Genomic DNA, 41,806 nt, shown 5'->3' on the forward strand with positions numbered 1-41,806 from the left:
GAAGATCCAGAATCTCTGCCAGCACCGGCGCGCAGACCTCGTAGGTGTTTTCCTCGATGTTCCACATCGTCACAGAATCGGGGGAGATATCCCGCTCAGCCAGCGCACGATGAAAGCCCGCCAGTCGCGAGCGGGTGATGGTTCGACCCGCCGGGAGCAGCGCGTGGGCCTCGGTGATGCGGCCGTTGCAGGCTGTTTCGGTCAGGCGCAGGTTGACGATGCCGATGCGACTGGCGGGTGTCTTCAGGGCATGTTGCGCGATGGCGTAGCAGGCGGGCTCATCATCCACGTGGATGGCGGGGTGATCGCCCAGATCGAAGTCGACCGCCACGATGGGCTTGTGACCCGCGCTCTGGAGTTCTTCCACCAGCGCCATGCTGGCCATCAGCCCGTAGACGATGAAGCCATCGGCAATGCTGGAAGACCCCGGCACCTGAGAGGCATCCTGGCGTCCCGAGAGCAGCAGCAGAGTATGGCCGTGGGCGTCCAGCACTTCGGCGATGCCCGACAACAGCTCGCTGGCGACCGCATCCTTGAGGCTGTAGGTCAGTGTCTCTGCGAGTACCACGGCGATGATCCGTGAGCGCCCCGTACGCAGGCTTCGCGCCTTGGCGTCCGGACCACGATAGCCCAGCCGTTTGGCCTCCTCGAGAATCCGCTCGCGCAATGCAGGCGAGAGCTGGTCGGGGCGGTTGAAGGCGTTGGAGACACTGGCGGTGGAGACGCCCAGTTCTGCGGCTAGCTCCTTGAGAGTGATGCGGCGAGGCGATGACACAGGCGTCGGGTTCCTGGAGTAAAGACTGATTCGGTCAAGAGAAATTCAGGATATCGGTCAGTCTGATGAATGCCTAGTCCAGCGTATGAGATTGAAGCCACAGCAGGGGCTGGCCTGCCGGTTGCCATCGGACGGGAGCTTGGATGAGTGGAGAGGGTACTCAGCTCTGCGTGAGCCAATAGACATCACGCAGAGCCGTTTCTCAAGATAGGGTGTCCTCTACAGGAGGGCAGTTCAGGCTGCCTGGCGTTGCCGGGTCAGGCTCAGCGCACGATCCTGGCTGTCGAACAGATGCACGTGCTCCAGGTCCGGCACCAGTGCGACGCGCTGGCCGATTTTCCACTGACTGGGAGCTTCGCTGCGGTGGATCAGCAGGCTGTCGCCGTCTTTCGGGTCGAGATAGACGTAGACTTCGTTGCCCAGGTACTCGACGTTGACGATCTCGAAGGCATTGTCGCCGCGGGCCTCTTCCAGGCAGAGGTGTTCGGGACGAATTCCCAGCGTCAGACGGCTGCCGGCACGCTCGTCGCCGGCATCGCGAGGCAGCTCCAGCTCGCCGATCCCGGGCGTCGAGATGCGACAGCCATTGCCCTCGCTTCGCACCAGCTCCGCCGGCAGGAAGTTCATGGTCGGGGAGCCGATGAAGCCGGCCACGAAGCGGGTCGCCGGCGCCTGATAGAGCGTCTGGGGACTGCCGACCTGTTCGATGCGCCCATCACGCAGTACCACGATCTTGTCGGCCAGGGTCATGGCTTCGACCTGGTCGTGGGTGACGTAGACCATGGTGGAGCCCAGGCGGTGGTGCAGGCGGGCGATCTCATTGCGCATCTGGACTCGCAGCGAGGCATCCAGGTTGGAGAGCGGCTCATCGAACAACAGGATCTTCGGCTCACGCGCCATGGCGCGCCCCATGGCAACGCGCTGTCGCTGGCCGCCGGAAAGCTCTTTGGGTTTGCGGTGCAGCAACTCCTCGAGCTGAAGGATGCGCGCCGTTTCCATCACGCGTTGTTCGACGCTTTCCTTGTCGGTCTTGGCAAGCTTGAGGCCGAAGGCCATGTTCTCGTACACCGTCATGTGCGGGTAGAGGGCATAGGACTGGAAGACCATGCCCACGCCACGCTCACGCGGGGGAAGGTCATTGACCAGATCGCCGGCGATATGCATCTCACCGTCGGTGATCGATTCCAGTCCGGCGATCAGGCGCAACAGGGTCGACTTGCCACAGCCTGACGGCCCGACGAAGACCACGAATTCGCCGCTGCCGATCTTGAGATCCAGATCCTTGATGATGTGCGTGCTGCCGAAGGTCTTGTTGATCTTGGAGAGGGTTACGCTTGTCATCTTGCGACTCCCAGCCGGTGCTCGGCACCGGCTTTCGAAAGAAGGTTAGTCGAGTGCCAGGAAGGCAGCCTGATAGGCGGGAAGCACCAGCCGCGCCGCCTGGGACTGGGCCGTGTCCAGCTCGGCAGTAAAGCCTGCGCCTTCGAGCAGACGCGCGCTGCCGGCGTAGGCTTGCGGCAGTGCGGTGACCTGTTCAGCGCCCGTGAGATTGAAGAGGCACAGCATGCGCGTGCCGTCATGCTCGCGCAGGAAGCCCAGCAGCTCGTCCCCCATGTCCACCAGCTGAATGTCTCCCTCACGCAATACCGGATGCTGATGGCGGAAATTCAGCAGGGCGCGGGTGGCATGCAAGACCGAGTTGGCGTCGTCTTCCTGATTGGCCACGGCCAGGGGGAGGTGGCGTTCATCGACCGGCAGCCAGGGCTCGACACTCGAGAAGTCCCCCTGGTCCGTCTGACGCCAGGGCATGGGGGTCCGGCAACCGTCGCGGCCCTTGAATTCCGGCCACAGCACCTTGCCGTAGGGGTCCTGAATGCGCTCGAAGGGCACGTCGGCTTCCGGCAGGCCCAGCTCCTCACCCTGGTAGAGGCAGACGCTGCCGCGCAGTGACAGCACCATGGCCAGAGCGACCTTGGGGTAGGCCACCGGGTCTTCGTCGGCGCCCCAGCGTGTGGCGCTGCGCACGACGTCGTGGTTCGACAGCGCCCAGCACGGCCAGGCATCGCCGGCCAGACGCTGGAAGCGCTCGATGACTTCGCGGATATAGCCTGCGGAATGCGGCGCATTGAGCAGATCGAACCCGTAGGCCATGTGCAGCTTGTCGCCCCCAGCGGTGTATTCCGCCATGCGCTCCAGCGGCTTGTCATCACCGATTTCGCCCACCGTGGTGGTGCCCGGGTATTCATCCATCAGGGCGCGCAGCGCTTTCAGGAAGTCGAGGTTTTCCGGACGACTCAGGTCATAGACGTGTCGCTGCCAGGTATAGGGGTTGGAATCCGGCGCGCCCAGTGTCTTGGCCTCGCCCGCCGGCACCGGCGGGTTGTCGCGCAGGGCCTGATCATGGAAGTAGAAGTTGACGGTATCCAGGCGGAAGCCATCGACGCCCAGCTCCAGCCAGAAGCGCATGTTGTCGAGCTGTGCCTGCCGGGCTTGCGGGTGGTGGAAGTTCACGTCGGGCTGGCTGGTCAGGAAGTTATGCAGGTAATACTGCTGGCGGCGTGAATCGAAGGTCCAGGCCGAGCCGCCGAAGATCGACAGCCAGTTGTTGGGCGGCGTGCCGTCGGGCTTGGGGTCTGCCCACACGAACCAGTCGGCCTTGTCATTCGTACGGTCCTGACGGCTTTGCTGGAACCAGGGATGCTCATCGGAGGTGTGGCTGATCACCTGGTCGATCATGACCTTGAGATTGAGCGAGTGAGCGCGCTCCAGCAGCACCTTGAAGTCCTCCAGGGTGCCGAACATCGGGTCGACATCACGGTAATCGCTGATGTCATACCCGAAGTCGAGCATCGGAGAGGTGAAGAAGGGTGACAGCCAGATGCCATCCACGCCCAGGGAGGCCACGTAATCGAGTCTGGCGGTGATGCCCGGCAGATCCCCGATCCCGTCGCCGTTGCTATCCAGGAAGCTGCGCGGGTAGATCTGGTAGATGACGCCACCGCGCCACCAGCTGGAGGAGGTCTGCATTTGGGCTTCGAGCAATGACATGACGATTATCCTTTGACGGCGCCGGCGGTCAGGCCGGATACGATGCGGCGCTGGAAGATCATCACCAGGATGACCAGCGGTATGGTGACGGTGACGGAGGCGGCCATGATGGGGCCCCAGGGGAGCTCATGCTGGCTGCCGCCGGAGATCAGGGCGATGGCGACCGGCACGGTGCGTTCGCTGTCGGTCAGCGTGAAGGTCAAGGCGAACAGGAACTCGTTCCAGGCCGCGATGAAGGCGAGCAACCCGGTGGTGGCCATGGCCGGCCACATCAGGGGCAGGAAGACCTTGGTGATGGTCTCCCACGGTGTGGCGCCGTCCATGATCGCGGCCTCTTCCAGTTCCATGGGCAGCTGACGCATGAAGGTCGTCAGTACCCAGACGGTGAAGGGCAGCGTGAAGATGGTGTAACTGAGAATCAGGCCACCGGGGTTGTTGTAGAGATTCAGGCTGCGAATCACCTCGAACAGCCCGGAGAGCACTGCGACCTGAGGGAACATCGAGACCCCGAGGATGATCAGCATCACGGTGGAGCGACCGCGAAAGCGCACGCGTCCCAGCGCATAGGAGGCGGTGATGCCCAGCAGCAGCGCGATAAACACGACGCTCAAGGCGATCAGGATCGAGTTGCCGATCGCCTGCAGGAAGCTCTTCTGCGCAAAGATCTGGGCATAGTTGCTGAAGTCCAGCGAGGTCAGCCAGTAGTTGACCTCGAACAGCTCACTGGACGGTTTCAGTGAGGTGATCACCGCGTAATAGAAGGGGAACACGGCGTAGACGATGATGATGGCGATCAAGGCCCATTTGCCGACATGCTTGGCGAGTCGGGTCATCTGGTAGCGATTCATCGGAGTCTGATTCATTTCTCCACTCCCAGTTGGCGGCGGCCAAGGTAGAGGTAGACCACGACGGCCAGCGCGATGATCAGGAACAGCATCGTGGAGGCGGCACTGCCGTAGCCCACGTCCTGGAACTCCACCAGTTGCTGGCGGGCGTAGATCGACATGGTCATGGTGCTGGACGAGTTGGAGGTCAGCACATAGATGACGTCGAAGACGCGCAGTGCATCGAGAAGACGGAAGATCACGGCGACCAGCAGGGCCGGGGTGATCAATGGCAGGGTGACACGGAAGAACACCTTCACCGGGTGGATGCCATCGACCTCGGCGGCTTCATAGCAATCCTTGGGCAGCATCTGCAGCGCGGCGAGTACCAGCAGTGCCACGAACGGGATGGTCTTCCAGACATCGACCATGATCACGGCCCACATCGAAAGATCGGCATCCGCCGTCCAGGCCAGTGGCGCATCGATCAGCCCCAGCCCCATCAACAGATGGTTGATGATTCCGAACTGGTCATTGAGCATCCAGGCCCACATCTTGGCGGAGACGATGGTCGGGATGGCCCAGGGGATGAGCACCGCGGCGCGGACCAGCATGCGCCCCTTGAATTCGGCGTTGAGCAGCAGGGCCACGATGATGCCGAAGACGACTTCCAGCGACACCGAGATGACGCTGAAATAGACGGTGTTCCAGACGGAATTCCACCACACCGGGTCAGCCAGCAGGCCGTACCAGACGCCGTCGTCCTTCACGAGATAGTTCTCGAAGCCGATGAAGGCGGCACCGGTCGTGTCCGAGAGCGAGGCATCGGTCAGGCTGAGATAGAAGGTTCTCAGCAGGGGCCAGCCGGCCACCAGGGCCAGCGCGACCAGCATCGGCGCGAGATAGGTCCAGGCCGCACGTACCCGCTGGCGTCTGACCTTGGTGCCGCGTTTGCGGGCCCGGGCCGAGGGCGTGTCCGTCGGCACTGACTCATTGAGCGTGGTTGTCATGCGAAACCTCCCGGGTTACCAGCGACGACGTTTGATGCGAGCCAGCTCGCCCTTCAGCTGAGCCACGGCCTGGGCGCCGCTCTGCTCGCCGCTCAGCACACTGTGGGTCGCATTGAAGAAGGCGTTGCTGACCTGGCCGTAGTTGTCACCGGTGACGGCAGACGGACGTGCCACGGCATTGGTGAAGGTGTCGTAGAGCGTGCCGAAGAAGGGCACGGCGGTGAGCACTTCCTCGTCCTGATACAGGGCCGTGAGGGTCGGGTTGTAGGCGGCCTGGATGGCTCGGCGTTTCTGCTCGGGTTCACCGGTGAGGAAGGCCACCAGCTGAGAGGCGAGCTCGGGATTCTCGCTGTACTTCGAGACCGCCAGATTCCAGCCGCCCAGCGCCGCCGCGCTTTCTCCCTCGGCGCCATGGGGCAGCTTGACCACCCCGACCTTGCCGGCCACCTTGCTGTCATCGCTCTGGGTCAGCGACCAGGCGTAGGGCCAGTTGCGCATGAAGACGGCGTTGCCGGACTGGAAGATGCCGCGGGCTTCTTCCTCGGAATAATTGAGTGCGCCCTGCGGGGTGATCTCGCCGATCCAGCTGGCGGCCAGGTCGAGTGCAGTGGCCGTGTTGGGGTTGTCGATGGTGATCTCGCCATCGGCATCGACAATGGCGCCGCCGTCATTGCTGGCGACCCACTCCAGGGCGTTGCAGGTCAGGCCCTCATAGGCACGCCCTTGGAAGACGTAACCCCACATCTTCTCGCTGCCCGCCTCACGCTCCTTCGCCTGGATCTGCGTGGCGGTCTCTGTCAATTCCTGCCATGTCTCGGGAGGTGCGAACCCGTACTTCTCCAGCAGGTCCTTGCGGTAGTAGAGCACCCCGGCATCCGTGAACCAGGGCATGGCCACCAGGCGGCCATCCACCGTGTTGTTGTCGACGATGGTCGCGAAGTGGCCTTGCGCCGCCTTTTCGCCGAGCGTCTGGTGCAGATCAAGCAGGTGATTGGCGAGCAGCCCCGGCCAGACCACATCGATCTGCAGGACGTCGATATCCCCGGACTGGGCCGACAGAATCTGCTGGTAGAGCGAGAGGCGTTCCGTCGAGGAATTGGGCGTGGAAACGATGTCGACGTCATGGCCGGTCTTGTCTTCCCAGGCAGCGACGCCCTGTTCACAGAGTTCCAGTTCGGCCCCGACCGCACCGCAGGAGATGGTCAGGTCCGCGCCCATCGCAGGGGCGGTGGTGGCCGCTCCCAGCAGGGCGAAGCTTGAGGCGATTAGCGTCTTGCGTTGCATGGTGGATCCTCGTCACTTGTTGTTGTTTGACCCGCATCGGACGACTGGGTGGGGGAGAGTCACAACGTCGTCCGATGGTGGCTTCTTAATCGATTAAGGCGTAGTCACAGTCAAGCGATTGGCGTCGATATCCGCAACCTGAACTTTGGTCTTGCTGTCGCTGATATGTTGCCAGAAATGGGAGTTTTACGCGGTGATCGCTCCCCTTTGGTCGAATTTCGACATAGGTCGTGTGTCTGAGAGGCCAGATTGCCACTAGGGTCTTAAACGATTAAGTGAGTATGGCGCCTACGACAACGCCAATGACGAAGGCGCCACTTCGCTGATCATCGCCAAGCGAGTGATTCGTCAACAACAACAAAGGCTCTCTCCAACATGACTACTTTCCCCCAGCGCCCGCTCAAGGCCCCTCTGGCCATGGCTGTTGCCATTGCCATCATGAGTACCAGTGGTCTCGCCACTGCCGACAGCACGGGCGACATCGAGGCGCGGCTCGCAGAGCTGGAGCAGCGCATCAATGACGCCGAACAGCGGGCCAGAGCGGCTGAGCGTCGCGCCGCCGAGGCAGAGCAGGCGATGGCCGTTCAGCGCCGAACGAATGAGACTGATCAACCCGCGCGCGTGACCGTGCAGACCGAGGACCTCGAAGAGCGTCTGGCCGCCGTGGAGCGTCAGGCCAGTGGCGAGGAAGGTTTCTCCTTCAATGCCTATGCCCGCTCAGGTCTCCTGATCGGGGAGGGGGGCAAGAGCATTGATGGCGGCCCCTATCTCACCCCGGCGGGGTCGGTGGGGGGAGCGGTCGGGCGGCTGGGGAATGAGCCCGATACCTATGTCGAGACGGTGCTCAACTACAAGACGCGCTACGACAACGGGGCAAAGGCGCACTACCGCACCATGATTGCCGACGGGGTGGAGACCAGCAACGACTGGACCTCGGACGAGTCCAGCCTGAACGTACGACAGGTCTACGTGGAATTGAGCGATCTGCCGAGCTTCACTGGCGCCTTCGAGAATTCCGCCATCTGGGCCGGCAAGCGCTTCGATCGGGACAACTTCGACATCCACTGGCTCGACAGTGACTTCATCTTCCTTGCCGGCACCGGCGCGGGTATCTACGACGTCCAGCTCACCGATGATTGGAAAGCCAACTTCTCGGTCTACGGACGCAGTTACAGTGAATATCCGACCGAGGATTCCGACACTGGCGGCGATACCGACAACCTGACCTTCACGATGAACAACTACGTCGGCAACTGGCAGTGGATGGTCAGTGCATTGTCTGCCGCAGACAACGAAGAGCGCGCCATGGACACGGGCGCCACAGCCGCGGATTCCGGGTTCCATACCATGCTGGCCTATCATGGCGACAGCTTCTTTGGTCTCGCCGACGGCAGCTTCAAGGCCGCCGTGCTGCATGGCCGAGGGCTTGGCGCGGAGACGAAGGTCATCGGGGGTGACGGGAATCTGACAGATGATGCGACCTCGACTCGACTCGGTCTGTATGGCACGACCTATCTCGCGCCCAAGTGGCGTCTGGCACCGGCCGTGCTGGCGGAAGTCAGTGAAGACCGTTATGCCGAAGGCGACGAATACTCCTGGGCGACGTTCAATGCGCGTCTGGCCAATGAGCTGACGGCGAATTTCGAGATGCAATACGAACTCAGCTATCAATGGATGGATCTTGACCCCGGTGCCTCAGGCACTGCCGTGGAAGGGAGCTATCGAAAATTCACCATCGCGCCGACCTTCAAGCCTGAAGTCGGTGGCTTCTGGAAACGTCCGGAAATCCGCCTGTTCGCGTCCTGGAGTGACTGGGATGAGGAGCTCAATGACTTCTCGGATGAAGATGCGCTCGGGAGTGCAGGTTTCACGGGAGGTGAATGGGCCTTCGGTGTCCAGAGCGAGGTATGGTTCTAGGAACAGGACGCCAAGCCAGTCATCGCCTGCCAGTGTTTCGATCTTGCCCGCGGTTAGCCGCGGGTTTTTTGTAACGCTAGCGCTGGATGGTTGAGACGCTGACCCCAAGCTGACCAGCGATATCTTTTCTCCGTAATGCTGGAAGGAGCTGATTGGGAAGTTGGCATGAATTTTCGGTGTCGTTATCCCTTGCTTATGCAGCTTGATAACCATGATGCCTTTCCTGTATGAATTACTTGATGCGTTTACGAGAGGCTAATAAAGGATAAATTCGTTGTGAAAATAGATCATCCGGCACCCTACAGTGAGTTGTCGATGAGTTATGCTGAACGTTTTTTCCTATACATTTAATGACGGTTTTTATATTGATTGTTGGGAGTCGGTAAATGACGATATGCCACGGAAAGATGAAGGGAACTTTTTGTCGATGATGTTGTATCGGATTTGCTGGCTCGCGCTATATTTCATTTCAAGTCAATGGCAGCCCCACCAATGAGTTGAAGCGGTAGGGCTGTTGTTGACCACTAATATCTGTGCTAGCTTATATTCGTGGCCTGCCATGAGGCTCAATCACAGCATGTGACGGGTCATTGGTTGATTTTTATTTGTCGCATTATCTGTTTTATTTAGGAGGCTGCCATGAATAGCGATATCGCCGAAGGTAAGTGGAAGCAACTCAAAGGTAAGGTGCGCGAAGGTTGGGGAGAGCTTACCGATGAAGATGTCGACGAAATTGCGGGTCGCAAGGAGCACTTTGTCGGGAAGGTTCAAGAGCGTTATGGCATGAAGAAAGAAGATGCTGAAAAAGAATGGGATAAACTGTCCGATTCGTGAAGTTTTTTTAATATATATATTTTATGTTACCGATGCTTGCATTTTGCAGGCATCGGTTTTTTGTGTTTGAGCTCCAGCAACAAGAGCAGCACGCATGGCATGCAGGGTTTTAAAATATTTTCTCGAGAATACGTGGGCTGGCTATTCGACAGCATAGGCGTTGTCGGGAATGGTCATTCGGTTTCTCGACGCATCTTGCGTAGCTCAGCTGTACTGACATTCTTGGAGACTGCTCCCTGGAGAAGTACTGCCGTGCCAAGCCATTGATGTGCTCATTGGCCCATTGCCAGGAGGGGGCTATAGGGGCATAGCAATACATCTACTGCCAAAGCCCCTTGCAATATCTTCGTGATCGGCGACCTCCAAGTCGTATCCAAGGTCATCGTCCGGGTGTACCACGACGAGGCTCCAGTAACCGATGCATCGTCTGTTGCGTCAGTTCTACTGTGGTCCTGAGCACTCATGCTGCCAGAGATAGTCGCCAGGGTCGTGTTATCGAAAGGAGGATATTGACTCTCTGGTGGCACACGTCAAAGCCAACGTGATACGGCTGTATCCTTCATCATGTGCCTGCTGCATGCTTGCGTGATCCGCGATATGGTCGGCCAATGATTATCCAATGTGGGGTGGGATGCCTTGATGAGATATTGGGCATTGAGCCTCGTTAGGGAGAGAGCATGAAAAAAACCGACAGCGCACCTGCCACCAAGCGCGTCACCATCACGGATGTGGCCAGAGAGGCCAATGTCTCGATAGCGGCGGTCTCGCGTGCCATGAATCCGGAAGGGAGCAGTTCACCCGAGATGCGCCGTCGTATTCTGGCGGTAGCAGAGCGCCTGGGATACAAGCCGAATCGGTTGGCGAGAGGCATCAAGTCACAGTCCAGCTTGATCGGCATTCTCGTGACGAATTTCGAGAATCCGGTCTATCTGGCGATTCTCAGCGAGTTTTCGGCGGCCATACAACGACACAACTGCCATACGTTGCTGATCAACGTGAACACCGAGAAAAGCATTTCGGAAGCCGTCTCGTTGGTGATGGAGTATCACGTCGATGCACTGATCGTCACGTCGGCCTCTGTCCCTCCTGAGCTGGTCGAAGCCTGTGCCAGGCAGAACACGCCGGTCGCGATCTTTGGGCGTGATGGCGAAGATTCCGGTGCAAGCGTCGTCACCTGTGACGATGTCGAAATGGGCCGAATGGCAGCGGATCATCTCATTGATCATGGCTATCGCCGCCTGGCCTATGTGGGGGCATCGACCAAGGAACAGGCCACGCTGGACAGAAAGCGTGGTTTCATCGAGCGCCTGGAGCAGCGCGGACTCACGCTGCATGGTGTGGGCGAGGGGCACCGTCACAGCTACGACGCAGGATATGAAGCGACCTGTGAGTTGCTCGCTGCCGCCGAGGTCATTCCTGACAGTATCTTCTACTTCGATGACATCATGGCCTGTGGTGGCATGGATGCGATTCGCCACGAATTCTCTCACCGGATTCCGCAGGACATCGGCATCGTCGGGGTGGATGACATCCGCTTTGCCTCAAGCAAATCCTATGATCTGACGACGATTTGCCAGCCCTTCACGGAAATGGTCAACAAGACGGTGTCGTTGTTGTTCGTGCGCATCAAGCAAGGGGATACGGCGCCAGACCGTATCATCATGCCATGTCATATCACCCAGCGCGGCACGACCCAGCACGTCGGCTGAGACCCACTCTTGACGAAACCTGCTCTGGATACGTCTCACTCTGGATGAAGCTTCAGAGGATTCTCTCTGGACTTCGCGCCTGTCTTCCAGCGCTTGCACAGCGACTACATCTTTCAGGCGCTCATCTTCCAGGTGCCATGCGCCATGCGCTGAACCCCATCGGATCACCTGGTTTTCTCCCGTCTCGTCCCTTGGTCTAAATGGCTTTGAAAACATTTTCAAAGCCGGTTTGGCTGCGCTAGGCTGCTCGGTATGCCGCGCACCGACGCCAAGAGGTTCACGACGGTGGTGTGCGAGAAAACAACAATGCCATTCATGCCTGAAGCCGGGATGCACCATGACTCAGCCGACCACAACCGCTTGCGCCGAACGCCTCCAGACCCAGTCTCATGACGAGACTCCACAGATATTGCGTCTGGGGATGATAGGGGGTGGTGTCCAGTCCTTCATCGGTCAGGTCCATCGTGCAGCGGCACAGATGGATGGGCGGTACCGCGTCGTGGCAGGGGCACTGTCCTCAAATCCTGAGCGCGCACGCCAGCAGGCGGAGCAACTCAACATCGCACGTGGTTACGGCGATGGTGAGTCACTGCTGCGCGAGGAAGCCGCTCGCGAAGATGGGGCTGAGGTCATCGCCATTCTCACGCCCAACGACAGTCACTTCGCCCTGGCCAGATTGGCTCTGGAGCTGGGCTTTCATGTCGTCTGTGAAAAGCCGCTGGTCAATGATCCGGCTCAGGCGAAAGAGCTTGAAGCGATCGCCGAGCGGGCAGGGCTGCGCTTCTGCATGGCCTATGGCTATACCGGCTATCCGATGGTGCGTCAGGCACGCGCCATGATCGAGAACGGGGAACTGGGCGAGATTCGTCAGCTGCAATGTGACTACGTCCAGGGGCATTTGGCGAGCCTGACGGATGCCGAGAAGGCGGGGCATGACTGGCACATGGATCCGGCCATCGCGGGAGAATCGATGATTCTCAATGACATCGCGACCCACGCCTTCCATATGCTCGAGTATGTTTCCGGACTTGAGACAAGTGAGTTGAGTGCCGACGTGACCGCCAGCGTGGCCGGACGCGAAGCGCACGATAACGCCAACGTACTGTTGCGCTATGCCAATGGCGCCCGCGGGCTGATGTGGATTACCCAGGCGGCGGCCGGCGCAGAACATGGCCTGAGCTTCCGGATCTTCGGCAGTCTCGGCGGCCTTGAGTGGCACCAGGAAACCCCCAATCAGCTCCTGTTCCGACGGCTCGATGGCGCCCCTTTACTGCTCTCCAAGGGGGCGGCCGGCCTGCATGATGCCTCCACGCGTATCTCGCGAGTGGCCTTTGGACATCCCGAGGGGTATCGCGAAGCCTTTTCCTCGCTGTACAGCGATCTTCATGAAGACATCACGGCCAGCCAGCAGGGCATCCCTGTCGATCCGCTTGCCCTCTGGTATCCCGACATCCGTAGCGGGGTCCGCGGTGTCGAATTCGCTGCCACCGCGCTCGACTCAAGTCGGCGCAATGGTGACTGGGTGTCTCTGCCCTCGCGGCGGGACAGTCAATTGGCGCGCTGATTCGATGGTTCCATTGAGATAGCCAACGCCACTTCATTCAGGAATGACGCAATGACGGGTCGCCCTCGCGGCAGCCGGTGCGGGTTCTGCTACGCCATTGTTCGGTCAATCACGTTGCAAGGAGTACGGGATGAACAGGAAAGGGGTCGACGATCTGCGCAGTAATCGCTGGTTCAAGCAGGATGATCTGCGCTCTTTCGGGCATCGCTCCCGCGTCAAGCAGATGGGCTATTGGGGAGAGGAGTTCGTCGGCAAGCCGGTGATCGCGATCATCAATACCTGGAATGACCTCAATACCTGCCATTCCCACTTCCCTGAGCGGGTCAAGGATATCAAGCGTGGCATCACGGCGGCGGGGGGCTTTGCTGTCGAATTGCCTGCCATGTCACTGGGTGAGCAATTGATGAAGCCCAGCGCCATGATGTATCGCAACATGCTGGCCATGGAAGTCGAGGAACTGCTGCGCAGCTACCCCGTGGATGGTGCCGTGGTCATGGGCGGGTGTGACAAGACTACGCCGGGCGTACTCATGGGCGCGATCTCCATGAATCTGCCGACCATCTATGTGCCGGCCGGCGCCATGCTGCGTGGCAATTACCGTGGTCAGGTATTGGGGAGCGGTACGGATGTCTGGAAGTACTGGGATGAACGGCGTATCGGCAACGTCAGTCAGAGTGACTGGAACGAGATCGAGAACGGTATTGCCCGCTCTCCGGGCACCTGCATGACCATGGGCACGGCGGCAACGCTGATGTCGATCGGGGAATCGCTGGGCATGAGCTTGCCGGGGGCCTCGAGCATTCCCGCGGTGGACGCCAATCACAACCGCATGTGCTACGCCAGCGGCAAGCGAGCGGTGGAAATGGTCTGGGAAGATCTCAAGCCGACCGATGTCATGAGCGAGGCATCCTTTGATAACGCGATTGCCGTCGACATGGCGATCGGGGGCTCGACCAACGCCATCATCCACATCGTGGCCATGGCGCGGCGTCTCGGAATCACGCTGCCGATGGAGCGCTTCAACGAGATATCGCGTCGTGTGCCGCTGGTGCTGAACCTCAAGCCTTCCGGCGAATATCTGATGGAAGACTTCTTCTATGCCGGGGGGCTTCCGGCCTTGATGACGAACATCGGCAGTGAGCTGAAACTCTCCGCCATGACCGTGACCGGCCGTACCCTGGGCGACAACATCGAGGGTGCCAAGGTCTGGCGCCCGGAAGTCATTCTCCCGCTGGACAGTCCGGTCAATGCCTCGGGAGGGACTGCCGTGCTGACCGGCAGCCTGGCGCCGAAGGGCGCCATCATCAAGCCGACCGCGGCGGACCCTCGCCTGCATGTCCATCAAGGGCCTGCCTATGTGTTCGAGAACATCGCCGACCTCAAGGCACGCATCGATGATGAGGACCTCCCGGTCACGGCCGACAGCATCATCGTGCTCAAGAATGGCGGGCCGGTGGGCGGCCCCGGCATGCCGGAATGGGGCATGATGCCGATTCCGGCCAAGCTGCTGAAACAAGGCGTGCGTGACATGCTGCGGATCTCCGACTCGCGCATGAGCGGCACCAGCTATGGCAGCTGCATTCTGCATGTGGCGCCGGAAGCCGCCGTCGGCGGGCCGCTGGCCATCGTTCAGACCGGTGACATCATCGCGGTCGATGTCCCCAATCGTCGGCTGGACCTGATGGTCGACGAAGAGGAGATCCAGCGCCGACTGGCGGATTGGCAGCCGCCCAGGGATCGGCACCCTCACGGCTATGCCTCTCTCTACAAGGCACATGTCACCCAGGCGGATGAAGGCTGTGACTTCGACTTTGCCAATGGCGCGCCTGGCAGTACCCCTGAACCCGATATCTATTGAACGTCGCTGCGTGAAGCAGGGAGATGAGGTCGAGGGTATCGGAGCAGAGGTATGGGAGGCGTGCGCGCACGCAGGTGCCATGGCCATCGTCGACGGGAGTCCAGGAAATGGCGGAAATCGAACTGCTGATAGAGGCCCGGGCGGAACTGGGCGAATCCCCGGTCTGGGATGCCAGTGGCAATAGCCTGTTCTGGGCAGACCTTTATGCCCCGGCGATCGAGCGCTACTGCCTGAGCGATGGCAAGCGAGAGCGTCGCGTGCTGCCAGAGACCTTGGGTGCCTTCGGGCGCTGTGCCGATGGGCGTCTGATCGTTGCCATGCGCTCGGGAATCCATCTGCTCGATTTCGCGTCTGGTGCACTGGAGTTCCTGGCCTGCCCACCCGGAGAGCCGTTGGCTGGCACGCGCTTCAATGATGGCAAGGTCGCGCCGAATGGACACTTCGTGATCGGCACCATGGATGAGGCGAGTCGTTCACGGCCGCTGGGGCATTTTTATGATGTCGCTCCCACTGGACAGACCCAACGGCTGCAGTCAGGTCTCATCGTCGCCAATGGCCTGGCCTGGAGCGCTGATGGACGGCGCATGCTTTTTGCGGATACGCGACGCGACACCATCCATGTTGCGGACTACTGCCCGGAAAGTGGTGTCATGGGCACACCGCGGGTATTCGCCGAGACCCAGTCTGCACTGCACGGCCGCCCCGATGGCGGAGCGATGGATATGGCGGGAGGCTACTGGAGTGCAGGCGTCTTTGGCGGAGTGCTCAATTATTGGGATGCCGAGGGACGTCTGGCGCGCCAGGTCCACCTGCCATGTCCCGGCCCGACCATGCCGTGCTTCGGCGGGGCCGACATGACAACGCTTTACGTGACCACCTTGCGCAAGGGCATGAGCCCTGAGGCGCTGGCCGCGGCCCCCTTGTCCGGCAGCGTGTTCGCCCTGGAGGTTGAGGTGCCGGGCGTCCCCGTCGCCGCCTTTGCCTCTCGCTCTCCAGCATCCCCCGACATGCCGAGTGGGGAACGCTCACCCTCCCGGGTCACGATTCGTGAGCCTCACGAGTAACCTGTCCCTTGTGACTTCCACCATTGATGAACTCCAAAGGGAGACCCCATGCGCCTCAATCGCCTCAAGCAACGCATTGCCCGAAAGGAGGGCGTCGTGAATGGCTGGCTCTCCATGCCGTGTGCCTTTTCGGCAGAGATCATGGCCCATCAGGGCTGGGACAGCCTGACCATCGACCTGCAGCACGGGGTGATCGATTACAGCGATCTGCTGCCGATGCTGACGGCCATCTCCACCACTGACACCGTTCCGCTGGTGCGAGTGCCGAGCCTGGAACCCGGTTTGATCATGAAGGTGCTGGATGCCGGTGCCTATGGGGTGATTGCTCCCTTGATCAACAACGCGGAAGACGCCCGGGCACTGGTGGCTGCCTGTCGTTATCCCCCGCTGGGGATGCGCAGCTTCGGCCCTCATCGCGCCATGCTGTATGGCGGTGCGGATTATGCCCGTCATGCCAACGACGAGATGCTGGTGCTGGGCATGATCGAGACCCGCGAAGGCGTGGCGAACCTCGAGGAAATTCTCGCTGTCGAGGGGCTGGATGGCCTCTATATCGGTCCCGCGGATCTGGCGCTCTCTCATGGCCATGCTCCGGGGTTCGATCACGGGGATGGCCCGATGGATGACTTGATCGGTCAGCTCATCGAGCGGGCTCGTCTGCATGACAAGATCGTCGGTATCCACAATGGGGGGGCTGCGCATGCGAAGCGAATGCTGGCACGTGGCTGTGACCTCGTCACCGTCGGGTCAGATACTCGTCTGCTGATGGCAGGGGCCCGCGAGTTGTTGAGTGCCATGGAGCGCGAGACGGATCACCGCGAAGGGTATTGATCGAGGCGTGCGTTACCTGCAAGTCACGAACCCGCGATAGGAGAGGAGAGGCAACATGAGTCAATTTGCACGTTATCCGAGTCTTGAGGGGCGACATGTCTTCATCAGTGGGGGCGCGAGTGGCATTGGCGCCACGCTGGTCGAGCATTTCTGCAAGCAACAGGCCTGTGTGAGCTTCGTCGATATCGATGATGCGGCAGGCGAAGCGCTGGCGGAGCAGCTCTCAGGCACAGGTGGGAAGGTACGCTATCAGCATTGTGACGTGACCGATATTACACAGCTTCGTGCTGTGATCTGTACTGCCGCTGATGAGTTCGGGACGATTGAAGTACTGATCAACAATGCGGCTCGGGATACGCGTGTGCCTTTGTCGGAGTTGGATGTCGAGACATGGGACAACCTGCAGGCTACCAACCTGCGACATGTAGTCTTCGCAAGCCAGGCGGTGTTTGCTGGCATGCAGGCAGCGGGCGGCGGGGCGATCATCAACTTCAGCTCTCCCAGTTTCTTGAGGCGTTCGCGTGATATCACGGGCTACTCGAGCGCCAAGGCCGCTACCATCGGCCTGACGCGGACGCTGTCGCGTGACATGGGAGACGCCGGAATTCGCGTCAATACGGTCTTGCCGGGATGGGTCATCACCGAGCGCCAGAAAGCCTTGTGGTGGGACCCGGAGCTTGAGCGCCAGGTGCTGGAAAATCAGAGTCTGCATCAACGTGTGCAGCCGGAGGACGTCGCACGGATGGTGCTGTTCCTGGCCGCGGACGATAGCCGGATGATCACCGCGCAGACCTATATCGTGGATGGTGGGCTGGTCTAGAGGGACGGGTCTGTATGGGCTGTGTCGTGGGGAAGAGGGCCGGGGCAAGGCGACGTTGCTGATACGCCTCTCGATAGGTGAAACGTGTCTTTTCTGCCTGTCGGATAGGCCACTTCAATCATGCATGATTGACCTTATTGAACTTTGATCCAAGGCGAGGCCTTTTTTTTGAAATTTGGATGAAAACGTTTTCAGGCACTGCTAGTGTCTTTTCAAACGGTGAAGAATTCAGCGCTGACCATCATTTTCCTGCGTCATGATCACTGAGCTTCAGGTGCCGATTTTTCGACCTGAATGCACACAATAAAACAACGCCATATGCTCGTCGGGAGAGAGGAATGAAAACGATAGAATTGACCGTCTCCGAAGCCATCGCCAGATATCTGGCGGCGCAGAAGATCGACATCGACGGTAAAGTCGAGACCTTGTTCGGTTGCGGGTTCGCCATCTTCGGTCACGGCAATGTGACCTGCCTGGGGCAACAGCTTCACAACATCCAGGACACCATCCCGATATGGCGCGGCCAGAATGAGCAATCCATGGCGGTTGCTGCCGTTGCCTACGCCAAGGCCAACAAGCGTCAGCGGATCGGGATCGCGAGTACCTCCATCGGGCCGGGAGCCACCAACATGATCACGGCGGCGGGTATCGCGCATACCAACCGACTGCCGTTGCTGATGTTTGCCAGCGATGCGCATGTCTCGCGCCTGCCAGACCCGGTGCTGCAACAGGTCGAGCATGCCCATCAGCCCAGCCTGAGCGTCAATGATGCCTTCAAGCCCGTCACTCGTTTTTGGGATCGCATCACTCACCCCGCACAGCTCATGCAGTCCTTGCCGACCGCGATCGCGACCCTGACGGATCCCGCCAATTGCGGCCCGGTCATGATTTCATTGCCTCAGGATATCCAGGGCGTGGCTTATGACTATCCAGAGGCGCTCTTCGAAGAATGCATTCACCATATTCGTCGCCCGGAAGCTGACACACGCTCGATTGAAGCGGCTATTTCTCTGCTGGAAAAGGCCGAGAAGCCACTGATCATCGCTGGCGGTGGTGTGCATTATTCCGAAGCCAATCAGTTGCTGGCGGAGTTTGCTCAGCGTCGCAATATCCCGGTGGTCGAGACCATCGCAGGGCGTTCTTCCCTGCTGCAATCTCACCCCTGCAATATGGGCCCCATCGGCGTGACTGGCTCGAATTCCGCCAATGCCATGGCAGCGGAATGTGATGTGCTGGTGGCCATCGGCACACGTCTGCAGGACTTCACCACCGGGTCCTGGTCGGTATTTCGCAATCCGGCGGTGAAGATCGTATCCGTCAACGTGGCGCATATGGATGCCATCAAGCATCGCGCCATGGCGGTCATCGGCGATGCTCGTCACACGCTGGCGCGTCTTGATTCAGGGTTGGGTGAATGGCAGGCCGATCAGCGCTGGCTGGAAAAGGGCCAGGCCGAAGTCGCCGAGTGGAAATCCCTGTGCGCCAACCGCGGGGAGATCGTGGCGGGGCAGATGGCGTCCTACGCCCAGGTCATTGCCAGCGTCAATGCGGTGCAGGAGCCCGGTGATACCGTGCTGACGGCCGCCGGTGGCCTGCCGGCAGAACTGAACATGAACTGGCAGAGCAAGCAGCTCGGCAAGTTCGACATCGAGTTCGGCTTCTCCTGCATGGGCTATGAAGTGGCCGGTGGCTGGGGTGCCAAGATCGCCAACCCCGACAACGAGGTCGTGGTCCTGGTCGGCGACGGCTCCTACATGATGATGAATTCCGATATCTACAGCTCGGTACTGACTGGCCACAAGATGATCGTTGTCGTCTGTGACAACGCCGGGTTTGCGGTCATCAACAAGCTGCAGAACAACAGCGGCAACCCTTCCTTCAACAACATGCTGGCCGATTGTCGTAGCCAGGCCGACGAGCTGGTACGCGTCGACTTCCTCCAGCATGCCCAGTCGCAAGGTGCCTACGGTGAGCACCTGAGTGACATCAGTGATTTCCGGGCCGCTTACCAGCGCGCCAAGGAGAGCCCACGCACCTACGTCATCGTGGTGGATATCGATTCCACCAAGTGGTCTTCCTGTGACTGCTGGTGGGATGTGGGGCTACCGGAAGTCGTCCGCGAGGACGTGGATGAAGCACAGGTGGCCGCCATGAATGCCGGCCGTGTCCATCAGCGCCGTGGGCTTTGATTCTGCTGGACTTTGATTCTGCGTGAGTCGTGAGGCCTGGCGCACGCAGCAACGGGCCTCATGAACACCTCTGCAATGACAACGCCAATTATCAGCACCCATGCATTTGCCAGGAGAATCTCTGATGTTCAATGAAGAACACAATCTCGCGCCGCTGCGCTGGGCCATGGTCGGTGGTGGCCGTGGCAGTGAAATCGGCCACGCCCATCGTGCTGCTGCCCATCGTGACAACTTGTTCCAGCTGGTCGCCGGTGCCTTCGATCTCGACGCGGAACGCGGTCGTGAATTCGGCACCAACCTGGGGCTCGATCCAGAGCGTTGCTACCCGGATTACGCCAGCCTGTTCGATGCCGAAGCTGCCCGCGACGATGGCATTCAGGCCGTCAGCATCGCCACACCCAACAGTACTCACCATGCCATCAGCCTGGCGGCGCTCAAGGCTGGCCTGCATGTGATCTGTGAAAAGCCGGTGACCTTCACGGTTGCCGAGGCAGAGGAGCTCAAGGCTGAAGCACAGGCGCGCGGTCTGGTCTTCGGTGTCATGTATGGCTACAGCGGCTATCAGATGCTGCATCAGGCACGTGCCATGGTGCAGTCCGGTGAGCTGGGGCAGGTGCGCATGGTCAACATGCAATTTGCCCATGGCTTCCATAGCCAGCCGGTCGAACAGGTCAGCAGCGGCGCCAAGTGGCGTACCAGTCCTGCCGTTTCCGGGCCGACTTATGTGCTGGGGGATCTCGGGACGCACATCTTCTATGCCGGCCAGTTCATCACCGGACTCAAGGTCGAACGCCTGATGTGCCACCGCCAAAGCTTCGTGGCCTCGCGGGCGCCGCTGGAAGACAACGCCCAGGTGTTGCTCCAGTACCAGAACGGCGCGGTGGGGTCACTGTGGGCCAGTGCGGTGAATGCGGGATCCATGCATCAGCAGAAGATTCGTGTGGTGGGAGAGAAGGCCAGTATCGAATGGTGGGATGAATATCCCAACCAGCTGCGCTACGAGGTCCAGGGCGAACCGGTACGGATTCTGGAACGTGGCATGGGCTATCTGGCCGAGGGCGACAACGCCGTGAACAGCAATCGCATCGGCGGCGGCCACGCGGAAGGCTTCTTCGAATCCTGGGCCAATGTCTATCACCGTTATGCCCTCGCCATGCAGGGCGCTGAAGCACGCCGGAATGGCACAGGTACTCAACACCTTGGCCTGTCGGAGCAGGAGCTGGGGTCTCTCTGGTTCCCCAATATCGATGCAGGCATCGAAGGCGTGCGGTTGCTGGAGTGCTGTGTGGAATCCTCTGACAACGAGAATCGCTGGGTCGCGTTCTGATCTGACTGCGACATCAGGAGCGCCTCATGTCGGCTCCACCGTTGCCACTCGTTCGGCACCCGATGTGAGGCCTCATTTCCACGTCACTGACGATGGTCATCCCGAAAGACAACGACAACGCCAAGAAGAAGGACATCATCATGCACATCAAACTTTCCAACGCACCGTGTTCCTGGGGTATCGAGTTCGCCGACAATCCCGCCAATCCCAGCTGGCAGACCGTGCTCGACGAAATCGCCGGCGCCGGTTTCAAGGCGACGGAGCTTGGCCCGCTCAATTACCTGCCGACCGAGCAGGCCGCACTGGCGTCCGCGTTGGACAGTCGAGGGCTCGAGCTGATCGCCGGTACCATCTTCAAGCATCTGCACGATGCGTCACGCCGTCAGGAAATCCTGGATTACACCCGCGCGACCTGTGAAGTGCTCAAGCCTCAGCAGGGCAACTACATGGTCATCATCGACCATGTCAGCTCGCCACGTACCGATGAAGCCGGCCAGCAGGAAACCGCGACCCGTCTCGATGATGCGCAGTGGAGCGAGATGATGGTCACTATCCGTCAGGTGGCGGAAATCTGTCAGGAATATGCGGTCACACCGGTGCTGCATCCGCATGCCGGCACCTACATTGAGTATCGCGATGAAGTGGACCGTGCGATGGCTGAGCTGGATGCTGATCTGGTCAAGCTGTGCATCGATACCGGGCACTGCACCTACGCCGGGATCGATCCGGCAGAACTGATCCGAACCTACGGTGAGCGTGTGGCCTATATCCACTTCAAGGATATTCAGGCGCCAGTACTCGAAAGCGTGGTTAAGGATGGCATCGACTTCTATACCGCCATCGGCCAGGGCGTGTTCTGCCCGCTGGGACAGGGCTGTGTGGACTTTGACGCGGTCCGCGAGAGCCTGGTTTCCATCGGCTATCAAGGCTGGATCACCGTCGAGCAGGACGTGGACCCGACCAAGGACAACAGCGCGCTGGAAAACGCCCGCGAAAGCCGCGAATTCATCGAACGCAGCATACTGGAGAAAGGGCTGGCCGAAGCCTGATCCGCAAGAAGCCCTGCCGTCATCACGCCAGAAGACGGCAGGGCATGGAAGGTACCGCAATGACTTGTCTCGCCAGCGTGGTCCGTCACGGGCCATGAATGCACGAGCCACATCTGCCTCAGCAGTTCTCGTAATACTATAACAATCGATCACGAGAGGTCGTCATGCCCACTTCACACCCTGGCCGCGAAACCGCTGCCTCTTCAGCCAACTCACCCACATCACTTGCACAAGAGCGTCTCACGCCAACCCAGCTCGTCTTTCTGATCAAGATCATTCTGGTGGCTGCCCTGGGCGGCCTGTTGTTCGGTTATGACACGGGGGTCATCTCCGGGGCCATCGGGCCGATCGCAGAATATTTCGACCTGTCCGCCGCAGAGAAGGGCTGGGCAGTATCATCCGTTGTCATAGGCTGCATCGGTGGCGCCCTCATCGCCGGTCGCCTGTCCATCGCCTATGGTCGCAAGGCCGTGTTCATGCTGTCAGCCGTGATGTTCACGGCTTCCGCATTGGGCTCTGGCCTGGCGGGCTCCTTCGATGCCTATATCTGGTGGCGGATTCTGGGGGGGCTGGCGGTCGGGATGGCCAGCGTCATGGCACCGATGTACATCTCCGAGATGTCACCGGGCTACATGCGTGGGCGCACCGTCAGCCTGTTCCAGCAATCCGTGGTGTTTGGCCAGATGGTGGTGTTCTTCGTGAACTACTTCATCGCCAAGGGCATGGCCGAGACCTGGATCCTGAATCATGGCTGGCGCTGGATGCTGGGATCGGAAGCCATCATCTCGATCCTGTTCGCGGTACTGATTCCCTTCGTACCGGAATCCCCGCGCTGGCTGGTGTTGAAAGGACGTCTGGATGATGCGCGGCGGGTACTGGCGCGCTTCTATCACGCCGATGCCATCGAGCGCACCCTGGGCGAGATCCAGAAATCCTTCCAGCACAACGAGAGCAAACGCCACGCGTCTCTGCGCACCAAGGGAATGTTGGGGCTGGTGGCCATCGGTGTCTTTATCGCCGCCGCCCAACAGCTGACTGGCATCAATGTGGTGATGTATTACGCGCCTGATGTCCTGTCGACGGTGACATCCAGCAATGAAGACGCCTTGCTGCAGACTTCCATCATGGGCGTCACCTTCGTCGCCGGTAACCTGCTGGGCATGCTGCTGATCGACAAGGTCGGGCGCCGTCCGCTGCTGATCGCCGGGAGCCTTGGCAGCATCGTCGGCATGACCTTCCTGGGTGTCGTGATCGGCAATGGCGAACCGGGCATCAGCGCCTTGATCGCCCTGATCGTCTATGTCGTCTCGTTTGCCATCTCCTGGGGCTGTGTCTGTTGGACACTGGTCTCCGAGATATTCCCCAATGCCATCCGCGCACGCGCCATGTCACTGGCCGTCGCCGCACAGTGGCTGCTCGGCTTCATCGTCACCCAGACCTTCCCGATGATGCGCCAGAGCGACTTCCTCAATGAGTTGGTCGGTGGCGGTTTCAGCTTCTGGCTCTATGCGGTGCTGACCTTCCTCAGTCTGCTGATCGTGCTGCGGTACGTGCCGGAAACCAAGGGCAAGACCCTGGAAGAGCTGGAAGGCATCACCGGGACTCGTCTCAGCAAGCGTCGTCGCCGGTTGGCGCGTCAAGGCTTGCCGCTGACAACGGAGTAAAACAGCAGCGCTCAAAGCTTGCCATCACTCTGTTGCGCGACGCTCCCGCTGGCAATCTTCATGCGCCGGCGGGAGCGTATTCTTGTGAAAGCGACATCGTCCTGCCTTGTCATCGGTGGCATGCTCAAGAGACCCCGAGCTGCTTCCAGAGGACACAGGGATGAAGCATAACGTCGCACGGTATGGCCTGATATTGAATACAGAGCGGTTCGATGAGTGTGTCGCGTTCTACCAGGGCCTTTTTGAACTGCCGCTTCTTTTCAACAAGGAAGATGGCGGTTTCAGGCTGACCTGCCTGGCCTATGGAGACGGATATTTGATGATCGAGCAGGGCGGAAGGGCGATTGAGGGAGGCAAGAGTCCCGAGCAAGGTAGCGCCAAGCTGCGCTTCAATGTCAGCGACATCGAAAAGGCCTTGGCGGAGGTCAGGGCATGGGGGATCGAGGCCGAGATCGAAGAGACGCCCTGGGGGAGGACGATCCATCTGCATGACCCGGATGGTAATCGAGTAGGGATTCGAGATGAGGCCGGATTCGTGGGGCAGATGGCGTATTGAGCGCATGTGCAATGCCAGGAGGGTGCCCTGTGCTGTACTGCTGAATTTTCCCCACCCGGGCTCCCTACAGGAAAGCTCCTTGCCAAGGCCACGTGATCAGGTGGTCGGCAAGGAGCTCATGTGGCATGCAACTCATGTGTCATGCAACTCATGTGGCATGCAACTCATGTGTCATTGGGCACATGGGTCATGATGCCCAGACGACGTTGGGCGTCACCAATGGCCGTCAGCTGCTCAAGCTTGTGCTGGCGAGCGCCCGCCGACGTTTGCTGAGGCGAGTGCCGGTGATGTTCTCCAGCTCTTCCAGGGTCTTGCCCTTGGTTTCCGGCACATAGCGCAATACCACCAGCAGGCTCATCAGCGTCAGTACGGCATAGAGCCAGAAGCTGAAACCGCTGCCAAACAGGTGGTTGAGCCAGTCACTCTCGCGCAGCATCGGGAAGGTCTGCGTGACCATGAAACCCGCGAACCATTGGCCAGCCACGGCCAGCGCCATGGCGCGTCCACGAATCGCGTTGGGGAAGATTTCCGACAACAGTGTCCAGCAGACACAGCCCCAGGAAATGGCGAAGGACACCACGTAGACGATCAGCGCGAACAGCGCGCCATAGCCCACCGCATCTCGCCCGATGATGATGCCCAATGCACACATGCCGATCATGCTGCCGATACTGCCGGCAATCAGCAGTGGGCGACGCCCGACCTTGTCGATCAACAACATCCCCAGCAGGTTGCCGCCCACGAAGGTGACACCCATGATCGAGGTCTGCAGCAGGGCATCCTCGCTGCTGGCGGTCACCGAGGACAATACGTCCGGCGCGTAATACATAACGACATTGATGCCGGTCAGTTGCTGGGCACTGGCGATGAAGACACCCAGTATCACCAGCCCGAGCAGGCCGCGCTCACGCAGACTGATGAGATTGTCCCGCGAGGAGTCACGATAGGAGGTGATGATGCTGTTGAGTGTCTGGTCCAGGTCTTCGGCAGGAGTGAAGCGGCTCAGTATGCTGCGGGCTTGCTCGGGACGACCTCTCAGCACCAGCCAGCGTGGCGATTCCGGAATGAAGAACAGCAATGCGCCGAACAGCAAGGCGGGCAAGGCCTCGGACCCGAGCATCCAGCGCCAGCCATGGTCGATCATCCAGTGTTCGGCCATGCCCTTGGCGATGAAGTAGTTCACGAAGAACACCACCATCTGTCCGAAGACGATCGACTGCTGGAACAGGCTGACGGTGCGACCTCGCAGATGCCCGGGGGACATTTCAGAGATGTACATCGGCGCGACCACACTGGCCAGCCCCACCGCCATCCCGCCGATGATGCGCCACAGGGTGTAATAGTGGAAATCAGTCGCCGTGGCAGAGCCGATGGCGGAGAGCAGGAACAAGATGGCGGCAATCAGGAAGGCCTTGCGTCGGCCGAATCGGATGGAGATCCAGCCGGCGCTGATGGCCCCTGCGATACAGCCGATGACGACGGAGGACACCGCCCAGCCTTTTTCGGCGGGTGTCAGTTGGAAATATTCAGCGATGGGGCCGATGGCTCCGGAGATGACGCCGGTGTCATAACCGAAGAGCAACCCGCCTAGAGTGGCGATCAGCGTGATACGTATCAGATAGCCGAGTTGCTGACGTGACAGGGAATGTCCGGCCCTGTCGGGCGAGAGCTTGGCAGTCATGTGAAATCTCCAGCGTTGGGACGTGAAGGCGTCCCGCGCAGATGGCAACAGGCAGACGAGTGGGTTGGCGTGACTCGCTGCCCGCGATGTTGTTATGCCCATGCAGGTGATGAGGTATCACTCCATGGGAGGTAAGGTGCCTGAAGGCTCAGGCAGGTACGTCGAGCGCGAAATGCTGGCGAAGCGCCGAGACACTGCGTGACAACTGATCTTCCAGTGTTGTCAGATAATCGCCCGTCTTGACCGGCGTGAAGGGGTCAGGGCCCATGGCAGGTGCCTCGACGATGATCGGGCCGGCGTATTGCATGGCCCGCAGCTGGGTGAATTGATCCGCCAGCTGACTATGCCCCTGACCGATACCGCCGCGATTGGAGTCGGCGACGTGATAAAGCCCCAGGTGATCGCCAGTCTCGGCCAGCGCTCGCACGGGATCAGCTTCCTCGATATTCATGTGGTAGGCATCCAGCAATACCTTGAGCTGGGGAGAACCGATGTCCTGGATGAGCCTGCGACACTGGGCTGCAGTGTTGATGAGGTGGGATTCGTAGCGATTGAGGACTTCATAGACCAAGGGCACACTGCGTTCGGCGGCGTACTCACAGAGTGGTTTCAGTGCCTCGACCAAGTGGCGATATTCGCTGTCTTGATCGCTGCCATCCGCGGGACGGATTCGCCCCACGAGTCCGTGCAGTGAGACTCGCGCGCCGCCGATCGCCTGGGCAAAGTCGATCAGCTGTCGATAGTAGGTCTCGGCAGCCTCGCGATCCGACGCGTCGGGGGAGGCGGGATCGCAATCTCCCGGCGTGAGTGAGAACACTTCCAGCCCATGCGTCTGGCAAAGGGCGCGGATCATGTCTGGTGTGAAGGCGTCGAGATCGCCATGCAGTTCCACCCCGTCAAATCCCAGGCGTGCGGTCCGCGCGAAGATATCCTCGATCGGCAGCGGGCCGAAGGTCCAGGTACAGACACCCACTTTCATGTTGTGCGTCATGACGTGCCTCCATGGCGGTCATGTGCCTTGCCGGTCTGGCAAGGCGCGATGAAAAGCGGTCGGGCATGACGCTGTCATGCCCGACCCTGAGAGTGGTGGATCAGAGTGTCGGCATGGTGAAGTGGCTGGCTTCACTGCGCAGACCGTCAGGCCAGCGGGTGGTGACGGCTTTCATGCGGGTATAGAAGCGCACGCCATCCGGGCCATGCATGTGAAGCGGGCCAAAGAGAGAGCGCTTCCAGCCGCCAAAGCTGTGGAATGCCATCGGTACAGGAATCGGCACGTTCACGCCGACCATGCCGACCTGAATGCGAGTGGTGTATTGGCGGGCAGCATCACCGTCGCGAGTGAAGATGGCCGTGCCATTGCCATACTCGTGGGCATTGATGAGCGCGATCGCCTCATCGAGTGACTCCTGACGAACCAGACACAGGACCGGTCCGAAGATTTCCTCGGCATAGATGCGCATGTCTGGGCGGACATGATCAAACAGGGTCGCGCCCACGAAATAGCCGTTCTCGTGTCCGGGCACCGTGATGTCACGCCCATCCACGACCAGCTCCGCACCTTGCGCGACACCGCTGTCGATGAACTCGATGACCTTGTCGGCATGTACGCGGGAGATCAGTGGCCCCATGTCATTCTCCTGGCCTTCGACCTCACCCGGCCCCACCCGCAGAGTGGCCATGCGCTCGAGGATCTTGTCGCGCAGTCGCTCTGCGGTTTGCTCGCCGATCGGCACTGCGACGGAGATCGCCATGCAGCGCTCACCGGCACTGCCGTACGCCGCGCCCATCAGGGCATCCGCTGCCTGATCCAGATCGGCATCCGGCATCACGACCATGTGATTCTTCGCCCCGCCCAGGGCCTGGACTCGCTTGCCGTGTGCCGAGGCAGTGGAATAGATGTACTCGGCGATCGGGGTGGAGCCGACAAAGGACACGGCTTCGACACGCTCATCGGTCAGCAGGACATCGACGGCTTCCTTGTCACCGTTGACGACGTTGAACACGCCCGGCGGCAGACCGGCCTCTGTCAGCAGTTCTGCCATGCGCAGCGGGGCAGAGGGATCTTTCTCGGACGGCTTCATGATGAAGGTATTCCCGGTGGCCAGGGCGATGGGGAACATCCACATCGGCACCATGGCCGGGAAATTGAAGGGAGCGATTCCCGCGCAGACACCCAGTGGTTGCATCAGAGAGTGGCTGTCCACCCCGGTGCCCACGTTCAGCGAGTGCTCGCCTTTCTGCAGGTGGGGCATGCCGCAGGCAAATTCGACGACTTCCATGCCGCGAGTCACCTCGCCAAGCGCATCCGAATGCACCTTGCCGTGCTCGCGGGAGATCAGCGTGGCGAGTTCGTCGCTGTGCTTTTCCAGCAGCGCCTTGAAACGGAACAGGATGCGTGAGCGCTTGAGCGCCGAGGTATTCGACCAGCCAGGGAAGGCGGCGCTGGCGGCCGCGATGGCACTGCGAGTTTCCTCGGCGCTGGCCAGCGCGACACTGGCGGACTGCTCACCGGTCGCAGGATTGAAGACCGCCGCATTGCGACCACTGTCGCCGGGTTGGATCTGACCGTTGATGAAGTGATGTAACTGTTGCATGAGGCATCCTTTGCGTCTTGTTCAGGAGGTGTGGCGATGTCTGAAAAGGGGGAAATCAGTTGATGAGGCCTGCGTCCCGGGCAAGCCGGGAGAGGTTTTGGTAGCCCAGAGTGGCGTAGGTCAGCGGGTCGGCAACGGAGGGATCCTGCTCGGCCTCCACGACCAGCCAGCGCTCTGTATCCTTGCCGTAGCCTTTGCGTGCCAGTACGGCGAACAGCGCGGCGAAGTCGATCCCGCCATCCCCCGGCACGGTGAACACGCCATCGAGTACGGCATCCAGAAAGGACTTGTCACGGTTGATGGCGTTATCCATGACGGCGAGACGAATGTCCTTGCAGTGCACATGGCTGATGCGGTCCGCGTGGCGCTCGGCGATGGTGACGGGGTCTCCACCGGCATAGGTCAGGTGGCCGGCGTCCAGCAGCAGTCGTACCTGTGTGGTGGAGGCCATCAACCGTTCAATGTCGGCCTGGCTCTCGATGACGGTACCCATATGGTGGTGATAGGCCATCTCCACGCCCTGGTCTGCCATGTGGCGTGCCACGGCATCCAGCCCGGTGGTCAGTCGTTGCCAATCGGCGTCGTTCATGACCGGGCGCCGCGAGACAGGCATGTCCTGGTCACCGTGCACGCAACGACTGACCTCGCAGTACACCATGACTGTCGCGCCGCAGGCTTTCAGTAGCTGAAGGTGGTCATCCAGCGCGGCAATTTCCTCGTCAATGCTGCGTTCCAGCAGGCGGCTGGAATACCAGCCGGAAACGAGAGCCAGCTCATGCGCGCCGAGTGCGCGAGACAGGGCATCGGGTGTGCGCGGGAATTTGTTTCCTAGCTCGAAACCGACAAAACCTGCCTGGCGGCCTTCGCTGAGACAGACTTCCAGCGGTGTGTCGGCACCGAGGCTCGGAAGGTCATCGTTGGTCCAGGTCAGCGGGTTGATGCCTAGGCGAATGCTCATGGCGGTATCCTTCTTCGAGATATTGAGAGTGCAGGGAGGCACTATGGCCTCCAACGGCATGGCGTAGCTTCAGGGCCGGAGAGACTGGCTGTTTGTTGTCCCCCGACCCTGTGAGTGTCTTAGTGAGCTTGTTGCTGTTTTTGCGTCAAATAGCCCTGGTAGGCATCACGGACCTCAGTACGTTCGCTGACCTCGGGAATGGCGACCTCCCACCAGTGCCCGCCTTCCTGGGTTGAGGGCAATGGATCAGTGTCCAGTGCGATGACGTAGGTTGTCGCTGAGGCCCGAGCACGCTCGAGGGCGGCGTCCAGTTCGCCAATCCCTGTGACCTGTTCGGCCTGACAGCCCAGCGCACGAGCGTGTGCCGCAAAATCCACCTTGGGAGCGCCTTCCGGAACGGTGCGACAGTCCTTGAGCAGGTTGTTGAAGCCGGCGCCGCCGGTGGCATGTTGCAGGCGATTGATGCAGCCGTAGCCTCGGTTGTCGAGGACCACCACGGTCAGCTTGTGGCCGAGCATCACGGAGGTGGCAAGCTCAGAGTTGAGCATCAGGTAGCTGCCATCGCCGACCACAACCACGACGTCCCGCTCCGGGCGTGCCATCTTGACGCCCATCCCGCCGGCCAGTTCATAGCCCATGCATGAGAACCCGTACTCGACGTGATAACTGCCGGGGACACTGGCCGCCCATAGCTTGTGAAGCTCACCTGGCAAGCCGCCGGCAGCACAGACCACGGTGGTATCTTCAGTCGCTTGACGATTCACGGCCCCGAGCACCTGTGCATCGGTTGGCAGCGAGAGCCCCTGATCAGCCATCACGCTCTCGCGGACCGCTTCCCATTCCTGCTTGAGCCCGGATTGGCGTTGCACCCAGCTGTCTGGCGCGCTCCAGTCACCCAGCCCTGCCGTCAAGGCCTCAAGCCCCCGCAGGGCATCGCACTGCAGTTGCCGTGCGCCATGCTTGACGGCGTCGAAGCGACCGACATTGAGGTTGATGAGTGTCTGGCCGGCGGCTTCAAAGAGCGTGCGAGAGCCGCTGGTGAAATCCTGAAGCCGTGATCCGATGGCCATGATGACGTCGGCTTCACGTGCCAGCTGGTTGGCGCTGGCCGCGCCGGTGACACCGATTGCGCCCATGTTGCGAGCGTGGTCCCAGGGCAGGGCGCCCTTGCCTGCCTGTGTCTCGACCACTGGAATGCCGTGTTGCTGGGCAAAGGCGGCGAGGGCCTCGCACGCCTCGCTGTAATGCACGCCGCCCCCGGCAATCAGCAGTGGCCGCTTGGCTGTGCGCAGTGTGTCCAGGGCTGCCACCAGCTCTTCCTGAGCGACGGGAGCGCGACGGATGTGATGCACCCGACGGGTGAAGAAGTCTTCCGGCCATTCAAACGCAAGCGTCTGGACATCCTGTGGCAGACACAGGGTGGCAGGGCCACAATCCACGGGGTCCAGCAGCGTGGCCAGCGCCTGGGGCAGGCTGGTCAGCAATTGTTCCGGTCGCGTGATGCGGTCGAAGAAGCGTGATACGGGACGGAAGCAGTCATTGACGCTCAGGCCCGGGTCATTGAAGTGCTCGACCTGTTGGAGCACCGGGTCCGGTGCGCGGCTGGCGAAGGTATCGCCGGGCAGGAACAGCACCGGTAACCGATTGACATGAGCAAGCCCGGCAGACGTCACCATGTTGGTGGCACCAGGCCCGATGGACGAGGTACACGCCATGATGCGACGGCGATTGTTGGCCTTGGCGTAGGCAATGGCCGCATTGGCCATGCCTTGTTCGTTGTGGGCGCGATAGGTGGGAAAATCATCGCCCGCGGCGTGCAAGGCCTCGCCGAGACCCGCCACGTTGCCGTGGCCGAAGATGGCGAAGCAGCCACCGAACAAGGGGACTTCCTGTCCATGTTGTTCGATGTATTGCCGGCTCAGGTAGCGCACCAGTGCCTGGGCGACGGTCAGACGCACGGTACCCGGCGCCGCCGCCGAGTGGAAAACGGGGCTCATTGCAGGACTCCTTCTGCGAGCGATGTGGCAGGACTGACATCCGCTGCGCCGCAATGGGCATCACGCAGTTGCTGCCAATGGGTGATCAAGTCGAGATAGTTGTCAGCGGCCTGACGAATCAGGGTCGCATCGTCAATGCTGCCTGACAGCCAGGCCTGGCTGGGGGCAGTGAATAAGGTGCGCCCGACGGTGAACCCCTTGCAGATCGGGAAACGCGCTGCCTGCTCGAAACCGCGTTTGACCTCTTCGATCGGCGCATCAAGCCCCAGCAGCACGACACCATGACACCAGGCGTCGCGAGCGCTGATGATTCGGCTGACGCGTTCCCAACCTTGCGTCGTCAGAGCGGGCAGTTTCCACCAGTCCGGGCGAATGCCAAGGTTGTAGAGACGCTCCAGGCTACGTGGAACGGTGGTCTCATCACAGGCGGGTGCGTCTGCCTGACGTGGCGGGATGACTTCGATGAGCAACTCATGCCCCGACATGCAGCAGGCGTCATACAGCTGGCGCAGGCGGGCTTCCTGATCGAGGCGCAGCGTGGCCTCATCGTCCGGGTGATAGAACACGAGGCACTTCACGATGTGGTGGCGCGGCCAGCGTCGCAACTGGCTACCGATGTCATCTCCATGCTGGAAGCGCAAAGGCCGCGAGCTGGGGAGCTCGACCGGACGGCCTACCCACCAGTCCAGTGCTGCCGTGTCATTGAGCGCATCCTGTCCCAGGACATCATCACAGAGAATGGCAGGGCGCTGGATACCGGCCTGTTGCGCCGCGCTGCGGGTGGCCTCTACCAGTAGCTGCTTGAGGCGTGGCAGGCGCTCGGGGTCGCCTTCGACATCGCGTGCCATGTCCAGGAATTGACGACGGTGATCGAATGCCAGCCCCAGCACGCTCTCCCAGTGCGCTACCCGACGAGTGGTGACGCGATGCAGGTGGGTCAGATGATCATCAAGGTCCGGGCGTGGCACGGACTCGCGGCGGCTCAGGTAATCGAACAGTTCCGCTTCCGTGGGCATGGCAGGTGCACATCCATGGCGAGACACGACCAATGCGCCACATGCGTTGGCGTAATGACCGCAAGTGTCCCAGCTTTCATCGCGAAGATAGCCACGCAGGAAGCCACTCATGAAGGCATCACCAGCGCCAAGCACGTTCATGACCTCGACCTTGACGCCCTCGACCAGAATGCCGTCTTCCAGATGTCGTGGGATGTCGCCCTCGAAGATGACGCAGCCGCGTGCCCCTATCTTGCACACGAGCACGGCATCGCTGTGACGGCGAACCTCGCGCAGCGCGTCCAGCGTGTCGGTACTGTTGCCCGCGATATGAAACTCTTCTTCCGTGCCGACGATCAGGTCGAAGTCACCCAGCCAACGGGCCATGTGCTGACTGACACTCTCGTCCGCGACAAAGCGCGTCTCGCCATCCCCGATGCTGGTCAGCCCCCAGAGTACGGGGCGGTAGTCGATATCCAGCACGCGCTTCACGCCAGCCTCGCGTGCGGCATCCAGTGCCTTGCGGGCGGCACGTTGGGTGCGGGGAGTGGAAAGGTGGGTGCCGGTGATCGCCAGGGCGCGGGCTCGAGCGATGAACGCCGGGTCCACATCATCTTCATCAATGGCCATGTCGGCACAGTCGTTGCGTACGAAGAGCAGCGGGAACTGGTCCTTGTCCTTGATGCCCAGAAGCACCAGTCCGGTCAGACGTTCGGGGTCACGTTTGAGATGGCTGACATCGCAGCCGACCGAGGCGAGTTCCTCGCGCAGGAATTCGCCCATCTGTTCATTGCCGACGCGACCCAGCATCGAGGAGTTGAGTCCGAGGCGTGCCGTGCCATACGCCATGTTGCCGGAGCTGCCGCCCAGATATTTCTTGAAGCTGGTGGCGTCTTCGAGGCGCGCACCGATCTGTTCGGCATAGAGGTCGACGGCGACGCGGCCGAGGCAGATGACATCCAGGTCAGGTGAGTGAGGTGAGTGGCGCGTCATTGGCATGTCCCTTGATATAGGCCGGTGATGACCGGCATTGACAGTAATCGGTGCACGTCGAGGCGTTGGAGCAGCCTCGACGTCTCTGCTGCAGCGTGACCGGCGCGATGATGCCCTGTCAGGCCACCGTGGCGGCGTCCATCCGCTGGAATTCCGCCAGTTCCGCATCCAGGCTGGCCATTTCCTCGCCGCCGGCCATCATGTTGAGCACTTCCTCACGCGTGATGTCTTCCTTGCGCCAGCTACCCAGAGAGGTACCGCGCTTGAGCAGGGTGAACGCATCGCCGATGGGATAGGCATGATGAACGTTGTGCGTGATGAAGATGACCCCGAGCCCTCGATTTCGAGCCTGTGCGATATAGCGCAGCACCTTGGACGCCTGCTTGACCCCCAGTGCCGAGGTCGGCTCGTCAAGAATGAGCACCTTGGCACCGAAGTAGACGGCCCTTGCGATCGCCACGCACTGACGCTCACCACCGGACAGGGTACCCACCGGCTGGGACGGATCGCGGACATCGATCCCGATCTTGGCCATTTCCTCCCGCGCGACACGGTCAGCGAATGCCCAGTCGACACGTTTGAAGAGGCCAACCCCCTTGGTGGGCTCACGTCCCATGAAGAAGTTGCGGGTGATCGACATCAGGGGAATCATCGCCAGATCCTGAAAGACCGTCGCGATGCCGGCATCAAGCGCCTGACCTGGTGTCGTGAAGTTGGCAGGGGTGCCCTCGAGCAGCAGCTCACCGTGGGTCGGGGCATGTACCCCTGACAGGGTCTTGATGAGGGTGGACTTGCCGGCGCCATTGTCGCCCAGCAGGCACATGACTTCGCCTGCGTACACTTTCAGCGAAATGTCGGAGAGAGCGACCACATTGCCGAAGTGCTTGTCGACGGCCTGCATCTCGATCAATGGCGTGCGAGTGTCAGCGGCTTTCGGGGTGTTACCTCTGGCGCGGTCTGCGGCGGTCGTGGTCTGTTCCGGCGCCTGTTGCAGGTTGGCATTGGCAGTCATCACTTGGCCTCCAGGGCTTTCTTGCGCACGTAGTTGTTGAACAGCACCGCGATCAGGAGCATGGCGCCGAGAAAGACCTTGAACCAGTCAGTGTTGACCCCGGTGTAGAAGATGCCCATCTGGACCGTGCCGAAGATAAGCGCACCGAAGACGGCCCCTACGGCAGACCCATAGCCTCCGGTAAGCAGAGCGCCGCCGATGACCACGGCAATGATGGCTTCCAGTTCCTTGAGCAGTCCGCGCGTCGTGTCAGCTGACCCCGTATCCATCACCTGCAGGCAGGCAAAGATGGTGGCGGCGACAGCCGTGAAGATGAACAGCATGATCTTGACCTTCATGACCGGGACGCCGACGTTGCGAGCGGCATTTACGTCGCCGCCACACGCGAAGATCCAGTTGCCGAATCGCGTGTAGAGCAGCAGCCAGGTCGCGGCGATGGCCAGCACGATCCACCAGACGATGGAGATCGGTACACCCGTGACGCTAGGGTTGCCCGCGAAGTTGGTCGCGATCCAGCCCTGCGCCGCCATCCAGCTGAAGAGGCCGGTGAATACCTCGCCGGAGAAGAGCGGGGCCAGCCAATCGTGATCCGCCAGTTCCTGAATGCCCCCGACTTGAGTGCGGCCGGTCGTCCAGCGCGTCAGGCCAATGGCCAGGCCACGAAGAATGAACAGGAACCCCAGGGTCACGATGAAGGAGGGCAGGCCGGTGCGCATCACCAGATAGCCGTTGATCCAGCCGATCAGCACGGCGCTGGCAAAGGCGAAGGTGATGGCCAACCAGAGTGGCCAACCGTATTGCACGGCAGGGATGGCGATCAGGATGCCGGCAAAGCCGATCATGGAGCCAAGGGAAAGATCGAACTCCCCTCCGATCATCAGCAATGACGCCGCGATGGCCAGGATCCCCAGCTGAGCGGAGACCTCCAGAAAGTTGAGTATGCCTGCCAGGCTGAACATCCCGGTCCCTGAGGCCGCGGCAGAGAAGAAGGCAAATACCAGGATAGTGCCGGCAATGGCACCGAATTCGGGGCGTTTCAGTGCGGCTTTCAAGGGGTGAACGCGGCGGAGGCGCTCATCATCCGTCTCTGAAACAGCGCTCATGGCGTGATCGGTCATGATGTTCTCTCCTGGCGCCTCCTCGAGGAAGGCGCCATCTCACGGAAATGAAAGTGTTGCCAGATGGGAGAGCTCAGCGAATGCCTTGCTCTGACAGCTCGATGACCTGACCGGCATTCTCGGCGGTGACAAATCCCGGCCCTGTGGCGACATCGCCAGCCGGCATCAGACCGTGAAGGTGGTACTGATGCATGAAGACCACCGGCAGATAGCCCTGCAGGTACTGTTGCTGATCAATGGCAAAGTTCATTTCCCCGGCCTGGACGGCAGCGAGAATATCGGGAGAGAGATCGAAGGTGCCCAGCTGGAATTTCTGGGTGGCACCGGCTTCCTGCATGGCCTTGAGCATGGGTTCAGAGCTGAGGGGCCCCAGAGCCAGAATCGAGTCGATCTCGCTGTGTTGATTGAGATACGCCACCAGGGAATTCTTGATCTCGGTCGGATCGGTACTGGTCGCCAGCTCGTCTGCACTGCCGTCAAACCCCTCGATGAAGCCTGCACAGCGGGCATCCAGCCCCACGTTGCCCTGTTCCTGGTTGATGCACAGGCCGTGCTTGGCACCACTGTCCATCATGCGCTCAGCCGCAGCACGCCCAGCCTCATACTCGCTCTGTCCGATATGCAGGCGAGCACCGACGTCCTTGGATTTGTCGCCACCGGAATTGATGGTGATGACGGGAATCTTCTGGTCCACCGCATTCTTGATGCCCTTGCCCAGTGCATCGGCATCGGTCAATGAAATGATCAGGCCATCGGGCTGAGAGGCCACTGCGGCATCCAGCAATTGCGCCATCTTGGCCATGTCAAAGGTGGAGGGAGCGCGATACTCGACCTTGACCCCAAGCGCCTGGGTAGCATCATCCGCACCGCGTTTGACGATGGACCAGAAAGGGTCGGAGTTCTGTCCATGAGTGATCATGACATAGCGCTCGGAGTCCGCTGCCCACACGGCATTGGCGGCTGAGGCTGCCAGCAGAGCCGTGACGATGCCGGCGGTGATGCGACGAAAGCGGGACGTTTCGTGGCGGGGCTTTCCGGTACGGGGATGGACTGGAACTGGATGAGCGTGTGAATTGGCGTGGTTCATCGATGACTCCTGACGTCTCTGATTATTGTCGTTGTCAGTACGGGCTGCCAGATTGGCGTCTCGGCATCCCGTTTCAGTGCCTCTATGGGCGCAAGCAGGATCATTTCATTGTGTGAGGTGGTGTGCCGTCACGGTGGTGCCTGTCACTCAGCGGGCGCCCTGACACAAGGCAGGAACATGGCGTTCCGTTTTGATCCGCTTATGGAATGTAGATTCCAGAATTGGGGAATGCAACAGGAATATTCGATTTATTTTTGTATTGGAATTTTCATTCCATATGCCTACACTGCCAATCATCGCTCACTCGAGGTACGGCCGCTCCGACGCCGCATTGGCAGGTGAGCCGCGACAGGAGTTCCCATGGCTGAGATAACCCCCTTGCAGACGACTGCACGCCAATTGCAGTCATTTGAATCTCTCGAAGCGCATATCACGCAGCAGTATCCGCATCTGTCGCGCCGTCTTCAGCAAAGCGCGCGCTTTTTGCTGGATCACCCCCAGGAGGTGGCTTTCGGCACGGTGGCGGGGCTTGCCGAGAAGGCTGATGTCACTCCCTCGACGCTTATTCGATTCGCGAACGCGCTGGGGTTTTCGGGCTTTTCAGAAATGCAGAAGCTGTTTCGGGCTCGCCTGGTCGAAGCGGAGCCCAGTTATAGTGAGCGCATCAGGGTCGCCCGCGAGGTGACCGGCGAGAGTCCTGGCGCTCACGAGCTGTTGAGAAGTTTCTCGGCCGCCAATCAGCAGGCACTTGGCGAACTGCCAGGACGTATCGCGCCCAAGGATATCGAGCGAGCTCTCGATCTGCTGGAAGCCGCGGAGGCTGTTCACCTTCTGGGAGCACGGCGAAGTTTCGTCGTCTCAAGCTACCTGGCCTACTCATTGCGGCATATCGCCAAACGCGCCTTCCTGATGGATGGCATGGGGGCGATGTATCGCGAGCAGGCAGAAGCGATCTCCCGCCAGGACTGTCTGCTGGTCACCAGCTTCGCGCCCTACGCAGAAGAGGTGCAGTCTGCCGTCCATGTGGCGCGTGAGCGCGGTACCCCCACGATACTCATCACCGACTCTTCCCTGAGCCCACTGACTCACCATGCAGATGTCGTGTTGGTGGTGAACGAAGCCGAAGTGCAAGGCTTCCGAGGCCTGACGTCTACGCTATGCCTGGCCCAGGCACTGGCCATCGGACTGGGCGTTCGCCAGCAGGGCAGCGGGGAAGTGCAGGGCACCACACCGCACGACATCTCATTGCAGGAAGAGGGCGCTGCCAACCTTCGAGGCTGAAGTACGGCAAAGGCGAGCACTACAGGAGGTAGTGCTTGCCGACAATCTCTCTCAATTCGTTCGAGACGCAACAACAACAAACGCCATAGATATGGAGGACGCTTCACATGAAAATCGCTCTGCTGGGCGCCGGTCGCATCGGCCGTGTTCACGCTCGCGCCATCTCTGATCACCCCCTGGCGCAACTGGCATGTGTCAGTGATGCCTTCCCGGAGGCTGCCAATTCACTCGCTGCGGAATATGGTGTGCCGGTGATGACGGCGGAGAACATCTTCGCGTCAGCGGAGATTGATGGCGTTCTGATCGCCTCCTCCACTCCGACTCACTGTGACTTCCTTGAGCGTGCGGCCCGTGCGGGCAAGGCGGTACTTTGCGAGAAGCCGATCGATCTGGATCTTGCGCGAACGCGTCACTGTCTTGGGGTGCTGGCGGAGCACCCCGTGACCTGTGCTCTGGGGTTCAATCGTCGCCATGATCCTCAGTTCTCGGCGCTCAAGCAGGCGCTGGAAGCGGGACGAATCGGCGAACTCGAGATGATCACCATCACCAGCCGTGATCCAGAGCCGCCGCCCGCAGAATATGTGGCAGCCTCGGGAGGACTCTTCCGTGACATGAGCATTCATGATCTGGACATGGCGGTCTGGCTGCTGGGCGAGCCGGTCACGGAGGTGACGGTCAGTGGCAGCTGCCTCGTGGATCCAGCCATCGGTGAAGCGGGAGATCTGGATAGCGCACTCATCAATCTGAAGAGTGCTTCCGGCAAGTTGGTCTCCATCAGCAACTCGCGTCGTGCCTGTTACGGCTATGACCAGCGGATCGAGGTCTTTGGCAGCCAGGGCATGCTGGAGGCGCGCAACGAGACGGATACGCGCCTGCGCTTCACCGGCGTGGAAGGTGTGGTGGAAGAGCGTCCACAGTGGTTCTTCCTCGAGCGTTACGCGCAGGCCTATGTGCGTGAAGTGGGAGATTTCGTCACTGCCTGGCAAGAAGGTCGTGTCCCGCTGGCCGGCGCGCAGGATGGACTCGCCGCGCTTGAACTGGCCGAAGCGGCGTTGATTTCCTATCGCGAAGGGCGCCGGGTACTGCTCAGTGAGATTCGTTGAGCCCACTTCTCCCTGCTGCTGAAAAGGACAAGAACATGACACTTCTCGTGAGACCGCATGCCCCTGGTGAAGATGGAACGCTACTGGAAGTCACTCCGGAATCTGCAGGCTGGACACACGTAGGCTTTCGCGTACATCGCCTGAAACAAGGTGAGCGTTTCGAGCGCCACACCGAGAGTCGCGAACAGTGCCTCGTGCTGCTCTCGGGACGCGCAACCGTGCGTACCGGTGACCAGACGTTCGAGAACATCGGTGAACGCATGAGCGTGTTTGAGCACCTGCCGCCGTACTCGGTGTATCTTCCGGACGGGATAGCCTATTCAGTGGAAGCACTGACGGAGCTGGAGATAGCCGTCTGCAGTGCTCCGGGGCATGGCAATCATGCCGCTCGCCTGATTCGCCCCGAGCAGGTGGCCTGTTCGACACGTGGCGAGGGGACCAACACACGTCACGTGCAGGACATTCTTCCCCAGACGGAGCCCGCCGATAGTCTGTTGGTGGTGGAGGTCTATACGCCCCCTGGCAACTGGTCCAGCTACCCTCCGCACAAGCACTGTGCCGACAATCTGCCGGAAGAGTCTTTCCTGGAGGAGACGTACTACCACAAGCTCAATCCGTCACAAGGGTTTGCGTTCCAGCGCGTCTATACCGATGACCGATCCCTGGATGAAACCATGGCGGTGGAAGATGGCTGCTGTGTGATGGTACCGGAGGGGTATCATCCCGCCGCCGCTCCACACGGCTATGAGCTTTATTATCTCAATGTCATGGCTGGCCCCAAGCGGGTCTGGAAATTCAAGAATGACCCCGCGCATGAGTGGATCGTCGACATGAAATGATGCCCGAGCCGCATGATGAGAGCTGCCTCACTGTCGACACTCTCATGAAAACGCCCTGCACAATGTGCAGGGCGTTTTCGTTGTGACGCATCAATCGCAGTCTACTGCGAGGTTGCCGACGATTTGCGTGTGCTCTCCCAGCGTTGGTGGGCCTCCGGGGAGTAACTGCGGGAAGGCGTGTGCTCGAGACCGATCTTGGCGGTACCGATCGACACCAGACGCAGCAGGGACGCCGTGGCGGCAATCACGATGAACAGCGCCGGCACACCGCCGAGGTTGGAGAGCATCTTGATGCCGTCAATGCCCACGAAGGCCGTCATGATCTAGGCGACGGCGCCGATGGTGCAGCCCCAGATGATCTTCATGAGCAGGCGATCATGGGTATTTTCATCGCTGTCACCGGCCATGGCGGCCTGGCTGTCGGTGCTGCACAGCTGGCTGATCGCTTCGGTGTTGGAGTCGGCCGCCGTCACGAAGGACAGGAAGGCGATGATCAGGAACACCGCGCTGGCCAGAGTGCTCATCGGCAGTTCGTCAAACAGGGCATAGATGACGGAGCCCGCACCGGACTCATTCAGCAGTTGGTAAAGCGCACCGCCACTTTGCATGTCGAACTAGATAGTGGAGCTTGCGAAGACACTCACGTAGGTAATCGAGAACAGAGCCGGTGCGACCAGGTTGATCAGCATGAATGTCGCACAGTATAGCCACGGGAAATCTTGCCCAGGAACAGGGCGGAAATTGGTGCCCATGCCATCCAGTTGGCCCAGTAGAAGATGCTCCAGCTCTTCGGCTACGGATCACCATCAAAGGTCTGCCATTCGTGAGATAACACCATGGGCTGGGCGCTATCACTCAGACTGCCCCGTTGGCCGGGCGCTATGACGCAGGCTGCCCCGATGTTTTGGGCAGAGGGCAGAGGGCAGAGGGAAGAGGGAAGAGGGAAGATAGAGAGAGCAGACCACGCGACTGACCGGAAATGATGGCAAGTCTTGTACTGATTTCTGGTGTCGAGTCCGTCATGACATATCCTCCTTTCTCGCCAGTCATGCCGCGCCTCACGTAGTCGTTAACGAGCTTTCAGCGTAAGTGTTCACTCTGTTGAGTCATTAACTAAATCAGTGCATTCCTATATGCTGTGCAGCCTGATTGAGAGCCATGGACGGTCTTGTACAACAGGGCATCGTCTACGATAACTGCCAGGGATGCAGAACATGTCAGATTCATGGGTACTCGACGCCTTGCTGTCGTCGTTTGATGTCTCATTGAGCCAGAACGAGCGCCTGCTCACGCTTGAGATGAGTGGCGCGGACTTCATCCCTCATCGCCTGGTGGGGGAAGAGCGCATGTCGCGTCCCTTCGCCTATACCCTCGACTGCATCTCCCAGAATGGTGATATCGAACTCAAGACCCTGATGGCGCAGCCGGCGGCGCTCTCGGTGCGTCAGGCCGATGGCAGCTACTGCAAGCTCTCTGGGCTGGTCGAGTCGGCCGCACTGCTCGGTGAGGATGGCGGCGTCTTCTATTACCAGCTGACGCTGGTGCCGTGGATGGCGATGCTCAAGCTCGGGCGTGACAGCCGAATCTTCCAGGACCTCACCGCCGTCGAAGTCATCGAATCGGTGTTCTCGAACCACGCCATCGCGCAAGGCGAAGCCCAGGGCGGCTGGCGACTGGACCTGCGCCGCGAGTACCCGGCGCGCAGCTACTGCGTCCAATATCGCGAGAGCGACTTTCATTTCGTCAATCGCCTGATGGAGCAGGAAGGGTTGTTCTACTACTTCGAACACGCCTCTGACGACAGCGACTTCAATGGCCACCGCCT

At 60.4% G+C, this 41,806-nt stretch carries 35 protein-coding genes (1 of these 35 running past the window's edge); 17 read left to right on the plus strand and 18 right to left on the minus strand.

Going from position 1 to position 41,806, the window contains the following annotated elements:
• The 6 genes from OW493_RS03150 to OW493_RS03175 all read right to left on the minus strand — a co-directional run.
• Positions 1 to 775: the 5' portion of a LacI family DNA-binding transcriptional regulator gene (locus tag OW493_RS03150; RefSeq protein ID WP_289863211.1), read on the minus strand. It extends 281 nt beyond the left edge of the window; only the first 775 of its 1,056 coding nucleotides appear in the window; the start codon lies at positions 773 to 775; its stop codon lies beyond the left edge, outside the window.
• Positions 776 to 1,009: 234 nt separating this feature from the next.
• Positions 1,010 to 2,116: a sn-glycerol-3-phosphate ABC transporter ATP-binding protein UgpC gene (gene ugpC / locus OW493_RS03155; protein WP_289863212.1), complete on the minus strand. Its 1,107-nt coding sequence runs from the start codon at positions 2,114 to 2,116 to the stop codon at positions 1,010 to 1,012.
• Between the two features lie 45 nt (positions 2,117 to 2,161).
• Positions 2,162 to 3,802 (minus strand): alpha-glucosidase, encoded by a 1,641-nt coding sequence (locus tag OW493_RS03160; RefSeq protein ID WP_289863257.1) that lies wholly within the window; start codon positions 3,800 to 3,802, stop codon positions 2,162 to 2,164.
• A gap of 26 nt (positions 3,803 to 3,828) precedes the next feature.
• Positions 3,829 to 4,671 carry a carbohydrate ABC transporter permease gene (locus OW493_RS03165; RefSeq protein WP_289863259.1) on the minus strand — a complete coding sequence of 281 codons (843 nt, stop codon included), beginning with the start codon at positions 4,669 to 4,671 and terminating at the stop codon, positions 3,829 to 3,831.
• A gap of 11 nt (positions 4,672 to 4,682) precedes the next feature.
• Entirely contained in the window at positions 4,683 to 5,657 is a 975-nt protein-coding gene (locus OW493_RS03170) for a sugar ABC transporter permease (RefSeq protein WP_289863213.1), read from the minus strand.
• A gap of 15 nt (positions 5,658 to 5,672) precedes the next feature.
• On the minus strand, positions 5,673 to 6,941 hold the full coding sequence (locus OW493_RS03175) for an ABC transporter substrate-binding protein (RefSeq protein ID WP_289863214.1): 1,269 nt from the start codon (positions 6,939 to 6,941) through the stop codon (positions 5,673 to 5,675).
• A gap of 375 nt (positions 6,942 to 7,316) precedes the next feature.
• Between OW493_RS03175 and OW493_RS03180 the strand changes: the two genes are divergently transcribed.
• The 13 genes from OW493_RS03180 to OW493_RS03240 all read left to right on the plus strand — a co-directional run bounded on the left by OW493_RS03180 (position 7,317) and on the right by OW493_RS03240 (position 24,323).
• Positions 7,317 to 8,858, plus strand: a complete 1,542-nt coding sequence (locus OW493_RS03180) for a carbohydrate porin (RefSeq protein WP_289863215.1) — start codon at positions 7,317 to 7,319, stop codon at positions 8,856 to 8,858.
• A gap of 639 nt (positions 8,859 to 9,497) precedes the next feature.
• A complete protein-coding gene (locus OW493_RS03185; RefSeq protein WP_054555838.1) occupies positions 9,498 to 9,692 on the plus strand; it encodes a CsbD family protein in 195 nt (64 codons plus the stop codon).
• 677 nt (positions 9,693 to 10,369) lie between these two features.
• Positions 10,370 to 11,401, plus strand: a complete 1,032-nt coding sequence (locus tag OW493_RS03190; protein ID WP_084208930.1) for a LacI family DNA-binding transcriptional regulator — start codon at positions 10,370 to 10,372, stop codon at positions 11,399 to 11,401.
• Positions 11,402 to 11,738: 337 nt separating this feature from the next.
• On the plus strand, positions 11,739 to 12,965 hold the full coding sequence (locus tag OW493_RS03195; RefSeq protein ID WP_084208929.1) for a Gfo/Idh/MocA family oxidoreductase: 1,227 nt from the start codon (positions 11,739 to 11,741) through the stop codon (positions 12,963 to 12,965).
• A gap of 130 nt (positions 12,966 to 13,095) precedes the next feature.
• Positions 13,096 to 14,823, plus strand: a complete 1,728-nt coding sequence (araD, locus tag OW493_RS03200) for an L-arabinonate dehydratase (protein WP_084208928.1) — start codon at positions 13,096 to 13,098, stop codon at positions 14,821 to 14,823.
• A gap of 107 nt (positions 14,824 to 14,930) precedes the next feature.
• Entirely contained in the window at positions 14,931 to 15,887 is a 957-nt protein-coding gene (locus OW493_RS03205; protein WP_289863216.1) for an SMP-30/gluconolactonase/LRE family protein, read from the plus strand.
• A gap of 48 nt (positions 15,888 to 15,935) precedes the next feature.
• On the plus strand, positions 15,936 to 16,718 hold the full coding sequence (locus OW493_RS03210) for an aldolase/citrate lyase family protein (RefSeq protein WP_289863217.1): 783 nt from the start codon (positions 15,936 to 15,938) through the stop codon (positions 16,716 to 16,718).
• Between the two features lie 55 nt (positions 16,719 to 16,773).
• On the plus strand, positions 16,774 to 17,538 hold the full coding sequence (locus OW493_RS03215) for an SDR family oxidoreductase (protein ID WP_289863218.1): 765 nt from the start codon (positions 16,774 to 16,776) through the stop codon (positions 17,536 to 17,538).
• Positions 17,539 to 17,876: 338 nt separating this feature from the next.
• Entirely contained in the window at positions 17,877 to 19,727 is a 1,851-nt protein-coding gene (gene iolD, locus OW493_RS03220; RefSeq protein ID WP_289863219.1) for a 3D-(3,5/4)-trihydroxycyclohexane-1,2-dione acylhydrolase (decyclizing), read from the plus strand.
• 124 nt (positions 19,728 to 19,851) lie between these two features.
• Positions 19,852 to 21,054, plus strand: coding sequence for a Gfo/Idh/MocA family oxidoreductase (locus OW493_RS03225; RefSeq protein WP_289863220.1), 1,203 nt, complete (start codon positions 19,852 to 19,854; stop codon positions 21,052 to 21,054).
• A gap of 140 nt (positions 21,055 to 21,194) precedes the next feature.
• Positions 21,195 to 22,103: a TIM barrel protein gene (locus OW493_RS03230; RefSeq protein WP_289863221.1), complete on the plus strand. Its 909-nt coding sequence runs from the start codon at positions 21,195 to 21,197 to the stop codon at positions 22,101 to 22,103.
• Between the two features lie 164 nt (positions 22,104 to 22,267).
• Positions 22,268 to 23,767, plus strand: a complete 1,500-nt coding sequence (locus OW493_RS03235) for a sugar porter family MFS transporter (protein WP_084208921.1) — start codon at positions 22,268 to 22,270, stop codon at positions 23,765 to 23,767.
• A gap of 160 nt (positions 23,768 to 23,927) precedes the next feature.
• Entirely contained in the window at positions 23,928 to 24,323 is a 396-nt protein-coding gene (locus OW493_RS03240; protein WP_289863222.1) for a VOC family protein, read from the plus strand.
• A gap of 226 nt (positions 24,324 to 24,549) precedes the next feature.
• Here OW493_RS03240 and OW493_RS03245 read toward each other — a convergent pair whose 3' ends face one another.
• From OW493_RS03245 to OW493_RS03285, 9 genes are all read right to left on the minus strand, one after another.
• Positions 24,550 to 26,004 carry a sugar porter family MFS transporter gene (locus tag OW493_RS03245; RefSeq protein ID WP_176493103.1) on the minus strand — a complete coding sequence of 485 codons (1,455 nt, stop codon included), beginning with the start codon at positions 26,002 to 26,004 and terminating at the stop codon, positions 24,550 to 24,552.
• A gap of 148 nt (positions 26,005 to 26,152) precedes the next feature.
• On the minus strand, positions 26,153 to 26,995 hold the full coding sequence (locus OW493_RS03250; RefSeq protein WP_289863223.1) for a sugar phosphate isomerase/epimerase family protein: 843 nt from the start codon (positions 26,993 to 26,995) through the stop codon (positions 26,153 to 26,155).
• 100 nt (positions 26,996 to 27,095) lie between these two features.
• On the minus strand, positions 27,096 to 28,598 hold the full coding sequence (locus OW493_RS03255; protein ID WP_088743396.1) for a CoA-acylating methylmalonate-semialdehyde dehydrogenase: 1,503 nt from the start codon (positions 28,596 to 28,598) through the stop codon (positions 27,096 to 27,098).
• Positions 28,599 to 28,653: 55 nt separating this feature from the next.
• On the minus strand, positions 28,654 to 29,556 hold the full coding sequence (iolE, locus tag OW493_RS03260) for a myo-inosose-2 dehydratase (protein WP_289863224.1): 903 nt from the start codon (positions 29,554 to 29,556) through the stop codon (positions 28,654 to 28,656).
• Positions 29,557 to 29,675: 119 nt separating this feature from the next.
• On the minus strand, positions 29,676 to 31,553 hold the full coding sequence (gene iolD / locus OW493_RS03265; RefSeq protein ID WP_289863225.1) for a 3D-(3,5/4)-trihydroxycyclohexane-1,2-dione acylhydrolase (decyclizing): 1,878 nt from the start codon (positions 31,551 to 31,553) through the stop codon (positions 29,676 to 29,678).
• A complete protein-coding gene (gene iolC, locus OW493_RS03270) occupies positions 31,550 to 33,541 on the minus strand; it encodes a 5-dehydro-2-deoxygluconokinase (protein ID WP_176493107.1) in 1,992 nt (663 codons plus the stop codon). Before iolC ends, iolD (OW493_RS03265) begins: the two co-directional genes overlap by 4 nt.
• Before the next feature lie 118 nt (positions 33,542 to 33,659).
• Positions 33,660 to 34,442, minus strand: coding sequence for an ATP-binding cassette domain-containing protein (locus OW493_RS03275; protein ID WP_084209753.1), 783 nt, complete (start codon positions 34,440 to 34,442; stop codon positions 33,660 to 33,662).
• 110 nt (positions 34,443 to 34,552) lie between these two features.
• On the minus strand, positions 34,553 to 35,671 hold the full coding sequence (locus OW493_RS03280) for an ABC transporter permease (RefSeq protein WP_289863226.1): 1,119 nt from the start codon (positions 35,669 to 35,671) through the stop codon (positions 34,553 to 34,555).
• Between the two features lie 73 nt (positions 35,672 to 35,744).
• Complete coding sequence (locus tag OW493_RS03285; RefSeq protein ID WP_289863227.1) at positions 35,745 to 36,758, minus strand: sugar ABC transporter substrate-binding protein; 1,014 nt, start codon at positions 36,756 to 36,758, stop codon at positions 35,745 to 35,747.
• A 360-nt stretch (positions 36,759 to 37,118) separates the two neighbouring features.
• Between OW493_RS03285 and OW493_RS03290 the strand changes: the two genes are divergently transcribed.
• The 3 genes from OW493_RS03290 to iolB all read left to right on the plus strand — a co-directional run bounded on the left by OW493_RS03290 (position 37,119) and on the right by iolB (position 39,981).
• Complete coding sequence (locus OW493_RS03290) at positions 37,119 to 38,039, plus strand: MurR/RpiR family transcriptional regulator (RefSeq protein WP_216061566.1); 921 nt, start codon at positions 37,119 to 37,121, stop codon at positions 38,037 to 38,039.
• Positions 38,040 to 38,146: 107 nt separating this feature from the next.
• On the plus strand, positions 38,147 to 39,142 hold the full coding sequence (gene iolG / locus OW493_RS03295; protein ID WP_289863228.1) for an inositol 2-dehydrogenase: 996 nt from the start codon (positions 38,147 to 38,149) through the stop codon (positions 39,140 to 39,142).
• A gap of 35 nt (positions 39,143 to 39,177) precedes the next feature.
• The gene (gene iolB, locus OW493_RS03300; protein WP_084208911.1) at positions 39,178 to 39,981 is read left to right on the plus strand and encodes a 5-deoxy-glucuronate isomerase; all 804 of its coding nucleotides are present in this window, start codon (positions 39,178 to 39,180) and stop codon (positions 39,979 to 39,981) included.
• Between the two features lie 101 nt (positions 39,982 to 40,082).
• Here the strand turns inward: iolB and OW493_RS03305 are convergent, their stop codons facing one another.
• From OW493_RS03305 to OW493_RS17205, 3 genes are all read right to left on the minus strand, one after another.
• Positions 40,083 to 40,301: a hypothetical protein gene (locus OW493_RS03305; protein WP_289863229.1), complete on the minus strand. Its 219-nt coding sequence runs from the start codon at positions 40,299 to 40,301 to the stop codon at positions 40,083 to 40,085.
• Between the two features lie 3 nt (positions 40,302 to 40,304).
• Positions 40,305 to 40,589, minus strand: coding sequence for a BCCT family transporter (locus OW493_RS03310; RefSeq protein WP_289863230.1), 285 nt, complete (start codon positions 40,587 to 40,589; stop codon positions 40,305 to 40,307).
• A 74-nt stretch (positions 40,590 to 40,663) separates the two neighbouring features.
• Positions 40,664 to 40,738 carry a hypothetical protein gene (locus OW493_RS17205; RefSeq protein WP_354670123.1) on the minus strand — a complete coding sequence of 25 codons (75 nt, stop codon included), beginning with the start codon at positions 40,736 to 40,738 and terminating at the stop codon, positions 40,664 to 40,666.
• A 457-nt stretch (positions 40,739 to 41,195) separates the two neighbouring features.
• Here OW493_RS17205 and vgrG point away from each other — a divergent pair.
• Positions 41,196 to 41,806, plus strand: a 611-nt coding sequence (vgrG, locus tag OW493_RS03315) for a type VI secretion system tip protein VgrG (RefSeq protein WP_289863231.1), incomplete at its 3' end; no start/stop codon positions are given.

It is taken from the genome of Cobetia sp. 14N.309.X.WAT.E.A4 (assembly GCF_030397495.1).
Lineage (GTDB): Bacteria > Pseudomonadota > Gammaproteobacteria > Pseudomonadales > Halomonadaceae > Cobetia > Cobetia marina.

Bases quoted from the DNA above. Each gene is read 5' to 3' on its own strand.
- ugpC (WP_289863212.1), bottom strand. From the start codon at position 2,116: ATGACAAGCGTAACCCTCTCCAAGATCAACAAGACCTTCGGCAGCACG.
- OW493_RS03160 (WP_289863257.1), bottom strand. From the start codon at position 3,802: ATGCAGACCTCCTCCAGCTGGTGGCGCGGTGGCGTCATCTACCAGATC.
- OW493_RS03165 (WP_289863259.1), bottom strand. From the start codon at position 4,671: ATGAATCGCTACCAGATGACCCGACTCGCCAAGCATGTCGGCAAATGG.
- OW493_RS03170 (WP_289863213.1), bottom strand. From the start codon at position 5,657: ATGACAACCACGCTCAATGAGTCAGTGCCGACGGACACGCCCTCGGCC.
- OW493_RS03175 (WP_289863214.1), bottom strand. From the start codon at position 6,941: ATGCAACGCAAGACGCTAATCGCCTCAAGCTTCGCCCTGCTGGGAGCG.
- OW493_RS03180 (WP_289863215.1), top strand. From the start codon at position 7,317: ATGACTACTTTCCCCCAGCGCCCGCTCAAGGCCCCTCTGGCCATGGCT.
- OW493_RS03185 (WP_054555838.1), top strand. From the start codon at position 9,498: ATGAATAGCGATATCGCCGAAGGTAAGTGGAAGCAACTCAAAGGTAAG.
- OW493_RS03190 (WP_084208930.1), top strand. From the start codon at position 10,370: ATGAAAAAAACCGACAGCGCACCTGCCACCAAGCGCGTCACCATCACG.
- OW493_RS03195 (WP_084208929.1), top strand. From the start codon at position 11,739: ATGACTCAGCCGACCACAACCGCTTGCGCCGAACGCCTCCAGACCCAG.
- araD (WP_084208928.1), top strand. From the start codon at position 13,096: ATGAACAGGAAAGGGGTCGACGATCTGCGCAGTAATCGCTGGTTCAAG.
- OW493_RS03205 (WP_289863216.1), top strand. From the start codon at position 14,931: ATGGCGGAAATCGAACTGCTGATAGAGGCCCGGGCGGAACTGGGCGAA.
- OW493_RS03210 (WP_289863217.1), top strand. From the start codon at position 15,936: ATGCGCCTCAATCGCCTCAAGCAACGCATTGCCCGAAAGGAGGGCGTC.
- OW493_RS03215 (WP_289863218.1), top strand. From the start codon at position 16,774: ATGAGTCAATTTGCACGTTATCCGAGTCTTGAGGGGCGACATGTCTTC.
- iolD (WP_289863219.1), top strand. From the start codon at position 17,877: ATGAAAACGATAGAATTGACCGTCTCCGAAGCCATCGCCAGATATCTG.
- OW493_RS03225 (WP_289863220.1), top strand. From the start codon at position 19,852: ATGTTCAATGAAGAACACAATCTCGCGCCGCTGCGCTGGGCCATGGTC.
- OW493_RS03230 (WP_289863221.1), top strand. From the start codon at position 21,195: ATGCACATCAAACTTTCCAACGCACCGTGTTCCTGGGGTATCGAGTTC.
- OW493_RS03235 (WP_084208921.1), top strand. From the start codon at position 22,268: ATGCCCACTTCACACCCTGGCCGCGAAACCGCTGCCTCTTCAGCCAAC.
- OW493_RS03240 (WP_289863222.1), top strand. From the start codon at position 23,928: ATGAAGCATAACGTCGCACGGTATGGCCTGATATTGAATACAGAGCGG.
- OW493_RS03245 (WP_176493103.1), bottom strand. From the start codon at position 26,004: ATGACTGCCAAGCTCTCGCCCGACAGGGCCGGACATTCCCTGTCACGT.
- OW493_RS03250 (WP_289863223.1), bottom strand. From the start codon at position 26,995: ATGACGCACAACATGAAAGTGGGTGTCTGTACCTGGACCTTCGGCCCG.
- OW493_RS03255 (WP_088743396.1), bottom strand. From the start codon at position 28,598: ATGCAACAGTTACATCACTTCATCAACGGTCAGATCCAACCCGGCGAC.
- iolE (WP_289863224.1), bottom strand. From the start codon at position 29,556: ATGAGCATTCGCCTAGGCATCAACCCGCTGACCTGGACCAACGATGAC.
- iolD (WP_289863225.1), bottom strand. From the start codon at position 31,553: ATGAGCCCCGTTTTCCACTCGGCGGCGGCGCCGGGTACCGTGCGTCTG.
- iolC (WP_176493107.1), bottom strand. From the start codon at position 33,541: ATGACGCGCCACTCACCTCACTCACCTGACCTGGATGTCATCTGCCTC.
- OW493_RS03275 (WP_084209753.1), bottom strand. From the start codon at position 34,442: ATGCAGGCCGTCGACAAGCACTTCGGCAATGTGGTCGCTCTCTCCGAC.
- OW493_RS03280 (WP_289863226.1), bottom strand. From the start codon at position 35,671: ATGACCGATCACGCCATGAGCGCTGTTTCAGAGACGGATGATGAGCGC.
- OW493_RS03285 (WP_289863227.1), bottom strand. From the start codon at position 36,758: ATGAACCACGCCAATTCACACGCTCATCCAGTTCCAGTCCATCCCCGT.
- OW493_RS03290 (WP_216061566.1), top strand. From the start codon at position 37,119: ATGGCTGAGATAACCCCCTTGCAGACGACTGCACGCCAATTGCAGTCA.
- iolG (WP_289863228.1), top strand. From the start codon at position 38,147: ATGAAAATCGCTCTGCTGGGCGCCGGTCGCATCGGCCGTGTTCACGCT.
- iolB (WP_084208911.1), top strand. From the start codon at position 39,178: ATGACACTTCTCGTGAGACCGCATGCCCCTGGTGAAGATGGAACGCTA.
- OW493_RS03305 (WP_289863229.1), bottom strand. From the start codon at position 40,301: ATGACGGCCTTCGTGGGCATTGACGGCATCAAGATGCTCTCCAACCTC.
- OW493_RS03310 (WP_289863230.1), bottom strand. From the start codon at position 40,589: ATGCAAAGTGGCGGTGCGCTTTACCAACTGCTGAATGAGTCCGGTGCG.